Here is a 57,671-nt window from a genome sequence, read left to right as displayed (position 1 = left end):
ATTGGCTTTAAGCCCAATGCCGTATGGTATGTTGAACGAGCTTGCCACCGAGCGTGGCAACATCGCTTTGACAAAGTCGAGATTATATGTACGTCCCTCAGCCTTGATGTCGGCACGCAGACGGTCGGTATCCGTGAGATTCTGCGCCTTGCCCTTAGCCTTTAAGGCGAAAGCCGTAGGATAGGTTACGGACAGCTCGTTGATACTGAGCCGGCGCATGTTGCCGTTGATGTCGGCATTGAGAGTGATGGGCGTGGCGGGCATGCGGCGCAGCATCTCCTTGGGCAAGAACCCAAACAGCGGCACGAAGTCGGTCTTGACGACATAGCCCTTGATGTTGACGTCCATGACGCCCGGATTGCTTTCGGCAAATGTCGAAAGGTCCATCTTCACCTTTGCCGTGAGCATCGACCGAGGTGTGCGCAGTCGCATATCGGGCAGCCACACATGGGTAGAATCCAGCAAAAGGTAGGTTGAGAATTCGTTGACTTGCAGTCCGCTCTTCTCCTTCAGCGCACACTCCTTCAGCCTCAGCCTTACGCCGTCGTCGCTATATTGCAGCGAGTCGACGTGCATGCCAATGGCGGAGAGTGCTATATGATTATAGTCGAGCCCCGGCTGAGCCAAGGTGTAGCGCATGTCGTAGTTGAGCGAACCCTCACGCCAGTCGAGCGAACCCACACTATACGTTCCCTTAAACAGGTCGAAGCTGCCGTTGCGTGCCTCCAGCTTGCCTATTCCTGCCGCAATGCGCAGCGAGTCGTCCGGCATGTGAACCGTGGCTTTTGTGTCGGCTATGTCAAGACGGTCGAGCGAGATGTTCCAGTGCGACGGCGTGCTGGTAGTGTCTTCCGGAACGGTGTCGCTCAGCGCCACATCCAGACGCGCGCCCTTCAGCGCAGCTTGGTCGATGTGTACGGTCTCGTCATTAAGATTGATGCTGCGGCTGCGCAGCGAGAGCTGTCCGACGTGTCCCTTGACACGTGCCGAGGGTACGAAGTGGGCTGTATTGAGTTTGGTGTCCGCCAATTCGAGGCGGTCGACCACCACATTGCCATGAAACAACGGACGCAGACGTACACTCACAGTAAGCTGGCGTGCGTCGGCAATGGTGTCGGTTTTGTGGCGCAAGGAGTCGTTGGGCTGCGTTGCCAGAAAACCGTCGACTGTCAGGTCTAACGGAAAGCGCAGGCGCACATGGTCGACACGTACTGTCATACCTGTCGACTCTGAGGCATATGAAGCCACTTGCCTTACTGCCCAGTTTTGCACTGACGGCACATAAAGCAGCACAGCCAATAGAACTAAAATGACAATGGGCGTGGCAACAACTGCAGCCACGGCAATAAGCGATTTCTTTACAACTGGCTTCATATTTTGCTTTTTTATTATTTTTATTTAGTTTTGAGCGAACCTCTACTCCGCATTGGCGCTGAGGTCGTGCCACAGGCGGTCATTAGGCACATCGGCGTAAGCCACGATGGTCTCCTTCGACACGGGATGCACAAACTCTACACGGCGCGACAGCAATGATATGCTACCGTCGGGATTGCTGCGCGGTGCACCATACTTCAGGTCGCCCTTGATGGGGCATCCCATGTGTGCCAACTGGCAGCGTATCTGATGGTGGCGGCCTGTGAGCAGCGTCACCTCAATGAGCATATAATTGTCGGCAACGGCACGCACCTTGTATTTCAGCACAGCCTTCTTGGCTCCAGGCACCTCGCGTTCATGTGCGTAGCTCTTGTTCTGGCGTTCGTTGCGAGTGAGCCAGTCGGTCAGCGTACCCTCTGGAGCTATATCACGGCGCTTCACCACTGCCCAGTATGTCTTGTGCACGTCGCCCGTGCGGAACATGTCGTTGAGTCGCGACAAAGCCTTCGACGTCTTGGCAAACACCACGAGTCCGCTTACGGGGCGGTCGAGTCGGTGTACAACGCCCAGGAACACGTTGCCCGGCTTGTTGTATTTCTCCTTGATATACTCCTTCACTGTATCGGACAGAGGCTTGTCACCGGTCTTGTCGCCCTGCACAATCTCGCCGCTGCACTTGTCGACTATTATAATGTGATTGTCTTCGTAGACTACCTTCATAAGCTGGTATATGAATTAAAATAGGAGGATATGGTGTTCCGCCATACCCTCCTACCATATTTAATAATATATATAATCAGAGTCTGATTACATGTTCATGCCACCGTCGATCTGGATGACCTGACCGCTGACATAAGAAGACATGTCAGAAGCGAGGAACAGACATACATTGGCGATGTCCTCGGTCTGACCACCACGACGAAGAGGAATCTTCTTCATCCAGTCCTTGCGAATCTCCTCAGGCAGCTGTGCAGTCATAGCTGTCTCGATGAAACCAGGAGCAACAGCGTTGGCACGTACACCCTTCGGGCCCAACTCCTGAGCGATTGACTTGGCAAGAGCAATCATACCAGCCTTAGAGGCAGCATAGTTGCACTGACCAGCGTTGCCGTGAACACCAACTACCGAAGCCATGTTGATGATAGAGCCACTGCGCTGACGCAGCATGATTGGCGAGCAAGCGTGGATGAAGTTGAAAGCCGACTTAAGGTTGACGTTCAATACAGCGTCCCACTGTGCCTCTGACATACGCAGCATGAGTCCGTCCTTGGTGATACCGGCGTTGTTAACGAGAATGTCGATCGAACCGAAGTCAGCGTGAATCTGCTTAACAGTCTTCTCGGTCTCCTCAAAGTCGGCGGCGTTGCCAGCATAAGCGCGGCATGTAACGCCGAGAGCTTCAATCTCCTTGCGTGTTGCCTCAAGACCTGCTGCCATTTCGTCGTTAAGAACGAGGTCGGTGAATGCGATGTTTGCGCCTTCAGAGGCGAATTTCATAGCGACAGCCTTTCCGATGCCGCGGGCTGCTCCAGTGACGAGGGCAGTCTTACCTGTAAGTAATCCCATTTCGTTAATTGATTTATTGTTATTTAGTACTTTATTGTTTCGTATATATATCTTCACTATACATTATTAATACGCTTGCCCAGTGCGCCATACACCACCTTGGCTACAAGCGGCTTGCTGGTCTCTTCGGTCATTCCGTGTCCCAGACGGCCGTATATGAACGGCACCTCAAGTCCCTTTATACAATAATGTGTGATGTCTGCCACAAGGTCGACGTCTTCTATGTCAAACTCACCGTCGGCCTTGCCGTCGGCATATACCTTGCGGAAGAGTTCTATCTCGTCTTCGTCAAACTTCTTGCGCACCTTCTCCACCATCCAGATGTTGCGGAAAAATTCTGCACGCAGATTGCCGTTGCGCACCACCGTCTCCCTGATCATGCTCAGATGTGTGTATATCAGCTCTATAATCTTGTCCTGCGGGCGCATCTTCATGCCTGCCACCTCGTCGAGCTTGTCCGAAAGTCGCTCCAATTCCGACTCTATCACAGCCGAATACACGTCTTCCTTACGGTTGAAGTAGGTGTAAAGCGTGCGGCGACCCTTGCCCGATGCCACAGCAATGTCGTTCATTGTAGTGTTGGCAATGCCGTTCTTGGCAAACAGCTGGCGTGCCACATCAACGAGTTTTTGGCGAGTCTTGGATATTGACATAACGTTTCCTTACCTTTCTATTATTTTGCACATCAATTTATGTATGTGCAAAATTACAGCAATAATTCGATACAAGCAAATAAAACACCTGCATTTTGTCTTTTGTTAACAGAGCAAAACAATAAATTCGTAGGAAAAATAGAGCAATGAAGAGGAAAAACAAAAGAACAACTTACATTTAAAAACCTCTCAAAGCCACGAGCTTTGTGCACAAGGTTATCCTTGGCTCATAAAAGCTCGAGTTTTGAGAGGTTTTCTTTAAATACCCAAAAATTATCAAAACCTAATTATTCTGCTATTTTGCTACAAGTCTTACTGGCATTGCACGATATCTGCCTGTGTTGCCACCTGACGAACCAGACACAAATCGGTAGTTTGACATATTAAGCGTCTTGCCGAAAACATCAAGATACAAGTACCAGAAGCCGTATTCAGGACTGCTTGCCGAGAATCCCTGATAGTCTGACAGTCGTGAGCTTGTCCATAAATTGGCATGATATTCATCCTTGTAAGTCGCACCCTCATAATATCCGCTCATAGGGATAAATATCTCGGGAATATCCCAGTTTCGCGTAGTAATTCTCAGACAGTTGTACTTCTCGCCATAATGAGTCGTCTCCTCTTCTATCGCCAAGGCATTGTTGTTGTCTATAAGACCTTGCAGACACATGTTGTCGCACACCTTGAAGTTGCCTATTGCCAGAGCATCTACCACATGGTCATCTTTTTTTGCCTCATCAGAACTTTGTGCCTCCGAAATCTTAAAGTAGCCACCTATTGCTCCTATGTTGTCTTTAAGGGCGGTTGTGGAAGGAGAATAGTAGCCGTTGTTTGTGGCACCAAGGTTGCGGTCGAGCATGTAGTAGGCCTTGTACTCGGTAGTTCCATCTTTTTTAGTAACCTTAGCCACTACGTTAACCATCTCATAATAGTACCATCCCGAAGCCTTGCTCTTGCCAAGCTGATAGTCGGTTGCTGCCTTTCCGGTCAGCTGTGCAAACAATCCTACATGATAAACCGGATAGGTTACTTTAATATTGGTTCTATTGTTGGTGATAGTTATAATGGTAAATGCCTCATTGCTAATCCACCTATTATAATTATTGTCGTTATACGATTCGTCCGAATTGTTGGCAAGCATAACCTTGTAGAATCCGCTGACGCTTTCCTTGTCCACCTTCACTCGTGTGTCATTACACGTGAGTTCGTCGCCCTGAAGCTTCGGAATGAGATAGTAAACCGTATTGTTGCCCACAAAGAAGTGGAGTCCGTCGTTGCGCACTCTGCCTTGGTTTTCCGCTGGTGTTATGCCCTGAAGCGAGGCATCCATCCATTTGAAGTAGTCGGCTTCATCATCGGACGAAAGTCCTGCAAGTCCTCGTATCTGCACAATTCTATTTGGATCAGTACGGAAGTCGTAGCCCAACTGTGTAATCTCTACACTGCGCGACAAGTCGCCTGATGTTATTGTCACAATACCAGTATGCGCATCCGATTCGTAGTTCTCGGTCAGAGTAAGTTCGATAGTGTACAGTCTGCCTGCTGACGAGTGGGGTCTAGCAGATGTTGGCAAATCAATATACTTTGCTTTTGATTGATAATCAGTGGGAACTGAAATCCAATCAGGGTTGTTCGAAACTACACTAAAATCTTCAGGGTGCTGCTTGGTTGTTACAAACGTAATTTTAGCCGTCTTTTCCTTACCCAATACAGTCTGCTTGCCACACACGCCAAGTTCGTAGTCCTTACATGCTATCATGTTCACAATAGGCGGATTGTCGTCAACCACCACTACAGACAGTCTGTTCTCTGGCAGATTGTCTATTGCTTCCTGCTCTGTCGACCATCCTGCATGGTTCACAGCCGTAACCTTCACCTGATAATGATGGTTGCGCAGAAGAGCTATCGACTCTAAGGTGCCGTCAGATGTCTTGTTCTTGAACGCCACTTTATAATATGTGTCTGCTCCGCCATCATATTTTGCACGGATAATCATATATGCCTTGTCGGCAGGTGTCTCATAGAAAGGCTGCTCGCCCGATACATAGCCGTCTGTATTATCCGAGCAATCTACCGATGGCAAAGCCACATCATTAATCGACTTTGAGGCTATCGTGCCCGATGATGCCGTGTTGAATAGTCTGAAACCTGTTATCTCGAAATTGGTCAACGACGCATCCTTGGTAACAGACGTTTTGGCAAACTGCCTGAGCAACGACAACGACAGGTTGCCACTAAGCATGTCAGCCACCTTGATGCTTCCCCAACATACGGGAGTGTTGATGTCAATCTTGTCGCTGCGGACAGCATTGTACAGGTTTATCTTTCCCTCAGCGTCCTTGGCATCACTCTCTGTTATATCGGCATTGGCAACAACATGTAGCGTTGCTGCTCCCTCCTTAACCATAACCTTCACCTCGTATGTACCGTCATCCTTGGGCTTGATGTCCGAGCTTGTTATATTGCTCATGCCGAGATACTTGTCGTCTGAGTCATAACACAATACGCAGACTTTGTCGACCTGTTGTGACTCAGCTCTTGTCGTCACAGAATTCTTGGTGAAATTGGGCAACTTAAGAGTCAGCACAACTCCTTCTGACGGCAAGTCTTGCGTGCCGCCTCCTACAATGTCTGTGATGTCGCTGCAAGCAGCCAATGCCACAGCCAAGAGCATGAAGAACCAACTTGTCAATTTCTTGATATACATATTGTTGTCTTTTAATTATTACTTTTTAAAAGGGAGCTCCCTGACTCCATGTCTTGGTGTCCGAATCGAAACTGCCTTCCACAACATAACGCTTGCCGTTCATCTTGGTTGAGGGATAGTTCTCACCATCGAACAGTTTAGTATGAATGGCATCACCACCTACCTTAACCGTCAGAATCTTATCATACTCTCCTAATGGGGCTTTGAGGTGGAGTATGGTCTTGTACCAGGTTTTGCCATTGCGGTCCGGTCCGTATTCAGTGCACTCAAATTCGCCAGGAACATTGCTGTTATTGCACCACATTGTAAATTTACCTTTACCATCTCCACTGTTTACTCCAAATAGAGAATACCAAGCAGTTATTTTTCTGTTCTTGGTATATATGGTATACTCTACGTCTACCACGGTAGGTTTCTCATCATATACTCTGTAGTAAGGATCCGACAATGGGTCATACAGATACCAGCCTTCACGATCCTCATAGTTGAAGAGTGTGATGCCGGGATCGTTGTGATGGGTGAATCGATGCGACTGGAAGCCTGCGTCGAGGAATGTACCATTGCTGAAAATCAGCAGGGTCTGTCCCGGCTTTATCTTCTTTTCAGCAGTAGTCTGTGCCTGTCCCTTACCGTTGTTTCCTACAGACATAGCATTATGCGCTATACTGTAATAGTACCAACCTGGGTTGTTATTGTCAGCCTTCATCGAGCGACCTGGCCACCACTTTCCCTTATACTTATCATTGTCAGTACCCTGCGATACTGTGTTGCGATTGAAATCCTTGTAATCGGTCTCTCCACCGAAATACCATTCTGCCGTATTCGGGTCCTTTGTACCATCAGGCTTTGTCTCACCTATCTGTGTGTAGATGTAGACATAGTGATAGCCGTTGTGCGGTGAACGGTCTTCTTTCCAATTTGAATTCTGTTCTTCATACCAACCGTCACGCCAGTTGTTGTTTTCTTCAGAACCTTTGATGTAGTCTTGCTCGTCAAGCATATTAGAATGCTGATACTCGGTGACACCGCCACCATTGCACCATGCCAAGTCGTTTATGGCTCGCATATATATAATGTAGTCGCCCACTGGAGGACGCACCATTACACGTATCTGCTGTTCAACATTGTTATCGCCAATGGCTTTTACAGTAAAGACGTGTGTTGTTGTTGTCACAGGGTTGGTAACAGCCGTTATGGTGAAGGTACCCTCAGCCACATTAGTATTGTCGCACTTGACGTTTATTGTAGACTGGGCATATTCTACATTTTGTCCCTCTCCCGAAACTGTCCAACCTGACGGGAACTGTATACCACCAAGGTTGGTAGTAAACTTCACCACCTTAGTCAACTCAGGTGCATTACCTCCATCGTAGAAGATAACAACATCCACAGGATCCACCTTGAAGTATGGTGTAACATCGTACGAAACATCAAGATATTTCTTAATGTTGCCTGCCTGTATCCATACTTTGGCAGTGCCTGTAAGAGCATCAGCAGCATTGAAGTCACTTACCGAGATATTTGGATTAATACTGAATGTCACACGTTTGGTCGCAGCATCGTTGGTTGCAATAATAACGGGCAACTTACCAGAACCAACCTTCTCTATCTCAGTGTCACACCCAAACGTGATACCATCCAGCGCGTTGGTCACGTAGTCGATGTAGTCGTCTTGCAGCGACTTAACCTCTGCATTTGATTTCGACACCCAAAGTGTAGTATGGTTGAGGTCGACATCTATAGTTGCCATCTGCCACTCCTTTACGCCCACGATACAGTCGAGATTGACGTTGCCAAGAGTCTTCAGGCGTCCTACTATCTCGTAGTAGGTGCTGCGCGGGAATGTAGGCACTTCTGTTGTTGAAGTCTCGTCCTGACGGTGGCCGAGGTTGATGTTGTAGCTGTTCTTAATGCCCGAACCTCCTACAGCTCCGCCCACCTTCAATGCCGACTGCTGCGAAGCCTGTGCCACGTAGCGCTCGGGCAGATAATAGGTGGCACGGAAGAGCCACTTCTGCTTGTTGTCGACAGGTGCGGCTACACCCTCACCTTCAACTGTGATGATGTCCTTGTCGTTGACATTGGCATTGGCAGGTTCGTCTGTCCACGAAGTATAGTAAGAGCCTTCACCTGTTGAATTCAAAGCATCGTACAATGTCGACTCGATGCCATTGGCATAGTCGTCGCTTACATCGGGGTTAGTGAACTTGCCGTCCCACAACAGACTGGTCTGCGGCGAGAGTCGCTTGCCTATAACGTCAGTAATCTGCAGTCCGTTAGCCTTCAGCGCTGCATTTACGTCAGGTGCATCAGGATCGTACACAAGGTTAAGACACACCTTGACACAGGTAAAACGCAGATTAGCCACAACCGTCTTGGTTGTGTTGTCTGTAGAACTTATGGTGACTGTGCCGTCAGTAGTTGTGCCGTCGGCTGCCTTTGTGGCAGGCTCGTATATCATAGGGATATTATTGGCTACGGGCATGCCAGGCTTTGACATCGGCTGATAAATCAACACCACATTCTTCAAGTCGCCTTCGGTATTAATACTCATGCCGTCAAGCACATCCTTCATGTTGGCAACTACGTACACACGATAGGTGCCGGGCTTGATCTTGAGCTGATAAGAAGCCACATTCTCGTTGAGCATGTTGCTTGCCTCAGGCGACGGCAGTTCCTGCGACAGGAAAGTGCCGTTGCCACCCACGGGGAAGGCATAAAGATGCAGGTCGTTGATCTTGCACTCGTCTACTGAGGCATTGTATGTAGGATTGCTCGAGCCCAGGGCACCCGTGACACCGCTGGCATCACGAGTCACTGGCACATAGACACACAGATTGCCCTCGGATGCCGTCGGATTGTTGTACACATCGGCATCATCGGTGCATGCTGCCAGCAACAACAGGGCAGCAACAGAAAGGAGTATGTCTGCAAGTCGTTTCATTGTTTTTAATGTAATTAGGTTTAAATATTTCAGTTCAGATTCTGTAGCAGTCAGGTATCTGCTACAAGCTTATGCGCTGTATGCGCTTTGCCCAGTCGAGCACACCTACAGAGAGGTTGACATACTGCCACTCGGTACCGATGAGGAAGAAGTCGAGACGATAGTCGTACTCGCGGTCGAGATATTCCTGAATGCCGTAGTTTTGTGAGGCATAGGCATCGCATCCCTGCTGAAGTATGTCGGGCAGATTGATAAGGGCGACGGTCTTGCCCGACACCTTATTATATATATGCAGCATGGCATTGCGGTCGTTCTGCTCAGGCGGGAAATAAACCAGTCGTGAGAGCATCAGTCCGGCGTGGGCTGTGCGTTCCTTAACGTTGCCTGTCGCGTCGCGGAACTCGGTGGTCCATGTATGGAAAGGCGTGTAGCGAAGTTTTGAGTCGCTTGCCAAAGAGTTGTCGTAATTGAAGTGGCCGTTGTCGGCTATTACCTCGTAGCCGAAATCGTCGGCAGAGATGTTGGCAGGTGCGTCAATCTGATGCAGCGAGATGGTGAGCTGCTTGGTGTCGCGCACCAGTGAGATGGTGTCGTGTGTAGCCTGCAGGTCGCGTACGGTAGTAAGGTGTTGCGACATGCCATGCCATAGCGTATCGAGCGGAGCCGAACAGTCAACCTCGTCTATTTCGCCAGCACTTGTACGGTCGAGCACGGTGTTGAACTTGGTCATGTCCTCGCCAGCGGTGTGTGCATGAATGCGGAACTTGGCTCCCTTAGTAGCCAGAGCGTCCTCGTAGCGCTTCTGATTGGCTATAGCTATAAACTGATAGTCGCCAGGCTGCAGATTGAGGTGAACGGCAAAGTCATGGCGGCGGATAGGAGCTTCAGCAGCGGTGTTGAAGGCATCCTGGCGCATAATAAACTTGCCGTCCTTGTCGTATACCATAACAACAATGCCTCCAACGTGGTCGTTGAAGAGATTGGCACGCTGCGTGTTGTAGTCGTAGCGGAAGTGTAGGTAAACGCCAGTATCGCAAGGCTCAAGGTCATCGTGCATCAATGAGCATGAAGCCATCAGCAATGTCATGACGAAAAGTGAGCATAAAGATTTTAGCAGTCCATGAAACATAATGTTTGCCGTTAAATGGTTAAATGAGTGTGATTATTTATTGTATATAGTGGGGTGCTGTATTCAGGTCTTGTATATCTCAATAGGAGGCTGAGCGGTGAACGCCCAGCTCCCCTATCGAAAAACTATTGATTAGAGATCTATGCTCTGGCTGCGCTTAGCCCAGTCGAGAATCTTAACCTCAACGTTGATGTACTGTTCGTTCTCATCATCGGGCATTTCAGGCTTAACCTCAGGAACGTCAGGATAGCCAAGACCGCTGATGCTGTTTACAGAAAGGTCGTACCAGTTGTTGCGGAGCACACCGTAACGGCCAAGGAATGCCATGTTATTACCATTATAAGCTTCGCCAGCATTCCAATGAGTCAACTCGTTGAAGTGCTTGATACGGGCGATGTAATAAGCCTCACCGTTCAGATATGTAGAGATATAGGCTTCTTTCAAACCAAGCTTGTCGTTGATTGCGCTAACTACATTCTCTGTAACCTTTGACTGGCCTTCGCCTGTGTATGTAATATTCTCTGCCTCAATTTTATGCAGACCAGCCTCGCCACTGATGTTTGTGCCCTTAGAAAGGTCTACATCATACTTTGCCTGCTCTTCAGCATTTGTAATGCCCATAACAGTGAGAGCAACGGTCTTAATCTGCTGCGCAAGATTCTCCTCGCTCCATATAGCGGTGTTATTACCGATCTTAAAGAATGTCTGTCCCGTTGTAAAATCCTTAGGAGTGAAAACAGCCTTAAAGACAACACGTGTAGTCTGACCCTGCTTCATGTTGTCAAGGTCGAATGTGTTCTCAAGACAATACTGAGGATTCTCATTACCAGGATCGCCTTTAACTTGGTCTTTCGTTATCATATTGAAAGCATTCTTACATGCTGTCAGATTCTGAAGAGTACCACCAGAATAGTTAGGATCTTTGCCCCAATATACACGCTGGAACATAGAACTTGTCGCATCAAAGAAACGACCAGTATTCCATATCTGATCCCAAGCGGTCATCAAACCATCAGTCTGATGAACAGGGAAGGTTGACTTATTGGTTACGTCAAGCTGCCATTTCTTGATTTCAACTTTGCCACCTTCGTATGTACCAGCTGCGATAGCGTAACCATCGGCATTAAATTTCTGCATTGTAACCTTAGCCAGACCACGCTCTACGTAAACTGTAGTAGCAGGCTGTGCTTCTGCTTGCTCGCGCGATGCACAGATATTGGCAACTGGTACAAGAGTTGTAGGCTCTGTTGATGTACCGGTATACTTCGGAGCATTTGCCATAAAGATACCATCAGTCAAAGCATACTTAACAGCATCTGCGTTTGAAGCATCCGCATTCCATGCAGAATAATTCACGCCAACAACTGGCAACTTAACCTTAGTAGTAGTGGCATCCACATCATTGTTGAGGAGAACCAATGCCTGATAGTTGCCACCAACATTAACACCAGTGAGTTTTACGGTAGCAGTAGCAGCCGTTGTTACACCGTCAGTCTTGATATCCTTCCATGGATTCATGTTTCCGAGCTGTGCACTTGTAACATATTTACCATCCATGTCAAATATAAGGATAGTTCCGTTCTTGACCTCATATTCCTTAGCATCGCCTTCAGCAAATGCAGGCTCACCATCTGTTGCACGTGTAGCACGTGTTGTAGGCAGATTAATCGTGAATGAAGCATAGGCTTCACCTGTCTTGCCAACATTGTCTTTGCCATCAGGAGCAAGGTTGTCGTTGCTTGAACAACCTACCAAGGCTGTAGCCATAACAGCCATTCCGAATAGATTCTTAACGTTTACCATAGTTAAAAAGTTTAATTGATTAAGAAATTATTTGATTTAGAATTTTACGTTAGCAATACGCTGTGCATTAGCCTTGGCATCTGCCGAACCTGCGGCAGCAGCCTCAGCAAACAGCTTGCGAGCCGACTTATAGTCCTTCTTCATTACAGCCAATGCTCCACGCGCATTCAATGCCTCGGCAGAGTTGCCGGCATGTTGCAGATGTCGAGCGGCTGACTCCATATCGCCTCTCTGCAAATCGGCACATGCTGCATTGAGATTGGCTGTAGGATCATTGGGGAACATACGCACGGCAACGTCGAACACCTCGTTGAATTCAGGCGAGCCTGCCTTCATGGTCTGTGCCACAAGATACATCTCCTGCAACGAAAGCTGCTGCGGACGAGTCTTGAGTATCTGCTTGGCTTCCTCTACCGAGAAGGGCCTTACGGTATAGCTCACGGTATAGTCGCTGTGGCGCAGACGCGGATAGATGTCGCTCATTATCACGGCATAATCCTGCGGATAGAGCTGACGTATGCGCTTGTCCTTGTCGTCGGGCGCAAGGGTGGAGTTGGATATATCGAGTATAGCCTCCTTGTTTGCCAGCTGCGACTTGCCAACCAATCGGCTGAATCCGTTCCAGTCCTCCGGTGTGGAGTTTGAGCTGTACAGCTTGGCATCAATAGGATACAGACGGGCTACATAATTCTTAAGAGATGCAGCACGCTCACGTGCCAGACGCTCGTTGTTGGCATAAGGACCGTCGGGCGAGGCATATCCATGTATGTTTATGCCTGTAATCTCTACGTTCTTGTCGTTGCGCACAAGGTCGACGGTCTGAGTTATCTTTGCCAACTCACGTGCATTGTCGAACAAATCCTCTACAATATCGGTCTTGTTGACACGGAAGCTAAGATAAGCCTCGCCCTTCTCGGCACGCTGCTTGCGAGCCTCGGCAGCAGGACGCACAAATGTAACGGCTGGTTTCCAAGCCGCTAAATTGTCGATAGTGGCAAGCTGGAAGTTGTCGAGATTCTCCTTGTCGCCACATCCGCAAATGTCTTGTGCGGTGAGCAGATTCAATTGCTCCGACTCAAACGGACGGTTGCGTATAATGGTCTGGCTGTAGCTTACGCTCTGCTCAGTTCCGTTCTTGCGCTGTACAACCAACGGCTGCTGGCTGGCGGTAGCTATTGAAGCCAATTCGCCGCTGCGCTCCATGCGTATCTGTTTGGATCTGCCGTTGACGATGATTGGAGTGAGGGCTGTCGTGTCGCCGTCGGCAACAAGCATCGGAGTGAAAACAAGTTGCTGTTCGGCCTTAAGCTTCAGGTTGTTGAGGTTGAGGTTGAACGCCACATCCACTTTGTTGCCCTCGACACGGGTCTGCAGATTGTCAATGGCTACAGCTCCGGAGGCAAGCGTCTGTGCCTTTGCCGAGCCGCACGAAGCTGCTCCAATCAGGCACGAAATGATGATATGTGTAAATGAATTCATCTTCATAATGCTGTTTAAAAAATATAAATCATACTGAGAGCTGCCTTGGTAGGTCCAACATAATTGCGGTGGTTGTCCTCCAGACACTTGGCACAGCGTCCGTACAGCTTGTACGGGCTATATGCATAGCCCACACCTACCGATGCCTCCATGTTCCAATGGCGCGAGAGCAACCATTGATAGCCATAGGTGACACCAGCACCTATATACCATCCTTCATAATGGCGTCCGCGTTTTGTCTTGGGCAGTGTGCCGAAGGGCAAGTCGACGTTCTTGATGTTATATTCGCCGGCAAGAGCATGCACACCGAAGAAACTGCCGCCAAAGCGTTGGCAAGTCCACCAACGGTATTCGGGCTCTACGTTCCAGAAACGCACCTTCTTGCCCCCTGAGAACTCCCAAGGGTTGATAGTAGCAAACAGCTGTGCCGTCTGCTTCTCGGCTATGCCTATCTCAACGCCTGCGTTGAGCGATGTTGTAGCCCAACCCAAGAGGTTGGTCTTCAATGCCACGTCCTGCGCTGTTGCTGTGCCTGACGTTGCGAGTAGCATCATTGCCAATATGAACATCTGTTTCATCATTTCAGGCTTTTGTAAAATTATTTATATTTTGGTTTAAGTTTTATTTTCCTCTACAGCATTACATATGAATGTTTTTGTGTCTTCAGTAGCATTCTATATGAATGTTTTTGTGTCTCACGTCTATTGTCTTATTGAAAGTCTTGTGTCAATATTACGATACAAAGATATTACTATAATCAAAAGCCAGTATCGAATTATTATCAAAAACCTACTATTTTTTTGTGCAAACGTTTACACAAAACAACGCCTTACTTTTTGTTGTACAAGATATTTTCATCTAAAAAAAAGACCCTGTCCCTGTACAATATTTGCATTTCCAACCTCTCAAAACTACGAGTTGAGCGCACAAGGACATCTTTGGCTCGAAATTCTTGAGTTTTGAGCAGTTTCGACTATATTACTTATACACAACGGATTACAACGTCAGACAGTAAAATCAATAAAAAACATGAACGTAAAAATGCTTCATTTTTCTGCAAAAGGACCACTTTTGCACTCCAACTGTACTCCATTTACATTGCAACTGTACTCCATTTGCACTGTAAATGTAGTCCTTTTGAAAAGCAAAAGGACAACTAATGAAAGACAAGATGCCATCAGACCATCTAAAAAGCATAAAAATCGACCCCGGAAATCTCTGGAATCGATTTTTATTTTGTAACACTTTTTTACTACATGTACGATATTTGCATCATACGGCATGCTCCATTCTGATGCGCAAAGACAACACCGCAAAGACGGTTATCTGTAGCATTCATCATACACAGCCAATCCTTTCACAGTCAGAAGATACTTCTGACGAGGGTGGCGAGGGGAAGAGGGATAAAGCAAACAAACATAACCTTCACTAATGGCTGGATTCAAATAGAGACATAGGAAGTTTTTCCGCTCCTTCAGTCCAATTGCTGCCAGCATCTCCTTTACTGACATTTTCTTATCCCCTATGATTTTTATCAGTTCCATTATACAAGTATTACTTGTATGTAGCTTGTTCTTTACTTGTGGGGTACTTGTGGGGTGATTATCACGAACTTGTGGGGTACTTGCGTTGTTTGTCAAATTTGGCTGTACTTTCCATTCGTCAGTTGCATGAACATGAAGATAACGATTACGCAAATCCCACTTTTCTCCCAACAACAGATTTCGGAAGAAACGCTCTAAATATACTGGTGTATAATCAATACCCTTAAGAGCGTTCTTATAATTCGCACGAACCAAGGCATTGCGGAAATACCATGAGTGATGAGCAAAAAGACTGTTGTCCACCTTAAAGCCGATTGAACGGAGATATACCCACCAGTACTGAAATCCAACGTCTGTGAAGAAAGAATCTTGGTAATGTTTGCCGAAACATTGTCCGCTTCCTGCTTCTCTTCATCATCCGGCTCACGCAGAGTCTTCGACTGATAGTAACTTCTTATCAGTTCTCGAGCCTCATCAATGTCTATCTCACCCTCAATGTGCTTGCAAGCAGTATCTCGCAGATATTCCGAAGTATGCAATCCATCCACAGCCTGCAGACCGATTGCTGTTTGCCAAATTGAAGCCTTCTCCTTTTGACTTGGCTCTCCTTGACGAATGTATTCATCGAGATCGATGTGTGGTTGTGTTTTAATGATTGTCATTTTTTTTGTAATTATTTATTTTACTTCTCATACCCCTCATAATAATAGCTCTGCTCAATCCCCTTGAATATCACCTCACGATTCTCCGTATCTGAAGTGAGGTTCTGCGAGAGCAGATAGCGCAGTTCGAGGTCGTTGATTGGTGAGCGTTCCATTGCCGAGAGATACTGGTCTTTGTCCACATACTGCCAGTTGACCACTTTGCCAAGTGCACGTTTCAGCATCATGTCGAGCCAAATGCGCGTAGAGCGCCCGTTGCCTTCCATGAAAGGATGGCACACGTTCATCTCTACATACTTCTCTATGATATGCTCAAATGTGTCTTCCGGCATTTTCTCTACAGCAGCGAGTGCAGCTTCAAGATAGAGCGAATTGACAAACCGGAAACCCTCCTTAGCAATATTCTTGTCACGAACAACACCGGCAAATGGGTATAGGCCATTGAACAGATAGCAATGTATTTGCTGAAGCCCTACAGTTGTACCTACAGGCATCAAGTCGATATCACCCGACTCAAAGAGGCGGTGAGCATTCACTAACGAACGTTCGTCTATTTCCTTTGTTGTCATAATTACATTATCTTATTTGTTTCTGCATCTACAAAGATAAACACAATCTTTGACAATCACGAATGATTATGGGGGATAATAAAGTAGTAGCAGACGAACTGAAAGTATAATTCATCAGACTGTTGCTTGTTTTATCAACTTTTCTTATTAAATTTGCTCCATAAGTATATTTTATTAGACTATGGACTTGAAAGAAGTAATGAAATCTCGCATAAAATAACATTCTTGTTCGCTTACGTTGGCAACAAGGTACTAAAAAATTAAGAATATGGAAGCATTGATATTGACTTTTGCATGGCTCATTGCCGTTATGCTGCCATTCGCAATATGGCTCAACACCAAATCGGGCAAGAAGTGGCTCAACAGCCTGTAACAAATGTGCGTCGGACTGGAGTCAGACGTTCGGTTTGCTTGCTGCGGAAATAGCTATCTCATCATGATGGATATTTCAAAACGTTTACACCACAAATAAATAAAAGACCGGACGGCGGTTATTCGGAATTTTGTTGTAACTTTGTAGAAGACTAAAACAAACAACCATTATGAAATCATTGAGAGAACTTTTCCGTATAGGCAAGGGACCGTCAAGCAGTCACACTATGGGACCGCAGAAGGCGGCTAAGATATTTGCAAGTCATAACATGCACGCTGCCTCGTTTGAGGTGACGCTCTACGGCAGTCTGGCTGCTACCGGACGTGGCCACATGACCGACGTAGCTATCGACGAAGTGCTGCGCCCTATTGCTCCGTTGCGTATTGAGTGGCAACCGCAAGTGTTTCTGCCCTTCCATCCCAATGGTATGAAGTTTGTGGCATTTGACAATGCCGGCAATCAGACTGACGAATGGATTTGCTATAGCGTAGGCGGCGGCGCATTGTCAGAAGGCGAGAAGGGACGTTGGCTTACCGGACTGCGCGAAGTGTACAAGCTGAATACGCTACGCGAGATTCAGGACTGGTGCGAAAGCAACGGACGAGGATATTGGGAGTATGTCAACGAGAACGAGGACGAGGATATATGGGACTATCTGATGGATGTATGGAAGGCTATGAAGGAGAGCGTTGAGCGTGGCATCGACCATGAGGGTGCGCTTCCCGGTCCGCTCAATCTTCCACGCAAGGGCCCTATCTATTATGTCAAGGCAAGCGGATACAAGCAGTCACTGCAGTCGCGTGCGCTGGTTTATGCCTACGCTCTTTCGGTAAGTGAGGAGAATGCTTCGGGCGGAATCATCGTGACAGCGCCTACTTGCGGTTCGTGCGGTGTATTGCCCGCTGTACTCTATCACCTCTCTAAGGGTCATAACTTCAGCGACACACGCATTCTGCACGCTATGGCTACAGCCGGAATATTCGGCAATGTGGTGAAGCAGAACGCTTCGATATCTGGTGCAGACGTCGGTTGCCAGGGCGAGGTGGGCGTAGCGTGCGCCATGGCTTCGGCTGCAGCATGTCAGCTGTTCGGCGGAAGTCCGTCGCAGATTGAGTATGCTGCGGAAATGGGACTGGAGCATCACTTGGGCATGACGTGCGACCCTGTGTGCGGACTGGTTCAGATTCCGTGTATTGAGCGCAACGCATTCGCTGCAACACGTGCCCTTGATGCCAATCTCTACGCATCATTCTCTGACGGTACTCACTCAGTTTCGTTCGACCGCGTAGTGAAGGTGATGAAGCAGACGGGCCACGACCTGCCATCGCTGTACAAGGAAACAAGTACGGGCGGACTGGCAAGAGCCTACGAGCAGCACATGAAAGAAAAGAAATAGTTTCCTTCTGAGAAGGAAACAGCTATAAAAAACAACAGCGGCAAGGTTGACATCACGTCGACCTTGCCGCTTCTTTTGAAATAACAACACTAATATATAAAAGGTATGAAAATGCTTTTTATATCTTGCTTATTATACCCAGCTTGCTATCCTCAAGGAATTTGACGATAGCGTTGATCTCCTTTCCAGGAGGCACCTGTTCCTTAATCTGATTGATTGCATCAAATACACTGGTCTGTCCGTGGAACACCAGACGATAGGCATTGGCGATGTGGCCGATGACCTTGTCGGTTGTGTTAGACGACTTGAGCAGTGTCTCGTTGACGCCACCGTAGCGCACGGGATTATCGGTAGCTACGATGAACGGAGGAACATCCTTCGAGATGCGCACACCACTGGTGACCATAGACGCACCACCGATACGCACATTTGAATTGACAATGACACCTGACGAGAAGATGGCAGCGCTGTGAATCTCGCAGTCACCGGCTACCTTTGTACCATAACCGAATGTTACGTAGTTGTCTACCTTGGTGTCGTGTGAGATGTGTACACCCTCCATGAAGAAGTTGCGGTTGCCGATACGTGTCTCACCGTCGACAAATGTAGCACGGTTTACCACCACATTCTCACGGAAAATGTTCTCATCGCCAATAACAAGGCGTGTGTCAGCACCCGTATAGTTGAAGTCCTGAGGTTCAGCACCGAGCACGGTGTTCTGATATACCTTGTTGCCACGTCCCATCTTAGTGCCACGCATGATGCTGACGTATGGGAAGATGATGCAGTCGTCGCCTATTTCAACACCGTCCTCGATGTAGGCAAACGGATAGATTGTAACGTTCTTGCCAATCTTTGCACCCGGAGCTATGTATGCTTTATCACTAATCATAATTTGAATTTTGAATTTTGAATTTTGAGTTTTGAATTGTTGCGGCAAGCCGCAATTTTGAATTTTGAATTTTGAATTTTGAGTTTTGAATTGTTGCGGCAAGCCGCAATTTTGAATTTTGAGTTTTGAATTTTGAGTTTTGAATTGTTGCGGCAAGCCGCAATTTTGAGTTTATCAGTTGTGAATTATGAATTCCAAATTGAATAATTCAACATCGGCAAAGCCGACAATTCAAAATTCAAAACTCAAAATTCAAAACTCGTAATTGAATAATTCAAAATCGGCAAAGCCGACAATTCAAAATTCAAAACTCCTAATTCCTAACTCTTAATATCTTCCTCCGCCCAAAGCGTAGTAGAGGTTCACAACGGCCTGCATCTTGTAGAAATCGTCGGCTACCTTAGAAAGCTCGGCATTGAGCAGGCTCTGCTGTGCGGTGATTACCTCAAGATATGTGGCTGAACCGTCGTTGAACAACATCTTGTTGTACTCTACGTTCTTCTTCAGACTCTCTACCTGCTTGCCCTCAAGCTCGCTCTTCTCGTTAGAAGAGTTGTAGAGCACGAGGGCGTTGCTAACCTCCGAACCGGCTGAAAGCACAGCGTTCTGCCATGTGTTGAAAGCCTGTTCCTGCTTAGCCTTTGCCACCTTCAAGCCTGCAACAATCTGACCATGGGCAAAGATGGGCTGTACGAGTGAGCCTACTGCAGAGAGAAGCCACTTGCCCGGGTTTACTATACCTGCACCACCTGAGTTGGTGAAGGCACCTGTACCTGAGATAGTGATGCTCGGATAGAACTTAGAACGGGCTGCGTTGACATCGTAGAAGCACTGAGCCAATGACATTTCGGCATAGTGTACGTCTGGACGGTTGGCAAGAAGCTGTATGCCAACGCCCGTTGAGAACTGTGCAGGGAGCGACTGTCCCTCGAATGTTCCGCGCTGTATGGTCTGTGCCTGCTGTCCGAGAAGCAGCGAGAGCGAGTTCTCGGTCTCACGGATCTGACGCTTCAGGTCGGTAGCCTGGGCCTTTACAGAATACAGATTTGCCTCAGCACTCTGTACGCTGGTCTCCTTAACACGACCAAGCTCCTTCTGAATCTTCATGATGTTCCATGTCTCTTCAACGAGCTTCGACATATCGTTGACCACCTGCAACTGCTTGTCGAGCATGAGCAGAGTGTAGTACATGTTGGCGATGTTAGAGATTATCTTGGTCTGCACTACGAGCTGGTAGTCCTTAGTGGCAAGCAGAGCCATCTGTGCCGAACGCTTCACATTGAGAAGATTGCCGAAGAGGTCGAGGTTCCATGATGCCGTCACGGGCAATGAGTAGGTCTTTGTGGCAGGATTGCCGTCCCATGAAGCGATTGTTCCTTGCGGCGAGAATGTGAACGAAGGCACGAATGCCAACTTAGCCACCATCAGCTGATCCTCTACTATCTTGACGTTGAGTGCGGCATTGAGCATATTGGTATTGTTGGCAATACCCTTCTCGATGAGCGACTGCAGCTGCGGGTCGGTGAACACCTGACGCCAAGGCAGATTGCCGAAGCTTGCGGTGTCGCTGACGGCGAGCGTGTCGGAGTTGCTCAAAACGTCGCGTACGAGTCCCTTGGTGTTCACCTCGGGACGCTCGTACTTGTTATATATTCCGCAACTGGTCATCAAGAGCGATGCCGAAGCGAAAAGAATTATCTTGTTCAATTTCATTGTTTCGTATTTTTAAGAAGTTAAGAAGTTATGGAGTTAAGAAGTTAAGCCAAATGTACATATGGCTTAACTCCTGACTTCTAAATTCTTGATTTCTTATTTTGTTTTCTTATCAATCTGATCGTGCAATGCATCTGCCACATACGGGTTGGTGTACTGACGAATCTCTGAATCGACGCTGGCTGAGTCGTTCTCAAACTCGATAGGCTTAATCTTCTCCTGCAGAGTCTGGAAGATATAGAACAGAGCCGGAACTATCATGATCTGGCAAAGCATACCGATGAGCATACCGCCTACGGCTGCTGCACCAAGAGTCATGTTACCGTTGTAGCCTACACCCCACGGCATGAGCAATGGCAGAAGACCGATAATCATAGCCAATGAAGTCATCAAGATAGGACGCAGACGGGCAGAAGCACCGAGAACTGCCGACCATGAGACAGCCATACCCGTCTGTCGACGCTCAAGAGCGAACTGAACGATAAGGATGGCGTTCTTTGCCAGAAGACCCATAAGCATGATGAGCGCAATCTGCATGTAGATGTCGTTGTTCTTGCCAAACATGTTGACGAAGAGGAAGGCTCCCGCAAGACCGAACGGAATTGAGAGAATTACCGACAGAGGCAGAATGTACGACTCGTACTGTGCCGAAAGAATCAAGTAAACGAAGGTCAGACAGAGCACGAACACGATAGCTGTAGAGTTGGAAGACTCCTGCTCGGTACGTGTCAGACCAGAGAACTCGTAGGTGTAACCTGCCGGCAATGAGGTCTTGGCAACCTCTGCCATGGCGTTGATGGCGTCACCTGTAGAGTAGCCCTCGGCTGCCGATGCGTTCACGTTGATTGATGTGAAGAGGTTGAAACGGTCAATCTCCTGCGGACCATATACACGGCTCAGGTTGACATACTCCTTGATTGGAGCCATCTCGCCAGCCGATGTGCGGACGTAGATGTTGTCGAGACTCTTCAGGTCGGCACGGTTTTCAGGTGCTGACTGGATGTATACACGATAGAGCTTACCGTATGCGTTGAAGTTAGAAGCATACATACCGCCGTAGTAGCCCTGCATTGTGGTGAGCACGGTAGACGCGTCGATGCCGCTCTGCTTACACTTCGCCACATCCACGTCGATCTTATACTGCGGATATTTCGTGTTGTATGATGTCATGGCGTTGCTTATCTCAGGACGCTTGTTCAGCTCTGCGATAAATTTCTGCGTCACGTCATAGAACTTGTTCACATCACCGCCCGTGCGGTCCTGCATAGAGAAGGTCAGACCGTTGGTGGCAGAGAAGCCCTGCACCATAGGCGGCTGGAAAGCAAGAATCTGTGCTCCCTTGATGGCTGCTGTCTGCTTGTAAATCATGCCGAGCACCATGGTAGAACCGAGGTTGTGAACGCCGATATACTTCAGCGGACCCTCCATCTTCTGACGCTCCTCAAAGCTCTTGAGCTTAATGATGAACGTACCCTGGTTAGAGCCCTGACCTGCGATGAAGTTGTAACCTGTAATACTTATACGACTGGCAATGGCGGGGTTGGTAGCGAGCATACGGTCTACCTCGTCCATCACCTCGTTGGTCTTCTTCATAGAGGTGCCTGGAGGTGTTGACACTGTACAGAACACTGTGCCGGTATCCTCGTCCGGAACGAGGCCTGTCTTTGTTGTACCCATGAGCACAACCATTGCAGCGATAGCCACTACGACTGTAGCGATAGCGATAACGGGGCGCTCAACGAGACGGCGCACACCTTTTGTATACTTCTCCTGCACCTTGCCGTATGCGGCGTTGAACGATGCGTGGAAGCGGTCTACCATCGACATCTTGCGCTCCTTGCCTTCTTCGTCCTTCGGCTTCAGCAAGATGGCGCAGAGAGCCGGCGAAAGGGTCAAGGCGTTGAGTGCCGAGATGATGATAGAGATGGCCATGGTGATACCGAACTCACGGTAGAACGCACCTGACGTACCACCCATGAACGACACGGGGATGAACACCGATGCCATAACGAGGGTGATGGAGATGATGGCGCCCGAAATCTCGTTCATGGCGTCGATAGATGCCAGTCGTGCCGACTTGTATCCAAGGTCGAGCTTGGCATGGACAGCCTCCACAACCACAATGGCATCATCGACCACAATGGCGATGGCAAGCACAAGGGCGGCAAGTGTCAGCAAGTTGAGCGAGAAGCCGAACACATAGAGGAAGAAGAATGTACCGATCAACGACACCGGAACGGCAATCAACGGGATAAGAGTTGAGCGCCAGTCCTGAAGGAAAACGTACACCACGATGAACACGAGGATGAACGCCTCGCACAGAGTCTTGATAAGGTCTTCGATTGATGCGAAGAGGAACTCAGTTACGTCCTGCATGATGTCGAAGTGGATTCCCGGCGGCATTGTTGCCTCCTGATCCTTGAGGAGCTTCTTGATGTTGGTGGCAATCTCAGTAGCGTTAGAGCCGGCAGTCTGTGTTACCATCATGGTTACTGACGGTTTGCCGTTGTTCTTTGACTCAACGCTATACGAGAGGGCACCCATCTCTACGCGTGCCACGTCCTTGACACGAATGGTCTGACCGTCCTGTGTCGACTTTATAATCATGTCGCCGAACTCCTCAGGGGTCTGCAGACGACCTCTATAGCGGAATGTATACTCATACTGATTGTCGCTATTCTCGCCTACCGAACCCGGAGCAGCCTCGATGTTCTGCTGAGCGAGCACGCCAGTGAGGTCAGAAGGAATCAAGCCGTAGCTCTTCATCTTCACTGGGTCAATCCAGAGGCGCATGGTATAGTCCTTCTGCGAGAAGCACTGACACTCACCTACACCGTTGACACGCTTGATGGCAGGCACAACGTTGATGTTGGCATAGTTGGTGAGGAACTCGTCGTCATAACGGTCGTCGTCGGCTGTAAGACCGAAGAGGATAACCGTTGACGACTGACGCTTCATAACCGTCACACCAGCCTTTGTCACCTCAGCCGGCAGCAAGGCAGAAGCCTGCGACACACGGTTCTGTACGTTGACCTGACACATGTCAGGATCCATACCCTGCTTAAAGTAAACGGTGATAGAAGCCGAACCTGCATTGGTGGCTGATGAGGTCATGTAGGTCATACCCTCAACGCCGTTGATCGACTCCTCCAGCGGTGCAAGCACCGAGTTGAGCACGGTCTGTGAGTTGGCACCGGTGTAAGCGGCACGCACCATGATAGTAGGAGGCGCCATGTTAGGGTACTGCTCGATAGGCAGCGACACCAGGCCGAGTACACCCAGAATGACTACGAGGATAGAAATCACCGTAGAAAGCACCGGGCGCTTGATAAATCTATCTAATTTCATATTACTATCTTAAATTGTGAATTTTGAATTTTGAGTTTTGAGTTGTTGCAGCAAGCTGCAATTTTGAGTTTAAAAATTATGAGTTGGGAGTTGTTGGCCATGAATTCAAAATTCTTCAATTCCTAATTGCGACTTGTCGCAATAATTCATAATTCAAAACTCAAAACTCAAAATTTATTTACCGAATGCCTTCTTAAGCTTGCCAAGGTCGCCCTGAGCCTCGCCGAGCTGCTCTGTCTTCTTCAGCTTTTCGGCATACTGAGCCTCGGTGAGGGGCTTGATTTCCATACCGTCCTGCAGCGATGACACTCCGTTCACTACGAAGCGGTCGCCGATGTGAAGACCAGAAGTGATGATATAGTTCTTGCCGTCGTTCTGCGAATTGATTTCTACCGGAGTATACTTCACCTTGTTGTCCTTGCCTACTACATAAACGAAGTGCTTGTCCTGTACCTCAACTACAGCGTCCTGCGGAACTATAACTGCTGAAGTAGCGGTGTGAGGCACTACGATTGAGCCTGAAGCACCCGACTTGAGCACGCGCTCGGGGTTGGGGAAGTCGGCACGCATTGAAACAGAGCCTGTTGTAGGGTCGATGACACCGCTCACGGTAGCCACCTTGCCCGGATGATTGTAGATAGAACCGTCGGCAAGCTGGAGCTTTACAGCAGGATAGCTTGAGATGGCTGCATTGATGCCACCGGCTGTCTTGGTCATATCGAGGAGGTCCTTCTCGGTCATTGAGAAGTATACCTGCATTGTAGAGTTGTTGGAAACGGTGGTAAGAGGCTGCTGTGATGATGCGCTAACAAGTGCACCTACACGATAAGGCAGGTCGCCTACGACACCATTGGCAGGGCTTGATACGAAACAGAAGTCAAGGTTCTGCTTGGCTGAAACATAAGCAGCCTCAGCCTGAGCGAGCTGAGCGGCAGCGCTCTCCATTGCATTCTTAGACGACTGAAGCTCGTACGAACCGATAACGTTGTTCTTGAAGAGCTTCTGAGAGTTGTTGTATGTAAGACGGGCAGTGTTGAGTTGTGCCTTGGCGGCGTTCACGGCAGCCCTTGCCTGACGTACAGCGGCAGCGTATGTAACGTTGTCGATGACGAAGAGGAGCTGACCAGCCTTCACCTGCTGACCTTCCTTGACACAGAGCTTTGTGATGAAGCCTGAAACTTTCGGACGGATCTCAACGTCCTGAACACCCTTGATTGTTGCGGGATAAGTGGTCTGGAGGTCAGCATTCTGACCCTGCACAGTACGTACGGCGTACTCGTTGTCGCCGAAGTTAGGCTTACCGCCACTCTTGCCGCCACCACAAGAGGCGAGCACTACAGTCAAAACTGCAATCAGTAAAATCTTTGTTTTATTCATACCTATGTTTTACTATAAATTTTTTTGTCTTGCGATTTATTTACTTTACTATCTGTTTATCCCTAATAATATATTGTGTATATAGAGTATATATCCTGCCATACGGACCGGACTATACAAAAGCAGTCGGAAAACTTAACCCACTGATTAAGTTTTCCGACTGCAAAGTTACCAACATTAATATTAATATGGTACATACCATGCAAACATTTAACAACTTTTATTCTGATTTTGTGTTTTACGCCATTGTTTAAGATGTTTGCAACAGTAAGATAAGCCCGCCCCTCCCCCCATATGGAGAGGAGCAGGATGCATTGTGTTCTAATTACTTCAACAATGTAGTGCCGAGATTGCGGTCGACGAGCATGCCGTCCTTCATCTTCAGCGTGAACTTGCCAGCCTTCTTGGCCTTGAACTTCAGGACGAAGAGGTCGCTGTCGCCCTCGTCGAGCAGGAAGTTATTGCCACGATTGACAAACGTTGGCAGCAATTCCTTCTGTCCGTTGGTGTGCAGACGGTCGTAGGTGAGGTTCACCAGTTCCTTCATGTTGAGCAGTTCGATGCCTGCATATTCCAGTTCGTCGGTGTTGTAAGGCAATGCGAAGCTGAGCGCATTGACCCAGTGGAGCGCCTTGCCCTGCACCTTCAGCTCTATAACGTCGCCTGCGGCGAATGTGGTGCGGCTCGGTGTGAGCACGAGCGAACCCGAACAATGGTCGTTCTTGGGATATACGCCTCCGTCAAGCTCGTTAGATACACACGAAATATCGTATGCGTCGATGAGTCCGTTCTGGTTGATGTCGCCCGCACTTACATAGTCGAAGTCGCTGTCGCCACGTCTTAGTCCGGTGTAGTTCATATACGAGGTGAGATCGTTCTCGTCGATACGGTTGTCGTGGTTGATGTCGCCCTGCAGCACGCTCTGGCTTCCTGCTACCTTATATATATACATAGCACGACCAGAAGCGAAGTTGCCCACGGCCTTGGTCAGGTGCATCTGGACGTAACGAGCCTCCGGATTGCCTTCGAACGCGAATGTCTTGGTGGTGTTATCTGCCTTCCATACGAACGGAACCGGTGTCGACCACTTCTGGCGATCCTTGCTGTAAGAGATGGTGCCTTCCATGATTGTGCCGTTGCCGGCATCCTCGCGCGGAATGTATTCCATACGGTCGAGCTTGTTGACCGAACGCAGGTCGATTGTCACATCGCCAGGTATGGCTTCGCCCTTGCCCCATTGTGAGTGCCATGAGGTCTTCTTGTCGAAGTCAAACATCTTCGCAATCTTCTGTCCGGGCTGGTCCTGGAACGATGTCTGTGCCTTGATGCCCTTGATAGCAAACTCAAGCGGATTGTTGAGAGTCTTGCCCTTGACGGTAGTCCAGTCGGATGCTCCGTCGCGGTTGACTGCACGCACCTTCATTGTGTACTCGGTCTCAGGCTGCAGCTGGTCGATGGCAAACTGCGTTCCGCGTATGGTAGAATATACCATACCGTCGTATTCAATCTCATAATAGTCGGCATTGGCCTGCTGTTTCCATGAAGGAGTAAGGTCGAACACGCCACAACCGTCCTTGGCAATCTGAGCCTCAGGAGCCGCGAGGGCGCCATTGTGTGTGAGCATACGTCCGGATGTATTGAATTCGAATCCGTCAATGGCTACAGCAATGGCGTTGTCCTTGACATTGGTCTTCTGAATCTTGACGAGCAGCTGCGGATTCTTCTTAATCACTACCTTTGCAGCATCTGTGCCAGGAGTAGAGAATCGGTTGAGGTTAGGCTCGGCATCGTAGAAGTATACGTTGTCGCCCTTCTCAAAGTCGGCAAACGACTGCACTGCCGTGAGCTTTACGTTGGTCTTGCCCACCTTTACTGTTACCTTCTTAGGAGCACGTGTCACGTTGACGCGCAGCTCTGTCTGTTTCTCAGCCTCATATCCATCGTACATGCCCAGCGAGCGGTCGATGTCAACATGCATGCGTCCCTTGCCGTCGGTGCATACGCTAACGTCGGTGGTCACGCCGTCGCCATGCAAATACTCGGTTGTATTGCCGTCGTCGTCATACTCCTTGAAAGCTGAAGTTCCGTTGGCAGAAGCATAGATTTCGTAAGCACGATAGTCCTGACGTATCTGCGACGGGTTGTTGTTAGGATTGGTCATCGGTATTATGGCATCGGCCTTGACGAACACTGGAATCTTCCACAACGGAGTGTCGTACTCGTTGATGATGCGTCCACCTTTGTATGCGTCGCCGTTCCAATAGTCAATCCATGTGCCTTCGGGCAGATAGATGCCGTTGCGAATGTCGTTGCCTTCCTTGTCGGCACGTGTCTCCTTGTATATAGGAGCTATGAGCATCGACGGACCGAACATAAACTGATACTCGGTCTTGGTGCCGTGGGTGTAGTCGTTGGGATAGTCGAGGAACATGGCGCGTATCATCGGCTTGCCGTCTATTGCCTCATGGGCTATGGTGTAGGCATAAGGCATGAGCATCGACTTAAGCTTCAGATAAGAACGGTTGATGCTTGTAGCCGGCTCACCGAGTATGTGCGGATACTTGGGATTGGCTCCCCAACCGTCCATGTTGAGCTGCATCGGTGTGAAGGTCTTCCACTGGAACTCGCGCACATTCACCGGAACGTTCTTGCCTCCGAATATTCCGTCCATGTCGCTCGTGATGTTGGGCTGTCCCGACAGTCCCGAACCAATGAATGTCGGTATGTGGAAGCGTATGTACTCCCAGTCGCCTCCTGTCTGGTCGCCGCTCCATACGGTGGCATAACGTTGCGTTCCTGCCCATCCGTCGAGCGTAATGATGAACGGACGCGCATTCGAGCCGTAGTAAGGCATGACCTGAGCCACGTCAGCCACACCGTTCAGTCCGAACGAGTAGCCGTAGCCTACCCATGCCACATCGGTCTTCAGCACTCTCACTCCGGCATCGCGCACCTCCTTGACGATGTCGCGCTGCAACAGTGGTTCTACGCCAGCCTTGGGATGAAGGTCGCTCTGCGTCCACAAACCTATCTCAACGCCCTTCGAACGGGCATAGTCGCCAAACTGACGCAGGTTGTCGATGTTGCCGTCGAGCGTACCTGTCTGTCCGTAACCGGCTCCATATCCGTCGTTGGGAAGGAACCATCCCAGCGGCATATCGTTGTTGACGTAGCGGTCGATGGCTGCACGTGCCGAGAACTGATAGTTGTTCTTCTCGCCGTTCAGGCTCTCCTTGGTTCCGCCGTTGTCCTTCTGGCTCTCCTTATACATCTTGCCGTCCTCGAAAACCATCGCTCCATTCTTGTCTTCCTTCCAATAGTCGCGGTTGTAGGCATTCAAATGGCCTTCGTAAAAACCGAACTTCGGCATCAGAACGGGGTTGCCAGTGAGCTGATAGAAGTCGTTGAGCAACTGTACGGGAGTCTCGTCAAGCATTACAAACATGTCGAGATAGCCCTCAGAGTGCTGCAGACGCACTTCGCCCGGAGTGTCGTGACCGAAGTCGTAGCGTCCCGGACGGAACGTATTCCACATCACTCCGTAGCCACCGGTGCTCCAGAAGAACGGTGTGGGCGACGCTACGCCACCGTCAACCCAGCTGTTGGTGTTCTCAATGGCAATGCTCTCGCCACGATGCGAGAAACGGCCGTTCTGCACTCCACCTCCATAAAAGTACTCGCCATCATGCGAACGCATAGTGACTGATGTGCTTCCGTTGTCTATTTTGGCTGGTGTGAGGTTCTCGATAACGGTCTTGCCGGTGCGCAGGTCGACAATGTTCATGTTGCCGGTGTGCTTGTCGATGTTGACGCTTACGGCAGGTGTGGTTATCTGCAATGTGCCGTCAACGTCAATAGCGCTAAGATTACCGGTGGCACGACGTGCAAATTCGGTGAGTATCTTGGCTGGTGGCGTGGCTACGGGGTCGCGCACTACCCCACCCTTGTCATCGCGAAACATTCGCAGAATGTTGTCACCGTAGAAGTCGAGGGTCATCTGTCGACCGTCGGTGTAGTTGATTTCGATTGTGTGCGGATTGATCTGAGCTACATTCTTGACGGCAAATGTCTCATTAGCTTGTGTGGCTGACTGCTGAAGCACCAGTCCTGAACGCAACGGAATGGCGTTGATGCCTTGCGGCATGAGTGTCATTCCTGCCAGGGCGAGTGGCAAAGCCAAAGCAATCGCAGAATGTCGCGGTTGCTTGAATTTGTTGTTTGTTTGCATATTATTGTTTTAGTGATGTCAGATTTACAAAATTACTTAAAATAATAATGTATATGTGTGCGACAGCTTCGGTTTTAACATATTTAACTTATATATATCCCGATATTCATAAAATGTACGAACAAGTGTACGTTTTTGCATCATTTTGTACCAAAAAAGCCATAACTTTGCAGCAAAACATGTTTGGAAACCCAACAGAGCCATTCAACAAAACTAAAAGCTAACAAAAAAAATGGAACAGGAAAAGAAGTTATTTAAAGAGGTTAACGAGGGATACACAATGCACGAGGCCATCGAAGAGGCCAAGCGTTGTCTGCACTGCAAGGTACCACAGTGCAAGAAGGGATGCCCCATAAGCCATGACATACCCGACTGGATTCACGAGCTGTCGATGGGCAACTTTGGCAATGCTATGCACATAATTAACGAAAAGAGTAATCTGCCTGCTGTGTGCGGACGTGTTTGTCCTCACGAGAAGCAGTGCGAGGGACATTGTGTGCTCGGCAAGAAGGGTCAGGGCATACACGTCGGCAAGCTCGAACGCTTCCTCGCCGACTTCGACGGCAACATGGGACTGATTCGCGAGAAGCTGCAGCCTAAGACACGTGGACGTGTGGCTGTAATCGGTTCGGGTCCTGCCGGACTCACTATCGCCGGCGATCTTTCTCGTCAGGGATTCAATGTGGAGATATTCGAGATGGAACCGGAACCCGGTGGCGTGCTCATGTTTGGTATTCCAGAGTATCGTTTGCCTAAGGATATTGTGCGCCGAGAGATTAAGAAGATGGAAGAACTGGGTGTTATCATCCACTGCAACACCACCATCGGCAAGGACTATACCGTAGACGACCTCTTCGCCCAGGGCTTTGACGCCATATTTATGGGTACAGGTACCGGCCGCCCGCAGAAGCTTCAGATTCCTGGCGGCGACATCAAGGGCGTACGTCAGGCCATTTGGTTCCTGCGTCGCGTAAGTCTGTACAACGAGGGCAACCTCGACCGCAAGGAGGTTGTTATCGAGAAGGGCGACCGCTGCTTCGTAATCGGTTGTGGCAACACAGCTATGGATGCCGCTCGTACAGCCATCCGTATGGGTGCCGAGAGCGTAAACATAGTTTATCGCCGCACTATCAACGAGATGAGCGCTCTGCGTTCGGAGTACGACGATGCCGTAAAGGAAGGCGTAGGATTCATCTGGGAGTCGAACATCATTGAGATTCACAGCAACGAGGAAGGCAAGATGACTGAGGTTGTGATTGAAGACAAGGAGGGCAACCGCCGTGTAGAGAAGGCCGACTACGTGCTTATGGCTCTTGGTTCGGCTCCTGCCAGCCGCATCGTGTCTACTACTAAGGGCATTGATGTTGACGAGCGCGGATACGTTATCACCCGCGAGAAGCCTTACGGCATGACCACACGTCAGGGCGTATTTGCCGGTGGCGACGTTGTCAACCGTCCTTCAACAGTGGTTCTCGCCATGCGCGATGCCAAGATGGTGGCTGAAGGCATTGCACAGTATGTCGATGCAGTGAAGCTGCTTGATGCCATCAACGGTGCTGCAGAGTAACACGAACAATTATATACAACAACAAATAAAAACTGGGAGAACAGACTTCATTGTCCGTTCTCCCAGTTTTTATTTTGTCGTTATTCAAGTTTTTACTTGTCGCTCTTCTGTCGAGCCTTGCGCAGAATGTTCTGCATGTCGTATACGAGTTGTGGATGCTGTGTAGCCACATTCTCCTTCTCCCATACATTGTTCTTTATGCTATAGAGCTGCGGCTGCTGGTCGCTACCCGTCTCCATACCCGGAGCCCAGTCGAGAATCTTCGGTCCGTCGCTCGGTTCGATGTATTTCCACTCGCTTGTGCGCACCGACATACAGCGGTTGTAAGCCAGTTCAAGTACATACGGACGGTGTGTATTGTCTGTACCGAGCAAGTTGCCCAGACGGTTCTCGCTGTCGGGAGCACTGCCCTTAGGGAAACGAGCACCGATGAGATTGCCCAATGACGCCATCCAGTCAATCTGCGAAGTCAGTGTTGTAGATGTCTGACCACCCTTTATCTTGCCCGGCCAGCGTACAATCATAGGCACTGCGGTGCCGCCTTCGTATGCGCTGTACTTGTTGCCACGCCATGGTCCGGCTGGCTTATGACCGTTGAGCAGTTCGGCAGCCTGATCCTGATAGCCGTCATCAAGCACGGGTCCGTTGTCGCTCGAAAGCAATATGATGGTATTGTCGGCAATGCCGAGCTTGTCGAGAGTCTCCATGAGCTGGCCTACAGCCCAGTCGAACTGCACGATAGCGTCGCCGCGCAGTCCCATACCGCTCTGTCCGCGGAAACGTGGATGCGGGAAACGTGGCACATGTACGTCGTTGGTGCAGAAGTACATGAAGAACGGATTGTTCTTATTGGCCTTGATGAAGTTGATAGCGTGTGATGTGATAGAGTCGGCGATGTCCTCATCCTTCCACAAAGCCTTGCCACCACCCTTCATATATCCTATACGACCGATGCCGTTGACGATAGACTGGTCGTGACCGCAGCCCGGTGTCGACTTCAGATTGTACAGCAGTTCGGGGTTGTTCTTGCCAGTAGGTTCGCCGGGGAAGTTCTTCTTGTAGCTCACATGTATAGGTGCCGACGGGTCGTAGTTGGCAACGTTGCCGTCCTCGATGAATACACAAGGTACACGGTCGGCTGTAGCAGCCATGATGTAGTGATAGTCGAAACCTATATCTGAGAGCGATGCCGGCAGCGGAGCGTTCCAGTCCTGACAACCTGTTTTGTCGCCTATACCCAGATGCCACTTGCCTATGGCGCTGGTGCGATAGCCCTGGCTGCGGAACATGTCCGCCATAGTATACTGTTCGGGACGAATAATCATGCCTGCGTCGCCCGGTGCGATGTCGGTATCTTCGCGACGCCATGCGTACTCACCTGTAAGGATAGAGTAACGCGATGGTGTACTTGTGGCTGCAATAGCATGTGTGTCGGTAAAACGAATGCCCTGACTTGCGAGTCGGTCGACATTAGGAGTCTTTACATTCTTTGCTCCATAACATCCAAGGTCGCCATAGCCAAGGTCATCAGCGAGAATGATGATAACGTTAGGGCGATTCGGATCGGTTGTAGTCTTCACCTTCTTGGCTCCATAGGCTGCCTGTGCAGCGAGAGGTGCGAGAAGCGAGATTGCCAAATAGCTTTTCTTCATTGTTCTTCTGTTTTTTGTTTTAGTTTATAGTATAATTGAGTATGTCACAAACGGCAATAGCAAGTTGTGACATACTCTCTTGAAAGCATTGTTTTATTTACGCAGTGAAGTGTGATAGTCCTCGGGGAACTGCTGTCCGCTCCATGCCTTCTGCGATGTCCACTGCTCTGCGGGGTCGGTCCAGAAAGGATGATTGGCGGGCAATCCGAGCGGCATGAACACGAGCGATGTCATGTAGAGCGAGCCGTTGTTTGAGTAGTAGTTGGCAAGTCCGGGCTGATGGCCGGCAAAACCAAGCTGCAAGTAACCCTTGTCGGTGAAGTTGCCGTCGACGGCAAACATACGCTTCATCACTGCTGTCAGTGCCGAACGTACCGAACCGTAGCTCAGTGTCTTGGGCAATCCATACTTCCATGCCGACATGGCAAGTGTCTGGAATGCGCCCATACGGTATATCACCGAACGGCCAACAACCGGGTATGCGCCTTCGGGCGAAATGAAACGCTCGAGAATTTCGTTGAATCGGTTCATGCGCTTTACGGCGAGGTCGAGCGAAATAGGTGTATGGAAGTTGTGCTTCTTGCAAATCTCTACTACCTCAACCATCATCGGGTGCATAACGTAAGAGTTGTAGTAGTCCATAGCAAACTCAGGTCCGTCGCTGTACCATCCGTCGCTCAGATACCACTCGCTCATCTTGTTCAATCCTACGGTGAGCACGTATCCGTCATACTCCTCGCCTATACTCATGAAGAAAGCCTCAACCATGCAGCGGAAGAGCAGCCAGTTGTTGTAGGCAGGGCTGACGGTGCGCAGACTCTTGAGTCCGTCGATGTAGCGCTTCTTTGTCACCTCGTCAAGCTGTCCCCATGTAGCCTCGGGAGCACGCATAAAGCTCTCTACGAGATACGACGCGTCGCACAGCGGCTGTGCCACGTTGCAGAGCCAAGTAATGTGGTCGGGATTGTTAGGGTCTACCGCATTCTTATATGCCTGTATAGCCCACTCGTGCAGCTGCTTGCGCTGCTTGCCCTCGGGTGTACCGTCGTCGGGCAGTGCTATCCACGGGCTGATGCCAGCCATGAGTCGGGCGAATGTCTCAAGATAGGCCACGCGCTGGTCACGTCCGTCCCACTTGGGGCTAAGTTCGAGCACAAAGTCCTTCTGGAAGTTGCCCTTGCTCATATTCTCAAGCACCGGGCGTGAAATCTTGTAGCATAGGTCGGCCCACACTTTGCGGTCGGGTTCTGGCATTGTAGTCTTCTTCTTGGCTGCCATCGTAGGCACAACCATCATCACTGCTATCACCACAGCGATGACAAACTTGATTTGTTGCTTCATCGTAGTTTTAAGTTTCTTAGTATAACCTCGGTCTAAAGTATAATAGGACAAAGTTATTAATAATTCTTTACATACGGCGATTTCAAGCGTTTATGTTATGTTTTTTTATCTTTTAAGCCTCGGTTGTATTGTATGCCGACGGTTTTCTGTGCACTATGCCATAGCCAGTGGCTGCTACAATGACACTCATAATGGGCGAAAGAATGTTGAATATACAGTATGGCAAGTAGGTCCATGTGGACACGCCGAGCACCGTACTCTGCGTCATTCCACACGTATTCCACGGCACGAGCACTGATGTCACCGTCACCGAATCTTCGGTTGTGCGGCTCAGGAGCTTGCGTTCGTAGCCCTCACGGTCGTAAATGTCGCGAAACATGTTGCCCGTAAGCAAAATGCACAGATACTGGTCGGCTATGGCAATGTTAATCATTACGCCCGATACGGCTGTCGACGCAACGAGCGACGTACGGCTGTGAACCATATGGATGAACAATCGGGTGATGCCACCCACCATTCCGCCTGCCGACATGCATCCGCCAAAGCACATGGCACACACTATCAGCCATATCGTACCCATCATTCCAGCCATACCGCGTGTGCCTACCAGTCCGGCAAGAGTTGCATCGTCGGTAGCGAGCTGCGTGCTGTCGTACAGACATCGCATAGCCGCCTTGAACATCGAAGGATCAATCTCGCGCAGCGCATCGGGCTGAAACACCACGGCAGCCACCACCGCCATAAGCGACGAGAGAAACAGCGTAATGATGGGCGGCACACGCTTGGCTATAAGTATGCCGGTGAGCACCGGCACAAGCAGCAGCCACGGTGTTATGCAGAAGCGGCTCTTGAGCGCCAAGGCGAATGTACTGATGTCCTGTGCTGTATTGGTATCGCATAGCAGTCCTGCCACAGCAAACACTATCAAGGCTATCACTATCGACGGCACTGTGGTATAGACCATATAGCGGATATGATCGAACAACGGAACGCCCAACGAGCCGGATGCCAACGTAGTGGTATCGGACAGCGGCGAAATCTTGTCACCAAAGTAGGCTCCCGAGATAATAGCACCTGCTATCCATCCGTCGGCAAAGCCTTGCGCACGTCCGATACCCATAAGCGCTATGCCTATTGTGGCAATGGTAGTCCACGACGAACCTGTCATCACACTCACGAGGGCGCATATGATGCAGCTTGACACAAGGAAAATGTCGGGATGGATGATGTGCATGCCATAATATATTAAGGTGGGCACCACTCCGCTCAGCATCCATGCGCCACTGAGCGCACCGATAAGCAGCAGTATGATTATGGCACTTGCCACACTCGACACGTTCTTGACTATGGCTTTCTCGAAGCTCGCCCATGGCACATTGAGCCTCCACATACCTATAAGTACACAGAATGCCGAAGCTGCAAGCAGGGCTATCTGCGACGCACCGGCAAGCGAATCGCTGCCAAAGGCACGTATTACGAATGTGAGCATGACTACAAGTACAAGGAGCGGCATGAGCGACATCGCTGCCGACGGACGTTTCTTGAGATATTGTTCTTTATTCTCCGACATTTTTATCATTTAAGTATTTGTTGTAATGGTGTGTTATACTGAAATTACAAGAGTTTTACAGATATGTTTCCTTCTCTTTTCAAATGTAGTCCATCTGCACATCAAATGTAGTAAGTCTACACATCAATTGAAGTGAGCCAACACATCAAATGAAGCCCTTCTGCACATCAAAAGAACTACATTTTTTAAGAGCATGGATTTTATTTCGATTTTGTGTATAATTATACAGTTTTCCGAAAACCAGATTACAAAGTTAAGAGTTCTGCTGCAATGCAGCAAACAAATTGTAAGCTAATACAATAGACTTTGTCAATCATTGTCAATATGCGGATATGCTTTGTATAAATATACATAAATACATGTCTTTTGCACATACAGCAACTGAATAATAATGTAATATGTTTGAAACAACATTCTTTCAAATATCACAAAAAATGAGTAACTTTGCAGCCCCAAAGGATAACATTATAAATTTTATGGCTACCAAAAATACTATATCTACTGGCTCTGCATGGACAGAGTTGGAATTTTCGGCTCGTTGCATGAGCCCATACATAAGCACTCCTATTTATATTCCAGAGGAGACCACCTACTTTCTTTGCCGTACTGACGGCACTCGCGAGCAGCATCGTCTCACCTTCGTAGTGTTCCGCGCTGAAGGCGCTGCCGAAGACGATTGGGAAGACGACCCGATGCTTGGCCGTCTGCAGATGGCTGTGCTCGGCGATGACGACGAGGAGGTGCAGCCGGCTGATGCAGTATATCTCGGCGTGTCGCCCGATCGCTTCGTAAAGGTCGTGCGCAACGACGACAACGAAATCGTGTTCGACTTCACATGGCACTACGGCAACGTAGAGATTGACCGTGCTGAGCGCACCGACGAAGGCTACGTTCTGCGCAAGGACGACTTCGGTGAGGATGGCATTGCCTGCCGTCTCATTCCGCGCAAGGGCAACCCGTTCACAATACGTCTCACCATTCCTTATGTAGGATTCGCTATCACCGATGCCGACGGTCAGCGACTCATGGACGACATCAATATCACCCACAACGACCTTGCTTCTTATCGTTACGCCTTCGTCGGCGACAACAACAACGACCGCTTCCAGATATCACTGGCCGACGGCAAGCTCAACTACATGTGCGTTTTGGGCGACGACATGCGTCTGTCAATTCGCGACATGCGCGACCGTATGTCACTGGTTGGCGAGATTGATGCTGAGGGTCCGCTTTCAGACATTCTCATGGGTGCCCACTCGGCTCTTATCAAGAACAAGTCATCACGTTGGCGCGTGCAGCTCACCGGTGAGGAAGTAGAAGGTGCCGACGAGGTAGAACTCAACGGAGTGGCACTGGCACGTTTCGCATTCAGCGTGTTCAACAATGCTGACGCTGCCGACGAGGATGCCATAGCCCAGCGACTAATGGCTATGGAACAGAAATACGGCTTCCAGTGGTTCTGGCTCAGCGAAGACGACTGGAGCCATGAGCATCTCGAAGGTCTCATCGATATGGACAATCTCGACGACGATCCCGAAAAGATGATGCGCCAAGCCCTGCTCTTCAACCGCTATGAGACATTCATGAAGCGCCTTACCGCCTTCTCGTACATCTCGCAGAACCCCATCCAGGGCGACCAGTTGCAGGCTCGCAACAACAAGCGCAAGATTGCTCGCTGCGTACGCCGCATACAGGCTCACCGAAGTGGCGAAGAAAGCGTCTGGACTCTCGACGAAGAGGCACGCAACGAAATCATCCACTTCTTCTCAACATTCCACCGCGAATTTACAGCGGCACTGGAGGAGTAAACGGAAAGCAAAGAGTTTAAGCAAAAAAACATAAACGGCGGACTCCCGTCCGACGCACAAGCTAAATCAGTAATATCTGCATAAAAGATATCAAAACTGTCAGTTTGCACGTCGGACGGGAGTCCGCCGTTCCGTTATTGCTTACTCAGACTACGGCGAGGACGCCGTAGCCTCCTATTCGTTATTAAAACTTTATCAGTCGGCTGCCGTCCTGAGTCTCCTCAATCGTTACCTTGACGGCATCCTCGGGCAAGAGTTCCTCAATCAGTTCTGGCCATTCGAGGAAACAGAGCGAGCCGCTGTAGAAGTAGTCTTCGTAGCCCATGTCGTACACCTCGTCGAGCTTCTTAATGCGATAGAAGTCGAAGTGGAAGATGCTGTCGCCTGTTGTTGCCGACTGATATTCGTTGACGATGGCGAATGTGGGCGATGTGATGACATCGTCTACGCCCAACTCCTCGCATACGGCTTTGACAAATGTTGTCTTGCCGGCTCCCATCTTGCCGTAGAAGGCGAACACTTTGCTGTCGCCCATGTTGGCAATGAATTGCTTGGCAGCCTCGTTGATGTCTGCCAATGTGTTGATTCTTATTTCCATAAATAATAAAAATAAAGGCCCTACCCCCAACCACTCGCAATAGAAAGGGAGGAAGCCCTACCCCCAACCCCTCCCCAGCAGGGAGGGGAGTAATGTGATTTTGTTGGGATGAGGGATAGTTGGCTGTATGATTTATTAATTGATTATTGTAAATTCTCTATTAAGCAGTCGGTTCATACCGCTCCCCTCCCTGCGGGGGAGGGGTTGGGGGTGGGGCTTCCCTCTACCTCTTCTTCAGCGTTACAAGCGGTATGAGCATTTCCTCCATTGATATACCACCGTGCTGGAACGTGTCTTTATAGTACGACACGTAGTAGTTGTAGTTGTTGGGATAAGCCAGGAATGAATTGCCCGTAGCAAACACATATGACGTTGAGAGGTTGGGCGCGGGCAGCTGTGCCTCGTGCGGATTCTTTACGACAAACACTTCCTTCGACTGACAGTTGAGATTCTTGCCGAGCTTGTAGCGCAGGTTGGTATTGGTGTTGCGGTCGCCGATAATCTTAATGGACTTCGATGCCCTGATACTGCCGTGGTCGGTAGTAATGATTACGGTGCTGTCGGTCTGCGAAAGTGCTTTAAGCAGTTCACCCATTACCGAATGGCGGAACCACGAGAGCGTAATGCTGCGATATGCCGACTCGTTGTTGGCAAGCTCGCGCACCATCTTCGACTCAGTACGTGCATGCGAAAGCATGTCGATGAAGTTAACCACAATGACGTTGATGTCGTTCTTGGTCAGTTCGCTAAGCCGTTCTATCAAGCGTTCGGCTCCTGCCGAGTCATTGATTTTGTGATATGAGAATGTGTCGTGGCGACGATAGCGCTCTATCTGCGTACGTACGAGCGGCTCCTCGTTGATGTTCTTGCCCTCTTCTTCGTCCTCGTCGACCCACAAATCGGGAAACAAACGCTCTATCTGTTCGGGCATCAATCCCGAGAAGATGGCGTTGCGAGCATACTGCGTGGCTGTAGGCAGGATGCTCATATACATGTCTTCGTCGATGTCGAACATCTCGCCTATGTCCTGGGCGAGCGTGCGCCACTGGTCGTAACGGAAATTATCGATAACAACGAGAAACACCTTCTCACCATTGTTTACAGCCGGAAACACACGACTCTTGAATATGTCGGGACTCATTAGCGGGCGCTGCGTTGTACCGGGTGCAACCCACGACAGATAGTTCTTTCTAACAAATTTGGCAAAGGCGTTGTTGGCCTCCTCCTTCTGCATGGCAAGCATCTCAGTCATGTCCGAATCGGCAGAGCTGAGTTCAAGTTCCCAACGCACAAGGCGGCGGTATATGTCCTTCCAGTCGTCCAAAGTGCTACAGTCCATAATGCGCATTGCAATGTCTTGAAAATCCTTGCGATATCCGGTCTGCGTCACTTCGGTAACAATCTGCTTCTTATGAATGTTCTTCTTCAACGCCAGAAGAATCTGATTGGGGTTGACCGGCTTAATCAGATAGTCGGCTATCTTCTGTCCGATGGCCTGGTCCATTATATTCTCCTCCTCACTCTTCGTAACCATTACGATGGGCGTGGATGGCGAAATCTCCTTTATCTGCTGCAAGGTTTCGAGTCCGGTGATTCCTGGCATCATCTCGTCGAGCAGCACGAGGTCGAAATTGCGCTTACGACACTCCTCTATGGCGTCGTTGCCGTTGTTGACGGTAGTGACGTCGTAGCCTTTCTTCTCCAAAAAGATAATGTGGGCACGCAGCATCTCAATCTCGTCGTCTACCCACAGCAAGTGTCCTGTAGTCATATTGCTATATTATTTTAAAAGCCTTCGAGGTCGTAATATTCATCACTTAAGTCCTCTACCACCTTGTTTTCTTTCTTTTTATTTGTCTTATTGTCAACCTTCTTACTGTCAACTTTCTTACTGTCAACCTTTTTGTCGTCAATCTTCTTGTTGACATTGTCGTTGTTAATGACGGGGCTGACATTTGGCACATCCGGACCTACACCGTCGTCGGGCTGCTGCTCAGGAGTATAGTCGGGCTCGTTGAGCAACGGCTTGTCCGAAATCTTGAGCGGTGCAAAGTGGCGTGCGTAGAACTTGTCGTAGTCGTCGTAGCTGAACTGCTGTCCGAGCAACTTGCGGTTTTCCTCGCTCACTATCACACTGCGTACGTGCGACATAAGTTCTGCCACAGGCTTCTGGCTGTGTAGCTGTCGGGCGTATTGCAGAGCCTCGTCGTAGTTGCGGAATCCGCTTATGGTCATGCTGTGCAGTCCGCCTAAGTCCTCTATGGCTATGTCGAAGTTGCGCACCAGATAGCTCGTGAAGTTATAACGGGCTATATTGAACATCAATCGGTTCTCGTCGACCGAGTCGGGAGCGTATACCGTCATGTAGACAAACGGAGTATTGCGCTCAGCCGACAACTGTCGGGTTGCGATAGAGTCGCTGTCAGCAAGCACGGCAGCCCGGCGTTGCCACACGTTGTCAATGTCAAACTTGCCGCCATAGAGTCGTCTGCCCTCGCCCACTCCCTTTACTATCATGCCTGCGAGTGGTGCCACACCGCTATGCGGATATTTCTCTACCACGGTGCGCATATCCTCAACACATCCTGCGGCATCGCCGTTGTTCAACTTCGACAGTCCGCCGATGAATACGAACTTGTCGCGGTTGGCTCCAAGGGCAAACCTACTACCCGAAACATCCACGCCTGCCATGACTTCGTTGTAGCGTCCTGCCTTAAAGGCATCGTATGTAGCAGCATAGAGCGAGTCTTCGATGTGTACGCCAAAGCTTGCGTTCTCCACATAATTGGGGTCGGACAGCAATGCGGTCCATTCGTTTTGCGGATAATTGCGTTGCAGCAGGTCGACATAAGTATCGGCAGTGGCCTTATCGCCCTTGCGCATATACAACAAGAAGAGGTGATAGTAGGCGTCGGCTGTATGCTCTGACGATGTATAGTCGCGCGTGAGACGTAGCAGACTGCGTTCTGACAGCGTAAGATTGTCGAGCTTATCCTTGAATATCACGCCCGCATTATACAGGCCGTCCATTATCAGACGGTCGCTCTCAGCCTTCTGCTCTTCAGTGAATGGTATCTGCGCCAGATAGTATTCGCGACGATGAGGGTCGGTAGCAGCACTGTCGGGCACGGTCTCTGGAGTTGTTTCAGGCTGTACAGCGGTAGTGTCGGCTGCGGTCTCGTCGTCGTCACGTCCTACTGCCACAACGGTCTTGTTGGTACGTCGCCAGTTGTCCACATTCTCACGCTTGCCCCACAGTTTCTGGAAGGCAGTCTTACCCTGGCTCACCGCCATAGGGTTGTAGAAGTACCATTGTGTCTTGTCGCCAGCCATGGCTCCGGCAGTATTGTTGTTCTGGGGCCGTTGCTGATTGAAGCGATTGGCATTGCCCATATTCTGATCGCCATTCTGCTGCGTACCATTGCCCGCTTCCTGTTCAGCCTTGAGCCGTTGCTCCTCGCGCTCCTTGCGCTTTAGCTGGGTGATGACGCGGTCGATGGCAGCATTGCGCGACGCTTCGTCCATACGGGCGAGCTGCTGCAGCGAGTCTTGCAGATAAACGGTCTCGGTGAAGGGCACCAACTCGTCGAGCACTTTGGAGCGCTGGTCGAGTTGGGCATAGTCGGGGCGATCCTTGTCGAGCATTCCGATAGCCTCACCGTATGTGCGCTGAGCGTCGGCATAACGCTCTCGCGCCCAATAGATGTCGCCCAAACGTAGCAGCAACACGCCCTTCTCTATGCCCGAACGTGTGGCTCGTGCCGCTCCACGCTCGTAAGCCGAAATGGCTTTGGCTGTATCGCGACGTGCCATATATATATTGCCGATGGCATAATATACCTGGTCGAGATAGTCCTTGTTCTTATCGGAAGCCGCCATGCGCTTGAGTCGGGCAATCATCTTGTTCGACTGTGTACCCGACATCACTTCGGTCATGGCTATGCGTGCGTTGAACTCCACCTCATAGGGCGGATTCTGTCTTATCACACGGCGATAGGCAGCAGTGGCAGCAGCCTTGTTGCCGAGCAGTGTTTGTATCTGTCCCATGATGTACCACTCACGGGCGCGTTGCTTGCGTCGCATCTCGTGGCGTATCACACGGCGCAGATATACAGCAGCATTCTTGTAGTCGGCGGTGCGCAGATAGTAGTCGGTGAGCGTATAGTCCCACTCCTTCTGTGCCGCCCAGTGTATTGAGTCGCGTTGGGTTTCGCGTATCACGTCCTCAGCGTCGTAGTTCCATCCTTCCTCTACATAGCATTTGGCAAGCCAAGCTCGCGCCTTGCCGTATATGGCAGGCTGTGTGCGATAGAGTCGCGACATGTAGGCGAAGGTTGAAGCAGCCTCATCAAAGTCGCCTTTGTAGAACTGCGAGCGCCCCATCAGCATCCATGCACGCCACAAGAATGGATTGTACTCGCGGCGCGACAGCCATTCGCGGTCGCGTTGGGTCTTGCGTCGCTTCTTGTCCCACACCGGTCGGCGCTTGATGCTGTGCTGGCGTATCGTCTTCTTGCACTTCTCTATGGCGCGCTCATATCCCGCCTTGCCCAACTCTCGGCTTTGCTTGTTTGCCACGGTGTACAGCGGCAGCATCTCAGTATAGTTGTCACGGTTGCCGTTCTCCTTCTCTTCCGAAGCGTCAATATACGCCAGCGTACCGTTATAATAGGTATTATAGCGTGCTTTGAAGGCATGCCAGCGGCGTGTCATAGCCGTGTTTTTCTGCGTAGAACATCCTGTTGCCGTCATGATGATGACGACAACAAACAGAAATATGATGTATCGGGAACGCTGGAACACGGTTTTTTGAATGTTGAATGTTGAGTGTGGAATGTTGAATGTTATAGTGCTTGCAGGATGTTAATCCTGTGCGCGAAGCATATACACTTCGTCCTTTATCTGGTCGGGCAGTTCGATGCCGCGCAGGTGCATACTGCGACACCATGCTGCCACTTCGTCCTGGCGCATAGTATAGAGCACGTCGGAGAACTGGTCGGCCTCGTCGTCGGTATAGCTGTCGGACGTGCGACCGCTGAACACATCGAGTTCTTCGTCATCGAAATACTCTATCGGTTTGGTCGATGCCTCCATCATGCAGTCTTGCTCGCACTTAGTCTCAGGTGTACCGTTGCATGTGGCACACGTCTGCTCCACCTTAATAGGAGCATCTTCTACATTCTTGCCACGCGAAGCCACCTTTGAGGCAATGCCCACTATTACGCCAAGCAGAAGTATTGAAACAATCAGAATCAGCATTATTGTTTAATGTATTTGTTTGCTACTTAATCTTCTCGATAGTCCATCCCACCTTCTCCAAATCGTCCCAGAACTGTGGATACGACTTGGTCACTACATACGGGTCGTTGATTCGGAGTCCGGGGAACTTGATGGCAGCCGGTGCAAACGCCATAGCCATACGATGGTCTTCGTATGTATCGATAGGTTCAAATGTAGGTTCGCACATAGCTCCATCCCATATCAGCGTGTCGTTGTTCTCGTCGCGCAATACATATCCCAGCTTGCGCAACTCACGTTTGAGAGCTTCTATGCGGTCGGTCTCCTTTATTTTAAGGCTCGCCAGTCCGGTGAACTTAAACGGTATGTTGAGCAATGCGCACGTTACGACAACGGTCTGCGCCAAGTCGGGAGCCGAAATGAAGTCGTAGTCGAGTCGCGGCAGCATGCAATGCTGCTTCTTCAGCGTAACAGTAGGCATACTGGTATTGTCTGTACGTTCGCCAAAGCGGGTCTTCACACCCATCAACGAGTATATATACTTGACGATAGAGTCGCCCTGTTTCGAAGCGTCCATGAGTCCTTCAAACATCAGTTGCGACTCGGTGTCGTCCGTAAGCGCCATCATCTCATACCAATAGGACGAAGCACTCCAGTCGCTTTCAATCAGATATTTGTGCTGATTGTACGGATGTGGATTCACCTTAACGGTCTCCATGTCGCTCCAGTCGGCATCGGCACCAAACTCGCGCATCATCCACAGCGTGAGGTCGATGTACGGACGCGAAATGATTCCGCCCGTCATGCGCAGCTCCAGTCCGTTCTTAAGTACCGGACCAATCATGAGCAGCGCCGAGATATATTGCGAGCTGACGTTGCCCGGAATCTCCAGATAGCCACCTTCAAGCGGATGTCCCTTGATGCGGAGCGGTGGATAGCCCTCGTTGGCTACATATTCAATGTCGGCACCAAGATAGCGCAGTGCGTCTACAAGAATACCTATCGGACGGTTTTTCATGCGTTCGGTTCCGGTGATGACATGCTCGCCTGGCGTAACCGACAGATAGGCTGTCATAAAGCGCATGGCAGTACCTGCCGCCTTAATGTCAATAATGTCAGGATTGTTCATCAAGGCATTCACCACAACTTCGGTGTCATCGCACACCGAGAGATTCTGCGGCAACACATCGCTGTTGGACAGAGCGTGTATGATGAGCGCGCGGTTGCTGATGCTCTTTGATGCGGGGAGTTTTATAGTGGCGTTGAAATTTTCAGGTGCCTTGAGTCTGTATTGCATATATATTTACCGTTTATTAATTATGTCAGCATTGCTGGCAATACCTTATTATATTATAATGCAAAGATAAGTATTTTAATTTATTTGCCAAAATTGTCGGCATTTTATTTGGCTGTTTCATAATAAGTGTGTATCTTTGCACCCGCTTACAAGAAGTTCGGGATGTAGCGCAGTTGGTTAGCGCACGCGTCTGGGGGGCGTGAGGTCGCTGGTTCGAGTCCAGTCATCCCGACTTAAAAAATGGGTTAAGATGTTGTCAAACAACAATTTAACCCATTTTTTGTTTATTATTTGCTTGATATCAACTCTGCCTCAAGCCGGAATATATAAAAAAGCCTTCGATGCATCAAGTGCACCGAAGGCTCCAAAAATTTCTACAATTCCTTTATTACGCTGCCGTCCATACGTCGTATGCGCATTTTGCCATCGTCGTATGTGGCGAATGTGGGTTCGTTGCCTCCCTTTGGGAAGGTTATCGAACCAAGGTTGCACACTATGCCGTCGTTTTCGGCAGCCTCAAGTTTCCACAAGTGGGTATGGCCGTACACGAATATGTCGTGTGCGAGAGCCGGACGGTTCTGCTCGTTGTATACATGTCCGTGAGTGATGAACATGCGTCTGCCGCCATCTACAATCAAGGCATAGTCAGCCATGATTGGAAATTCGAGCAGCATCTGGTCAACCTCAGCGTCGCAGTTGCCACGCACGGCAACGATACTGTCCTTTCTCTTATTGAGCAGCTCAACAATACCCTTCGGGTCAATGCCTTCAGGAATGCGGTTGCGCGGTCCGTAGTTGAGTATGTCGCCAAGAATGAGCAGCATGTCATACTGCTCGCGGTCGTAGAAGTCGAGCACACGTTGAAGCGTGGGCAGACATCCGTGTATGTCGGATACAAGTAAGTATTTCATATATCAATAACTTCTCTTATATGTGCCAATCAGTGTATTAGTCGTTCAGCTCACGATCCTGCTCACGCTTACGCTTCTGCTCGTCGATGAGCTGGAAATCCTTCTTGCGCAGCACGAATGTCGAACCGAGATATTTCTCGCGCACCACCTCGTTCTCTGCCAGTTCTTCAGGCTTGCCCTGAAACAGAATTCTACCTTCAAACAACAGATAGGCACGGTCTGTGATGGTCAGTGTCTCCTGCACGTTGTGGTCGGTGATGAGGATACCGATGTTGCGGTATTTCAGTCGCCACACCACATGCTGTATCTCCTCAACCGCAATCGGGTCGACACCGGCAAACGGCTCGTCGAGCATGATGAACTTAGGGTCGATGGCCAGACAACGCGCAATCTCGGTGCGTCGACGTTCGCCACCCGACAACTGGTCGCCAAGGTTCTTGCGCACCTTGCCAAGATTGAAGTCGGCAATAAGCTCCTCCAACTTCTCGAGCTGCTGCTGGCGTGTGAGCTTTGTCATCTCAAGCACCGACATAATATTGTCCTCAACACTCAGCTTGCGGAATACGCTCGCCTCCTGAGGCAGGTATCCGATGCCGGCGCGTGCACGCTTATACACGGGGAAGTCGGTAATGTCCTTGTCGTCAAGGTAGATGTGTCCGTCGTTGGGCACGATGAGTCCTGTAGTCATGTAGAACGACGTTGTCTTGCCGGCACCGTTCGGACCCAGAAGTCCAACAATCTCACCTTGGCGAACATTTATCGACACATCGTTTACAACGGTACGCTTGCCGTAACGCTTTACAAGTCCCTCGGTGCGTAACACCATACAGTGGGGCTTAGTATCGGCATTTGCTACCATATCTTCTATTTTATCATTCATATTTATCATATATAAAACCGATACAAAGGTAAAACAAAATATCATTTCCCCCAAATAAAACACAAAAACTTAAATCTTATGAATAGTTTTTGTCTTTTTATTGCTACTTTTGCATTCAATATAAATAAAGCACAACCATAATTATGTTGATATTGAAATACTTAAACACGCTCGGACGTTATCTCATGCTGATGGGCCGCTCAATGGCACGCCCCGAGCGCATGCGCATGTTCTTCAAGCAGTACATCAAGGAAATGTCGTCGCTTGGCGTTGACTCTATAGGCATCGTGCTGCTCATCTCGTTCTTCATCGGTGCCGTTATCTGCATCCAGATGAAGCTCAACATCCAGAGCCCTTGGATGCCCAGATGGGTGTCGGGATACACCACTCGTGAGATTCTGTTGCTTGAGTTCTCGTCAAGTATCATGTGTCTTATCCTGGCGGGCAAGGTAGGCTCCAACATCGCTTCGGAGCTGGGCACCATGCGCGTAACGCAGCAGATTGACGCCCTCGACATCATGGGTGTCAACTCAGCCAACTATCTCATTCTGCCGAAGATTCTCGGACTGGTCACAATCATGCCATTCCTCGTAATCTTCTCTTCTGCCACTGGCATTCTCGGAGCCTACGGCACGGCTTATATAGGACACATCCTCTCGCCCGAAGACCTTACGCTCGGACTGCAACACCAGTTCAACTCATGGTTTATGTGGATGAGTATCATCAAGAGTCTTGTCTTCGCATTCATCATATCAAGCGTGTCGAGCTATTTTGGATACACTGTTGAGGGTGGATCGGTAGAGGTAGGCAAGGCCAGTACCAACGCTGTGGTCAACTCAAGCGTACTGATACTGTTCTCGGACGTGTTCCTCACACAGTTGCTAAGTTAAAAACATCACAACTCACTATGATTGAAGTAAAACATCTATATAAGTCGTTCGGCGACAAGGAAGTGCTCAAGGACATCAACGCCGTGTTTGAGGATGGCAAGACCAACCTCATCATCGGCCAGAGCGGAAGCGGCAAAACGGTGCTTATGAAGAACCTCGTAGGACTGCTGACGCCCACAAGCGGCGAGGTATTGTACGACAACCGCAACTTCGTGGCAATGAGTAAGGACGTAAAGGTGCAGATGCGCCGCGAGATGGGAATGATTTTCCAGAGCGCTGCCCTTTTTGACTCACTCTCGGTGTTGGAGAACGTAATGTTCCCGCTCGACATGTTCTCGACGATGAACTATCGCGAACGTGTCCGCCGCGCTCAGGAATGTCTCGACCGCGTCAACCTTATTGACGCACAGCAGAAGTTTCCGGGCGAGATATCGGGAGGTATGCAGAAGCGTGTAGCCATAGCGCGCGCCATCGTGCTCAACCCCAAATATCTGTTTTGCGACGAACCAAACTCAGGTCTTGACCCTCGTACATCGCTCGTCATCGACGAGTTGCTCTCGTCAATCACCAAGGAGTACGACATCACAACCATCATCAACACCCACGACATGAACTCGGTGATGGGCATCGGCGAAAACATTCTGTTCATATACAAGGGCCGAAAGGAATGGCAGGGCACCAAAGACGACGTAATGGGAGCCACAAACGAGAACCTCAACGACCTCGTTTTCGCATCTGATTTGTTCCGTAAAGTGAAAGAAGTAGAAATGGAGAAACTTAACAAAAAACCACATATTCAGCCATAAAACATGCTGGAAATAAAAGCTTAGAATGTTAAAATTAAGTTTTTTCAAACATTTCTTTTACAAAAGTTTTGGTATCCGAAAAAATGGAACTATCTTTGTAGTCGAAAATTATCATCACAACATAACGACCAATTTAAACCATACAGACACAACACGCCAAGACCATTCTCGCAAGAGATGGAACGGGTGACAACCATACCTTTAAACAATCACCTAATAATACCTTCTCAAAGAATAAAAAACTGATAGTCATCACTTTACTATTAATTTAAAGCCGCGCCGCAGAGAATGCAGCGCGGCTCTTTTTTTTGTCAAACATTTGCTACATTCACAGCTCGCCCGATAAACCCAAATCGACATTAGAAGCATCCAGTAAAAACCTTCGTATCAAGGCATGATACAATCGTTTCAAGGCACAATACGGTCATATCATGGCATGATACGACCATTTCAAGACACGCAGCATTTCATTATATCACGAACCAGACATTAGTGTCACGATTGCAAATGTGGTTTAACGATTTTAGTTGACCACTCTAAGTATTATTGATAATACGAGTTGACTCAGTTATTACTTATTTATAATTCACGTTGACTTATTTAATTTTAGTCATACTTATAGTTGACTACTTATGCCTATAGTCACAAATAAATTTACCCTTCATATCTCCGCAAAGAAACATGTTGGGGGATAATCCTGAGCGTAGCTTCCTTGGTAAGTTTGGGTTGGGCTCGATGCCCAACTCAAACTTTTTACGTTGGTGGCTTAAACCATCACGTAGTTCCTTGGTGGTGCAAAGATACAAAAAGATCCTAAGCAACCTTAGCTTTTATCGCTTTTTCTCTGTAACTTATCCATCTTTTATCAATCTCGCCTCTTTTCTTTGCAGCCTCACGAGGGGTCAAGCCGTCAAGACTCAAATGTGGACGTTCTTCGTTATAGAAGCGGATGGCAGCCTTTACTGCCACCAAGACCTCTGATATAGAAGTAAACGACATGCCTTTCAAAAGCTCGTTCTTGATAGTATTGTTGACTCTTTCTGCAACGGCATTGTCCTTGGGATTGCCTGTTTCCGTCATGCTGATTTGTATGTTGTATTGCTTGAGCAAACCAGTATATTGGCAACTTGCATACTGAACCCCACGGTCAGAATGATGAATCAGTTGGCTAAGGTCATTTCCTTTGTAGTAATCCAAAGCCATCTTAAGGGCTTCTATGGCATAAATAGACTCTAGCGTCGGAGCGACACTATACCCGACTATCTCCTTTGTATAATAGTCCGTAATGAGGGCAAGATAACAGAACTTGTACTCACCGCTCTCGGGGTCGAGATAATATGGTATATACGTTATGTCACTGACAATCAGTTGGCATGGACGGCTGGGAAGCAAATCTTTAACAATATTAGGATACAATGGAAGGTCATGGGTGGAGTCTGTTGTCTTCACCCTACGTTTTACCTTTCGTACCTTAAGGTTGTATTTCTCGACAATGTCATAAAAGCGGTTGTAGCCAACACTTCTGGATACGCCAAATTGCCTTTGGTACATGAACCAAAGCTTATTGCCGCCAATACCTGGGTCTTTCTTGCGAACGCCTTTGATGAACTCTACAACGAACGCCTCTTGCGCAACCTTTAACATGGAACTGTCACCATGTTTGTAATAGGCTTGCTTGGTTACACCAAGTAACCGACACATCGAGATGACTGGATAGAGTTTGCCATCTCGTGTGTGAAGCCTGTTTGCTACTTGGTGCCAGCTTTTTTTAAGTCAATACCATAGACTTCCTTGCCAAAGGCTACCATTTCTTCATAGAAGTCTGCACGAAGGCGCTCCGATTTTACTTGCTTCTTCAGCTCTGCTATTTCCTGAAGCAGTTGCTTATAGTCCTCAGGAATGATTTCTTTACCTTTTTTACTCATTTTTTCTGCCAATTCTGGGTTTTCGGCTTCAAAAGTACGAATTTTACGGTGAACACTGCTAGGAGAAATACCAACGTTTTCAGAAATTTCAATCATTGTAAGGTGTTCTAAAGCATAAAAACGATAAATCTCCTTGCTTAATTCAACTTCCTTTAATGTCTCTACTAATGATTTTTTCATTTCACTTACATTTTAGGGAGTCAACCATATTTACAAAAAGACAAAAGGAAGTGGATACCTCACGCATGGGACACTAAGCAATAAGAAGACAACGTTTCTTGCGTTTATAGATAAACTTAAAACAATATCGGTCAAGCAAAAAGCTATCATTCATTGATTAGCCTTTGCTTGACCGATTATGTTATTTTGGGAAATATGCTATATTTTCATCATTAACTCATTTTTATATATGAGCAATACTTGGCAAGCAGATTTTCCAATGGCAAATCACCCTTCTTGAAGCGCTCTGCATCTAAGGGCAAAATCCGTTCACGTACCTGTTGTTTGCCCTTATACAATGCTGTCAGATATATAGCATTATTGTTTTCTGTTATGTTAATGTCAGAGAAGAATACTGTTATATCGTCAGGGTCGTATACGATGGAATAGCTCGGACGCTTGGCTCCTGGTATATCCTCGCGTAAGATGCCTTTTTCAATAAGGTCTTGAATATCGCGTATTGCAGTATCCTTTGAACATTTCGCCAATGATGCCCATGTTTTCGAAGTTATTTTAGCTTCATAACCGTCAAGAAAGAGATTGAGGATATCAGTTTGTCTTTGACTAAATGCAACAGATGACGCCTTCTGCCAGAAGAAACTTTTGTTCAGAATCGTAGTAACTATGGTTTCTGCTTCATCGAGTGCAGTGGACAGAGTATTGGCATACCATGAAATCCATTCTGTTATATCGCCATCACCATGTTGGATTTTCTCCAATATATCGTAGTAGTGATTTTTGTCCTTGTTTATCTGTGAAGAAATATTATAGAAAAGGAACTCACTTCTGTCAGCACGAGCCAATAACATGTCAGAAATAATTCGTGCAAGTCGTCCGTTACCATCCTCAAAAGGATGAATGCTGACAAACCAGAAATGGGCTATTGCAGAACGTATTACAGAACTTATGTTCTCATTCTTGTTGAACCATTCAATAAATGCCGCCATTTCTTTCTCCAAACGTTCTGGTGACGGAGCTATATAGTGCACCCTCTCTCTGCCAAACATACCCGAAACAATATGTTCCTCGTTTGTACGATACCTACCTACTTCTATTTGTGAACCCTCACTGAAACCGGTCGGAAAGAATGACGCTTGCCATGCACAAAGTTTCTCTTTAGTCAATGGTTGGTCATAATTGTTTACAGCATCGAGCATAACCGATACGACAGAGTCAACGTAATGCGACGGTGCAGTATTATACATAGAGCGTTTTTTGTTAAATGCGACATTATGCATAGAATAACGTCGCAGATTTTGCGACAAAATTAATGTTTTTTTGTCGCAATAGCAAATTTCATATATGAGAATAACAGAATACATAAAAGAAGAAGAACTTTGTTCACAACAACAAAATGTACATTTCACAAAATATATCTGACATTTGTTCGTTTTTTTTAGATTTTAGTTACTTTTACAAAGAAATACAATATAAAGCGAATTAAAATGAACAGATTATTACTTACAGGTCTTCTTGTTGCGGCTGCCATAACTGCCAACGCACAAGACAATGCACAGAAGGATTCGCTCACCATGGAAACCATGATGCACAATATTCCAGAAGTGATGGTAAAGGGATCGCGCCCTATTGTCAAGGCAGAGCGTGGTATGCTGTCGTACAATATGCCGTTGCTGATGAAGCAGTTGCCTGCCGACAATGCTTATGAGGCATTGACACGCATACCGGGTGTAAGCGATGCCACTGGCAGCATATCTTTCTCAGGCAATGAGGTGACGTTGATTATCAATGGACAAGCCACCACATTGACACAAGAGCAACTGGCTGAACGCTTGAAGGCAATGCCAGCCGCACAGTTGGCTAAAGCCGAAGTGATGCTGTCTGCCCCTGCCCGCTATCATGTGCGTGGCATGGCTATCAACATCGTCACTAAAGACTATGCCGACACCTATCAACTATCAGGACAAATCATTGGTGGCTTGGTGCAAAACAAATACGCCAAAGGGTTTGGCGATTTATATCTTTCCATGCAAAGAGGCAAGTTCGGGCTGGATGCACAATACAAATTAGTTAACGGCAATTCATACGGCGAGTCTTCACGCATAGCCAATCATCCACTTGGCAACAATCGTATACACTATAATGATGAAACCGGGCAGAAGTCGTTTGGCATTACACACGACTACCGACTGGGAATGAATTATGCCTTTAGCAAGAACCATCGTCTCGACGTTGCCTATACGGGACAATGGGACAAGACAAGTTCAAACAGCCATACGACCGGATCGAGCATCAGCGGAATGCATCGTGACAGTCATGAATATCTGCACAATGTGGATGTTAACTACGCGCTTCCTTTCGGACTAACCCTTAGCGGTTCGTACACTTACTATCGCACGCCTCAGCAACAAGCCCTCGATGGTACGATAGCTACGGAAAACAAAAATGAAACTGAACGCAACCTGACAAGCGGCAGCGAGCAGACCATCAACAAATGGATGTTCACAGCCGACCAAACTCATTCTTTGGCACACGGTTGGGGAATGTCGTATGGTGTGAAAGGGCAATTCACAAGCAACAAGAGTTATCAGACCACAATAGATAAGGATGGAACCATCCTGCCTGATGGAACAAGCAGCGTGGACAATAATGAACGGATATGGAACATATATGCTGGCTTCAGCAAGCAGATAAACAAGTCTATTAGTCTTGAAGCATCTGTTGCTGCCGAGCAATATCACTCGCCCGTATGGGACAAATGGCGCGTATATCCTACGCTCAATGCTTTGTGGAACGTCACCGACAACCATTTGCTCAATCTATCATTTAGCTCCAATTCCGAGTTTCCGAGCTATTGGTCAACAATGAGCAATGTGTTCTATTCGTCCACATACACCGAGATACATGGCAATCCCGATTTGAAACCCTTCTCTTATTACAATGTCAACCTGATGTGGCAGATAAAGCGACGTTATACGCTCATGGCTTTTGCAAGTCTGAAGCCAGACTATTTCGTGCAGTTGCCATATCAGACCACAGACCGTATGGCTGTGATAATGAAGGAAACCAACTTCGACTTTTCCAATAGCTTTGGACTGCAAGCATCAGCCATGTTCAATGCAGGCAAATGGCTCAACAGCAATGTGTTTGCCGTTGGAACCTACAAGCACGACAAGAGCAGCCACTTCTTCGACTTGCCGTTCAATCGCAAGAAGCTGTCGGTTATACTTGGAGGCACGGCATCCGTAAAACTTTGCAGCACCCAGGACTTGCGTCTCATTCTTAATCCGTTCATTCAGTCAAAGGCAATACAAGGAGTTTACGACATAAGTCCTATCTTCAGAATGGATGCCAAGTTGCAATGGTCGTCGCATGATGGTAAATGGGGATTGCGCCTTAATGGCAGCAACATCTTCAACAACCTATACGACACACGTTCCGTGCAAGGCAACCAAGACTACCGAATGAAGATCAACTATAACTGGGCGTCTGTCACCTTTGCAGTTATCTATAAGTTCGGCGGCTACAAGGAGAAGACAGTTAAGGAAGTGGATACATCACGCATGGGACACTAATAATAAGATAATTAGTCTTTAAGACATCCTATAGGAACTACATACACCCCATCCTCACGTCGTATAGCATACTTTGTTGTACCAGTAAGAATCATTAGGAAGGATGGAGCTTTCATCTTTGTGGTGTCTATTTTAGAAGCAAGGAGTTTCAGATTCTTCGCTCCTTCTTCTATATTTTTCTCCCCACCTAATTTTATCTCTATCAGTCCATAACTGCCATTTCTCAAATGCATTGAAAATGAATGACTTTAATATATTATTATACAAAATATCCCAATTCTTTTATACCATTTATTCCAAATTTATTATACCAAATATCCCATTTCTATTATACCACTTATCCTATTTTGGAAAAACAAATTACAGAATACATAAAGAAAGAATAAACGACATCGGTCAAGCAAAGAGCACCATTCATTGGTTTGCCTTTGCTTGACCGATATTTTATTTAGCGCTATCCTGCATAGCCTTCAGTTCTTTGTCTGTCATCTGCACATATAAAGAGACACCATAGACGGTTGCTCCATCAGCTTTTACACCCAACGGATGAACCATGCAGAAAGTTGGTTGAGCGCCTAGTGTCCATCCTGTTATCTGAATGTATTCGTTGTTATCGAGCAGCAAAACTGTACGCGGCGTACCATTGTACCTACCATTAAATGTATAAGTAACTTCATTCTTCTTTACAGCGCCACCGTCAGCATCAGAATTGAAGTAAGTGGTCAGTTTCGTGTCACTATCAAAATAGTATTTAACAGGAGTCGCGCCTATCATGTTGCGATAATATTCATCAGACTGCCGTTTGCCGTTCTTTTCTATTTCCCATGTGGCATAGTGCTTCCATCCATGTCCAATGAACATCTTGTTAAAGTCCGCTTGGCCTATGCCACCGCCATCACCAAAACAGTTTCCATTGTCACTGAAAGAGTACGCAACTCCATGATTGTCCAATACATGAGCCCATTCTTGCTCAAATGATTCCTCGTCATCATCATTGCATGATGCAAAAAATAATGATGCAAAAAGAACTAATACAAGTCCTATAAAAAATTTCAGGTTTTTCATATCGATATTTGTTTATAACGCTTGCAAATATACAAAAAAGTGCAAGAAAAAAAATACATTGTAAAAAAAATAGTTATATTTGCAACAAATACTAACCACAACATATGGTAAGTCTACTTTAGGAAGTTTAGCTCGGGCACTCTATTTTGTATTTTCAGATATTTTTTGTATATTCGCATCGTAATAGAAAACAACCCATGAGTATGGCAAGAAAACTATATCCTTTAGGCATACAGACATTCTCGGAAATCCGCACGAATGACAATCTTTATATAGACAAGACTGCCTATATATATCGCATGGCGAATTCTGACGGCAAATTCATTTTCTTGAGTCGTCCACGCAGATTCGGCAAGTCACTTCTTGTCTCCACATTGCAGAGCTATTTTGAGGGACGCAAGGAACTCTTCAAGGGGTTGGCAATGGACAGGTTGGAAAAGGAGTGGACGGAATATCCCGTGCTTCATTTCGACCTTTCGGGTGGCAAGCATCAGAAAGAAGACCAGCTGAACAGATATCTTGACTATATTCTTAAAGAAAACGAGCGCAGGTTCGGCATAGAGTGTGACGCTGTGTATGCAAATGTGCGCCTGGCATATCTCATCTCTTCCGTCTATAATAAGACCGGCAAGCAGGTGGTTGTGCTTATTGACGAGTATGACGCTCCGTTGCTGGATGTGGTTCATCAGGACGAACGGCTTGAAAGCTTGCGATATCTTATGCGCAACTTCTACAGTCCGTTGAAGCAGTGTGAGCCGATGTTGCGCTTCGTGTTCCTGACGGGTATCACAAAATTCTCGCAACTCAGCATCTTCAGCGAGCTGAACAACATCACCAATATCAGCATGGACGAAGCCTATGCTGGTATTTGTGGCATCACCAAGGAAGAGCTGCTCACACAGATGTCTGACGATATTGACCGTCTTGCAGCAAAAATGTCCATCACCAGAGAAGAAGCCATACTACAGCTTACAGACAATTACGACGGTTATCATTTCACGTATCCGTCGCCCGACATATTCAATCCTTACAGTCTGCTGAATTGTTTCTCAAAAGAGAAAATAGGGGCTTATTGGTTTGGGTCGGGCACACCGACATTCTTGATAGAAATGATGCGCAAGTTTAAGGTTCTCCCTTCAAGCATCGGCAATATCTACGCCAAGCAGTCGTCATTCGATGCCCCCACGGAGAATATGACGTCCATTATACCGTTGTTATACCAGAGTGGATACATCACGATAAAGGACTACGACAAGGAGCTGAAACTCTACAAGCTCGACATCCCCAACAAGGAAATAAGCATTGGACTGTATGAGAGTCTGTTGCCTAATTATGTTACTACAGAGATTGACGAGGGCAAGGTTGTGATTGCTCGAATGTCGGCTTTCATTAACAATGGCGACATTGACGGAGCACTGAGATTGCTTCAGACATTCCTTGAAACAGTGCCTTATTGCGACAACACGCTATATGAGGGGCATTATCAGCAGATGCTCTACATCATCTTCGCTCTCCTTACCGACTATCGCATCATTGTGGAGCAGCGAACAGCAAAGGGGCGCACAGACATCACTCTCGAAACCCATGATCATGTGTTCATCCTGGAACTGAAGTTCGACAAGACTGCCGAAGAGGCACTTGAGCAAATAGAGTCAAAGCGTTATGCTGACGCATTCGCACTGAGTGGCAAGAAAATAGTGAAAGTAGGAATTGCTTTCAACGTGAAGGACGAACGAAACATTACGGAGTGGGTAATCAGATAGAAACGACATCGGTCAAGCAAAGAGCAACCATTCATTGGTTCATCTTTGCTTGACCGATGTCGTTTCGTTGTTTTGAACTATAGCGTAATTTCCTTTGTGCCATTCTTTTTATAGTAACCATACAAGGCAATGGAAATAATCATAAGAATCCCGATATAGATGCAGTTCTTTAAGGTTACCGTATCTTTCACGTTTGCTGCGACATAGAAAGGCACAGCAATGAAAAACACCCGTGACAACATACGTGCTATATCTGAGAAATAAGCTTTTTTGAACATTGTACGTGTAACATTCTCGTCAAATCCTTTATACTTCTCGATGAAGGCCTGTTTCTTAAGCTCATAGTCACGACTGTAGTGTTTGCCTATGGCAAACCAGATGAGTGCCCATGCAAGGAAGAAAGCAGCGGATATGAAACCTCCCGTTTCCTCATCCAGGAGATCGCTGAAAGGGGAATCAGTAAAGATCATGAACGAACCAAACAAAACAACAAGGAAAATTATCCATACTCCCATGGATAACATTCCATTCTTAATGTGTCTATCCATATTGTATTGTTTTAAATTATTAGTTATTGAAAGGTATTCACTTATGCAAAGTTATGGAAATTTATCAGAAAAACAAATTGGTAGGAATGAAAATCTCAATTATTATTTGTAAATTTGCTACATCATAATATAAATAATGTCAACCCGTTAAAACATTTCCACCCATGAGATATCTTGACCCAAAAGCCGACCTTACATTCAAGAAGATATTCGGTGAGCATAAGGACTTGCTTATCAGTCTTCTCAATGCCCTGCTGCCATTGGCAGATGACGAGCAGATTGAGAGCGTTGAATATCTCTCGC

At 48.2% G+C, this 57,671-nt stretch carries 40 protein-coding genes, 1 tRNA gene and 2 pseudogenes (2 of these 43 cut by a window edge); 9 read left to right on the top strand and 34 right to left on the bottom strand.

Annotated features, from left to right (window positions below; genetic code table 11):
- The 13 genes from I6E38_RS00440 to fic all read right to left on the bottom strand — a co-directional run.
- Positions 1 to 1,374, bottom strand: partial view of a translocation/assembly module TamB domain-containing protein gene (locus tag I6E38_RS00440; RefSeq protein ID WP_235392124.1) — the beginning only. Its footprint begins 3,255 nt before the window's first position; the window shows 1,374 of its 4,629 coding nt (coding positions 1-1,374); the start codon lies at positions 1,372 to 1,374; the stop codon falls past the left edge of the window.
- Between the two features lie 42 nt (positions 1,375 to 1,416).
- A complete protein-coding gene (locus tag I6E38_RS00435) occupies positions 1,417 to 2,094 on the bottom strand; it encodes an RluA family pseudouridine synthase (protein ID WP_235392123.1) in 678 nt (225 codons plus the stop codon).
- Between the two features lie 87 nt (positions 2,095 to 2,181).
- Positions 2,182 to 2,940 (bottom strand): 3-oxoacyl-[acyl-carrier-protein] reductase, encoded by a 759-nt coding sequence (gene fabG, locus I6E38_RS00430; RefSeq protein ID WP_235392122.1) that lies wholly within the window; start codon positions 2,938 to 2,940, stop codon positions 2,182 to 2,184.
- A 56-nt stretch (positions 2,941 to 2,996) separates the two neighbouring features.
- On the bottom strand, positions 2,997 to 3,593 hold the full coding sequence (locus I6E38_RS00425) for a TetR/AcrR family transcriptional regulator (RefSeq protein WP_235392121.1): 597 nt from the start codon (positions 3,591 to 3,593) through the stop codon (positions 2,997 to 2,999).
- Between the two features lie 295 nt (positions 3,594 to 3,888).
- Entirely contained in the window at positions 3,889 to 6,300 is a 2,412-nt protein-coding gene (locus I6E38_RS00420; protein WP_235392120.1) for a FimB/Mfa2 family fimbrial subunit, read from the bottom strand.
- 25 nt (positions 6,301 to 6,325) lie between these two features.
- Positions 6,326 to 9,244 carry a fimbrial protein gene (locus I6E38_RS00415; protein WP_235392119.1) on the bottom strand — a complete coding sequence of 973 codons (2,919 nt, stop codon included), beginning with the start codon at positions 9,242 to 9,244 and terminating at the stop codon, positions 6,326 to 6,328.
- 61 nt (positions 9,245 to 9,305) lie between these two features.
- Positions 9,306 to 10,373, bottom strand: coding sequence for a FimB/Mfa2 family fimbrial subunit (locus I6E38_RS00410; RefSeq protein ID WP_235392118.1), 1,068 nt, complete (start codon positions 10,371 to 10,373; stop codon positions 9,306 to 9,308).
- Positions 10,374 to 10,505: 132 nt separating this feature from the next.
- Positions 10,506 to 12,176: an Mfa1 family fimbria major subunit gene (locus I6E38_RS00405; RefSeq protein ID WP_235392117.1), complete on the bottom strand. Its 1,671-nt coding sequence runs from the start codon at positions 12,174 to 12,176 to the stop codon at positions 10,506 to 10,508.
- A 36-nt stretch (positions 12,177 to 12,212) separates the two neighbouring features.
- Entirely contained in the window at positions 12,213 to 13,655 is a 1,443-nt protein-coding gene (locus I6E38_RS00400; protein WP_235392116.1) for a DUF3868 domain-containing protein, read from the bottom strand.
- Positions 13,656 to 13,669: 14 nt separating this feature from the next.
- Complete coding sequence (locus I6E38_RS00395) at positions 13,670 to 14,236, bottom strand: DUF3575 domain-containing protein (protein WP_337776918.1); 567 nt, start codon at positions 14,234 to 14,236, stop codon at positions 13,670 to 13,672.
- A 741-nt stretch (positions 14,237 to 14,977) separates the two neighbouring features.
- Positions 14,978 to 15,199, bottom strand: a complete 222-nt coding sequence (locus I6E38_RS15425) for a Fic family protein (RefSeq protein ID WP_337435396.1) — start codon at positions 15,197 to 15,199, stop codon at positions 14,978 to 14,980.
- Between the two features lie 194 nt (positions 15,200 to 15,393).
- The gene (locus tag I6E38_RS15420; protein WP_308232289.1) at positions 15,394 to 15,861 is read right to left on the bottom strand and encodes an antitoxin VbhA family protein; all 468 of its coding nucleotides are present in this window, start codon (positions 15,859 to 15,861) and stop codon (positions 15,394 to 15,396) included.
- A 20-nt stretch (positions 15,862 to 15,881) separates the two neighbouring features.
- A complete protein-coding gene (fic, locus tag I6E38_RS00385; protein WP_235392115.1) occupies positions 15,882 to 16,430 on the bottom strand; it encodes a protein adenylyltransferase Fic in 549 nt (182 codons plus the stop codon).
- A gap of 542 nt (positions 16,431 to 16,972) precedes the next feature.
- Between fic and I6E38_RS00380 the strand changes: the two genes are divergently transcribed.
- The gene (locus I6E38_RS00380) at positions 16,973 to 18,199 is read left to right on the top strand and encodes an L-serine ammonia-lyase, iron-sulfur-dependent, subunit alpha (RefSeq protein ID WP_235392114.1); all 1,227 of its coding nucleotides are present in this window, start codon (positions 16,973 to 16,975) and stop codon (positions 18,197 to 18,199) included.
- A gap of 118 nt (positions 18,200 to 18,317) precedes the next feature.
- Here I6E38_RS00380 and lpxA read toward each other — a convergent pair whose 3' ends face one another.
- The 5 genes from lpxA to I6E38_RS00355 all read right to left on the bottom strand — a co-directional run bounded on the left by lpxA (position 18,318) and on the right by I6E38_RS00355 (position 29,757).
- Positions 18,318 to 19,091: an acyl-ACP--UDP-N-acetylglucosamine O-acyltransferase gene (gene lpxA / locus I6E38_RS00375; RefSeq protein WP_262912292.1), complete on the bottom strand. Its 774-nt coding sequence runs from the start codon at positions 19,089 to 19,091 to the stop codon at positions 18,318 to 18,320.
- A 327-nt stretch (positions 19,092 to 19,418) separates the two neighbouring features.
- Positions 19,419 to 20,804 (bottom strand): efflux transporter outer membrane subunit, encoded by a 1,386-nt coding sequence (locus tag I6E38_RS00370; protein WP_235392113.1) that lies wholly within the window; start codon positions 20,802 to 20,804, stop codon positions 19,419 to 19,421.
- A 96-nt stretch (positions 20,805 to 20,900) separates the two neighbouring features.
- Entirely contained in the window at positions 20,901 to 24,152 is a 3,252-nt protein-coding gene (locus I6E38_RS00365; RefSeq protein WP_235392112.1) for an efflux RND transporter permease subunit, read from the bottom strand.
- A gap of 174 nt (positions 24,153 to 24,326) precedes the next feature.
- On the bottom strand, positions 24,327 to 25,529 hold the full coding sequence (locus I6E38_RS00360; RefSeq protein WP_235392111.1) for an efflux RND transporter periplasmic adaptor subunit: 1,203 nt from the start codon (positions 25,527 to 25,529) through the stop codon (positions 24,327 to 24,329).
- A 325-nt stretch (positions 25,530 to 25,854) separates the two neighbouring features.
- Complete coding sequence (locus I6E38_RS00355) at positions 25,855 to 29,757, bottom strand: TIM-barrel domain-containing protein (protein WP_235392110.1); 3,903 nt, start codon at positions 29,755 to 29,757, stop codon at positions 25,855 to 25,857.
- 232 nt (positions 29,758 to 29,989) lie between these two features.
- Between I6E38_RS00355 and I6E38_RS00350 the strand changes: the two genes are divergently transcribed.
- Positions 29,990 to 31,324: an NAD(P)-dependent oxidoreductase gene (locus I6E38_RS00350; protein ID WP_235392109.1), complete on the top strand. Its 1,335-nt coding sequence runs from the start codon at positions 29,990 to 29,992 to the stop codon at positions 31,322 to 31,324.
- A 92-nt stretch (positions 31,325 to 31,416) separates the two neighbouring features.
- On the opposite strand, the gene I6E38_RS00345 is transcribed toward I6E38_RS00350, so the two are convergent.
- The 3 genes from I6E38_RS00345 to nhaC form a co-directional block, all read right to left on the bottom strand.
- On the bottom strand, positions 31,417 to 32,976 hold the full coding sequence (locus I6E38_RS00345) for a sulfatase family protein (protein WP_235392108.1): 1,560 nt from the start codon (positions 32,974 to 32,976) through the stop codon (positions 31,417 to 31,419).
- 93 nt (positions 32,977 to 33,069) lie between these two features.
- Positions 33,070 to 34,317 carry a DUF2264 domain-containing protein gene (locus tag I6E38_RS00340; RefSeq protein WP_235392107.1) on the bottom strand — a complete coding sequence of 416 codons (1,248 nt, stop codon included), beginning with the start codon at positions 34,315 to 34,317 and terminating at the stop codon, positions 33,070 to 33,072.
- Between the two features lie 112 nt (positions 34,318 to 34,429).
- On the bottom strand, positions 34,430 to 35,887 hold the full coding sequence (nhaC, locus tag I6E38_RS00335; protein WP_235392106.1) for a Na+/H+ antiporter NhaC: 1,458 nt from the start codon (positions 35,885 to 35,887) through the stop codon (positions 34,430 to 34,432).
- A 476-nt stretch (positions 35,888 to 36,363) separates the two neighbouring features.
- Here nhaC and I6E38_RS00330 point away from each other — a divergent pair, with 476 nt between their 5' ends.
- The gene (locus I6E38_RS00330) at positions 36,364 to 37,695 is read left to right on the top strand and encodes a hypothetical protein (RefSeq protein ID WP_235392105.1); all 1,332 of its coding nucleotides are present in this window, start codon (positions 36,364 to 36,366) and stop codon (positions 37,693 to 37,695) included.
- Between the two features lie 184 nt (positions 37,696 to 37,879).
- On the opposite strand, the gene tsaE is transcribed toward I6E38_RS00330, so the two are convergent.
- The 5 genes from tsaE to I6E38_RS00305 form a co-directional block, all read right to left on the bottom strand.
- Positions 37,880 to 38,293, bottom strand: a complete 414-nt coding sequence (gene tsaE, locus I6E38_RS00325; protein WP_235392104.1) for a tRNA (adenosine(37)-N6)-threonylcarbamoyltransferase complex ATPase subunit type 1 TsaE — start codon at positions 38,291 to 38,293, stop codon at positions 37,880 to 37,882.
- Positions 38,294 to 38,516: 223 nt separating this feature from the next.
- Positions 38,517 to 40,064: a T9SS response regulator signal transducer PorX gene (gene porX / locus I6E38_RS00320; RefSeq protein WP_235392103.1), complete on the bottom strand. Its 1,548-nt coding sequence runs from the start codon at positions 40,062 to 40,064 to the stop codon at positions 38,517 to 38,519.
- Between the two features lie 14 nt (positions 40,065 to 40,078).
- Complete coding sequence (porW, locus tag I6E38_RS00315) at positions 40,079 to 43,045, bottom strand: type IX secretion system periplasmic lipoprotein PorW/SprE (protein ID WP_235392191.1); 2,967 nt, start codon at positions 43,043 to 43,045, stop codon at positions 40,079 to 40,081.
- A 111-nt stretch (positions 43,046 to 43,156) separates the two neighbouring features.
- Positions 43,157 to 43,552 (bottom strand): hypothetical protein, encoded by a 396-nt coding sequence (locus I6E38_RS00310; RefSeq protein ID WP_235392102.1) that lies wholly within the window; start codon positions 43,550 to 43,552, stop codon positions 43,157 to 43,159.
- Between the two features lie 22 nt (positions 43,553 to 43,574).
- Positions 43,575 to 44,828, bottom strand: coding sequence for a 3-phosphoshikimate 1-carboxyvinyltransferase (locus I6E38_RS00305; protein ID WP_235392101.1), 1,254 nt, complete (start codon positions 44,826 to 44,828; stop codon positions 43,575 to 43,577).
- 158 nt (positions 44,829 to 44,986) lie between these two features.
- Here I6E38_RS00305 and I6E38_RS00300 point away from each other — a divergent pair.
- A tRNA-Pro gene (locus I6E38_RS00300) sits at positions 44,987 to 45,060 on the top strand.
- Between the two features lie 142 nt (positions 45,061 to 45,202).
- Here I6E38_RS00300 and yfcE read toward each other — a convergent pair.
- Positions 45,203 to 45,739 carry a phosphodiesterase gene (gene yfcE, locus I6E38_RS00295; RefSeq protein ID WP_235392100.1) on the bottom strand — a complete coding sequence of 179 codons (537 nt, stop codon included), beginning with the start codon at positions 45,737 to 45,739 and terminating at the stop codon, positions 45,203 to 45,205.
- A gap of 37 nt (positions 45,740 to 45,776) precedes the next feature.
- Positions 45,777 to 46,619: an LPS export ABC transporter ATP-binding protein gene (gene lptB / locus I6E38_RS00290; protein ID WP_235392099.1), complete on the bottom strand. Its 843-nt coding sequence runs from the start codon at positions 46,617 to 46,619 to the stop codon at positions 45,777 to 45,779.
- Between the two features lie 143 nt (positions 46,620 to 46,762).
- On the opposite strand from lptB, the gene I6E38_RS00285 reads away from it, so the two are divergent.
- Complete coding sequence (locus I6E38_RS00285) at positions 46,763 to 47,509, top strand: MlaE family ABC transporter permease (protein ID WP_235392098.1); 747 nt, start codon at positions 46,763 to 46,765, stop codon at positions 47,507 to 47,509.
- Positions 47,510 to 47,526: 17 nt separating this feature from the next.
- Positions 47,527 to 48,315, top strand: coding sequence for an ABC transporter ATP-binding protein (locus I6E38_RS00280; RefSeq protein ID WP_235392097.1), 789 nt, complete (start codon positions 47,527 to 47,529; stop codon positions 48,313 to 48,315).
- 813 nt (positions 48,316 to 49,128) lie between these two features.
- On the opposite strand, the pseudogene I6E38_RS00275 reads toward I6E38_RS00280, so the two are convergent.
- The 3 genes and pseudogenes from I6E38_RS00275 to I6E38_RS00265 form a co-directional block, all read right to left on the bottom strand.
- Positions 49,129 to 50,025, bottom strand: a pseudogene (locus I6E38_RS00275) (IS3 family transposase); the annotation flags it as partial.
- Between the two features lie 38 nt (positions 50,026 to 50,063).
- Positions 50,064 to 50,420 carry a winged helix-turn-helix transcriptional regulator gene (locus I6E38_RS00270; protein WP_235392095.1) on the bottom strand — a complete coding sequence of 119 codons (357 nt, stop codon included), beginning with the start codon at positions 50,418 to 50,420 and terminating at the stop codon, positions 50,064 to 50,066.
- A gap of 212 nt (positions 50,421 to 50,632) precedes the next feature.
- Entirely contained in the window at positions 50,633 to 51,664 is a 1,032-nt protein-coding gene (locus tag I6E38_RS00265) for a Fic family protein (protein ID WP_235392094.1), read from the bottom strand.
- 240 nt (positions 51,665 to 51,904) lie between these two features.
- Between I6E38_RS00265 and I6E38_RS00260 the strand changes: the two genes are divergently transcribed.
- Positions 51,905 to 53,992 carry an outer membrane beta-barrel protein gene (locus I6E38_RS00260; protein WP_235392093.1) on the top strand — a complete coding sequence of 696 codons (2,088 nt, stop codon included), beginning with the start codon at positions 51,905 to 51,907 and terminating at the stop codon, positions 53,990 to 53,992.
- Positions 53,993 to 54,003: 11 nt separating this feature from the next.
- On the opposite strand, the pseudogene I6E38_RS00255 reads toward I6E38_RS00260, so the two are convergent.
- Positions 54,004 to 54,225 (bottom strand): annotated as a pseudogene (locus tag I6E38_RS00255) (AAA family ATPase); the annotation flags it as partial.
- Between the two features lie 211 nt (positions 54,226 to 54,436).
- Positions 54,437 to 54,853, bottom strand: coding sequence for a hypothetical protein (locus I6E38_RS00250; RefSeq protein ID WP_235392092.1), 417 nt, complete (start codon positions 54,851 to 54,853; stop codon positions 54,437 to 54,439).
- A 407-nt stretch (positions 54,854 to 55,260) separates the two neighbouring features.
- On the opposite strand from I6E38_RS00250, the gene I6E38_RS00245 reads away from it, so the two are divergent.
- On the top strand, positions 55,261 to 56,820 hold the full coding sequence (locus I6E38_RS00245) for an ATP-binding protein (RefSeq protein ID WP_235392091.1): 1,560 nt from the start codon (positions 55,261 to 55,263) through the stop codon (positions 56,818 to 56,820).
- 77 nt (positions 56,821 to 56,897) lie between these two features.
- Here I6E38_RS00245 and I6E38_RS00240 read toward each other — a convergent pair whose 3' ends face one another.
- Entirely contained in the window at positions 56,898 to 57,368 is a 471-nt protein-coding gene (locus I6E38_RS00240) for a hypothetical protein (RefSeq protein ID WP_235392090.1), read from the bottom strand.
- Positions 57,369 to 57,532: 164 nt separating this feature from the next.
- Between I6E38_RS00240 and I6E38_RS00235 the strand changes: the two genes are divergently transcribed.
- On the top strand, positions 57,533 to 57,671 hold the start of the coding sequence (locus tag I6E38_RS00235; protein ID WP_235392089.1) for an Rpn family recombination-promoting nuclease/putative transposase. The gene runs 767 nt beyond the window's last position; only the first 139 of its 906 coding nucleotides appear in the window; its start codon is at positions 57,533 to 57,535; its stop codon lies off the right edge, out of view.

The organism is Leyella stercorea, from assembly GCF_021531355.1.
In the GTDB taxonomy this organism is placed as follows: Bacteria; Bacteroidota; Bacteroidia; order Bacteroidales; family Bacteroidaceae; genus Prevotella.
This window is presented reverse-complemented; position numbering and strand designations above follow the sequence as displayed.

Coding starts and splice junctions, on each gene's coding strand:
- fabG (WP_235392122.1), bottom strand. CDS start 2,940: ATGGGATTACTTACAGGTAAGACTGCCCTCGTCACTGGAGCAGCCCGC.
- lpxA (WP_262912292.1), bottom strand. CDS start 19,091: ATGATTAGTGATAAAGCATACATAGCTCCGGGTGCAAAGATTGGCAAG.
- I6E38_RS00355 (WP_235392110.1), bottom strand. CDS start 29,757: ATGCAAACAAACAACAAATTCAAGCAACCGCGACATTCTGCGATTGCT.
- I6E38_RS00310 (WP_235392102.1), bottom strand. CDS start 43,552: ATGCTGATTCTGATTGTTTCAATACTTCTGCTTGGCGTAATAGTGGGC.
- I6E38_RS00380 (WP_235392114.1), top strand. CDS start 16,973: ATGAAATCATTGAGAGAACTTTTCCGTATAGGCAAGGGACCGTCAAGC.
- I6E38_RS00265 (WP_235392094.1), bottom strand. CDS start 51,664: ATGTATAATACTGCACCGTCGCATTACGTTGACTCTGTCGTATCGGTT.
- lptB (WP_235392099.1), bottom strand. CDS start 46,619: ATGAATGATAAAATAGAAGATATGGTAGCAAATGCCGATACTAAGCCC.
- I6E38_RS00370 (WP_235392113.1), bottom strand. CDS start 20,804: ATGAAATTGAACAAGATAATTCTTTTCGCTTCGGCATCGCTCTTGATG.
- I6E38_RS00260 (WP_235392093.1), top strand. CDS start 51,905: ATGAACAGATTATTACTTACAGGTCTTCTTGTTGCGGCTGCCATAACT.
- I6E38_RS00365 (WP_235392112.1), bottom strand. CDS start 24,152: ATGAAATTAGATAGATTTATCAAGCGCCCGGTGCTTTCTACGGTGATT.
- I6E38_RS00305 (WP_235392101.1), bottom strand. CDS start 44,828: ATGCAATACAGACTCAAGGCACCTGAAAATTTCAACGCCACTATAAAA.
- I6E38_RS00330 (WP_235392105.1), top strand. CDS start 36,364: ATGGCTACCAAAAATACTATATCTACTGGCTCTGCATGGACAGAGTTG.
- I6E38_RS00420 (WP_235392120.1), bottom strand. CDS start 6,300: ATGTATATCAAGAAATTGACAAGTTGGTTCTTCATGCTCTTGGCTGTG.
- I6E38_RS00240 (WP_235392090.1), bottom strand. CDS start 57,368: ATGGATAGACACATTAAGAATGGAATGTTATCCATGGGAGTATGGATA.
- I6E38_RS00270 (WP_235392095.1), bottom strand. CDS start 50,420: ATGAAAAAATCATTAGTAGAGACATTAAAGGAAGTTGAATTAAGCAAG.
- I6E38_RS00340 (WP_235392107.1), bottom strand. CDS start 34,317: ATGAAGCAACAAATCAAGTTTGTCATCGCTGTGGTGATAGCAGTGATG.
- I6E38_RS15425 (WP_337435396.1), bottom strand. CDS start 15,199: ATGGAACTGATAAAAATCATAGGGGATAAGAAAATGTCAGTAAAGGAG.
- I6E38_RS00395 (WP_337776918.1), bottom strand. CDS start 14,236: ATGATGAAACAGATGTTCATATTGGCAATGATGCTACTCGCAACGTCA.
- I6E38_RS00280 (WP_235392097.1), top strand. CDS start 47,527: ATGATTGAAGTAAAACATCTATATAAGTCGTTCGGCGACAAGGAAGTG.
- I6E38_RS00425 (WP_235392121.1), bottom strand. CDS start 3,593: ATGTCAATATCCAAGACTCGCCAAAAACTCGTTGATGTGGCACGCCAG.
- tsaE (WP_235392104.1), bottom strand. CDS start 38,293: ATGGAAATAAGAATCAACACATTGGCAGACATCAACGAGGCTGCCAAG.
- I6E38_RS15420 (WP_308232289.1), bottom strand. CDS start 15,861: ATGACAATCATTAAAACACAACCACACATCGATCTCGATGAATACATT.
- yfcE (WP_235392100.1), bottom strand. CDS start 45,739: ATGAAATACTTACTTGTATCCGACATACACGGATGTCTGCCCACGCTT.
- nhaC (WP_235392106.1), bottom strand. CDS start 35,887: ATGTCGGAGAATAAAGAACAATATCTCAAGAAACGTCCGTCGGCAGCG.
- I6E38_RS00405 (WP_235392117.1), bottom strand. CDS start 12,176: ATGGTAAACGTTAAGAATCTATTCGGAATGGCTGTTATGGCTACAGCC.
- I6E38_RS00250 (WP_235392092.1), bottom strand. CDS start 54,853: ATGTTCATTGGACATGGATGGAAGCACTATGCCACATGGGAAATAGAA.
- I6E38_RS00285 (WP_235392098.1), top strand. CDS start 46,763: ATGTTGATATTGAAATACTTAAACACGCTCGGACGTTATCTCATGCTG.
- I6E38_RS00245 (WP_235392091.1), top strand. CDS start 55,261: ATGGCAAGAAAACTATATCCTTTAGGCATACAGACATTCTCGGAAATC.
- I6E38_RS00350 (WP_235392109.1), top strand. CDS start 29,990: ATGGAACAGGAAAAGAAGTTATTTAAAGAGGTTAACGAGGGATACACA.
- porW (WP_235392191.1), bottom strand. CDS start 43,045: ATGACGGCAACAGGATGTTCTACGCAGAAAAACACGGCTATGACACGC.
- porX (WP_235392103.1), bottom strand. CDS start 40,064: ATGACTACAGGACACTTGCTGTGGGTAGACGACGAGATTGAGATGCTG.
- I6E38_RS00400 (WP_235392116.1), bottom strand. CDS start 13,655: ATGAATTCATTTACACATATCATCATTTCGTGCCTGATTGGAGCAGCT.
- I6E38_RS00415 (WP_235392119.1), bottom strand. CDS start 9,244: ATGAAACGACTTGCAGACATACTCCTTTCTGTTGCTGCCCTGTTGTTG.
- I6E38_RS00435 (WP_235392123.1), bottom strand. CDS start 2,094: ATGAAGGTAGTCTACGAAGACAATCACATTATAATAGTCGACAAGTGC.
- I6E38_RS00360 (WP_235392111.1), bottom strand. CDS start 25,529: ATGAATAAAACAAAGATTTTACTGATTGCAGTTTTGACTGTAGTGCTC.
- I6E38_RS00410 (WP_235392118.1), bottom strand. CDS start 10,373: ATGTTTCATGGACTGCTAAAATCTTTATGCTCACTTTTCGTCATGACA.
- fic (WP_235392115.1), bottom strand. CDS start 16,430: ATGACAACAAAGGAAATAGACGAACGTTCGTTAGTGAATGCTCACCGC.
- I6E38_RS00345 (WP_235392108.1), bottom strand. CDS start 32,976: ATGAAGAAAAGCTATTTGGCAATCTCGCTTCTCGCACCTCTCGCTGCA.